The following is a 57033-nucleotide window of genomic DNA, read 5'->3' as shown; positions in this document are numbered from 1 at the left end:
GGCACCTCCACCTGGACCCGTGGCCGGCCGTCGGCCGAGGTGACGACCGCGGCCACCGGCACGGTGAGCACGGCGCCCCCGGTGGCGCCGACGGAGATCCGCACGGTGACGGACACGCCGACCAGCTCCCGCAGGCCCTTGGTGACCGCCGGGGTGAGCAGCACCGGCACCGAGCCCGGATCCTTGTCGGACGCCCCGGCGCCCGTGCCCTTCTCGTCCTCCTCTTCCTCGGCCGGCCTGGCCGCCTCCCCGGTCGCGCTCAGCACGGCCGGGAGCTTCGCGCCGTCGGCGGTCTCCATCGTCGCCTTCATGCCCTTGCGCAGGAGCTTGGCCTCCTTGCTGTCCACCGAGCCGGTCACCGCGAAGGCCGAGCTGGTCACCGTGGCGACCTTGTCCCCCACGGCGTCGCCGGGCTTGACCGACGCCTTGTCCAGCCGGGCCGGGAGCGTGGGGAGGAAGGCGATCTCGCCGGGTGGGATCCCGATGCCGTAGGTCTTCATGTATTCGCCCAGGATCGCCTTGGCGCTCGCCACGTTCCGGCGGCCGTTGGCGATCTTCAGCCGGAGCGGGGAGTTCTGGCGGGCCTGGCGCAGCGCCTGCTCGGCGGTGACCACGGCCTCCTGTGCCAGCCGTACGGCCTTGCGCAGCTCCTCAAGGCGTTTCTCCTTGCTCACGCCCGCCTCGTCCCCGAAAGCCGCCAGAGCGGCGCGCGCGGATTCCAGGTTCTGCCGGGCGTTGGAGACCTTCATCTCCAGCAGCCGCGTGTCGGCCTCGGGCTTGGCCGGGGCGGGGGTCTGCTCGGGTTTGGGCGTGGGGGGAACCGGCGCGGACCTGGCCGCGGTGAGGGCCTGCTCGGCGGCGAGCACCTCCTCCTCGGCGGTCCGTACGGCCTGGCGCAGGCTCTCCAGCTGCCGCGTCTCCTCCGGGGTGAGGTCCGTGGCGTCAGCTCCCTCCAGCGCTCCTTCGGCGGTCCGCAGGTCCTCGCGGGCGTTGTCGAGCTTGAGCTTCAGCGGCATGACGTCACGTCCGGCGTCGAGGGCCCTGCGGTCGGCGAGCAGCGCCTCCTCGGCGGTCTGCACGGCCTGGCGGAGCTGCTCCCTGGTCTGCTTGGCGGCGAGGTCGGGCTCCTGGGCCGCGTATCCCCGCTTGGCGTACCAGCGCTGGACGGCGGCCGTGGTGGGGGCGTCGAAGACACCGGTGACCGGCGCGCCGAACCCGAGGCGGCGCAGCGCCGTCTGGAGCTGCCTGACGTCGGCGCCGGCGGTGCCCGGGGCCATGGTCCGGTGCATGGGGACCTTGCCGCGCAGGGCGAACACCGGGCGGCCGTTGACCTCCATCAGCACCGAGCCTTCGACGATCTTGCCGGGGCGCGGGGCCCGGGTGACCCGCTGGGCCTCGGCGGTGCCGCCGACCACCCCGGCGAGGCTAACGGGCAGCGGCGAGCCGTACGCCAGGGTGCCGCTGACGGCGATCGTGCTGGTCAGCTTCTGCCGTACGACGGGTGAGGTGATCAGCGAGGGCTTGGGCGGCTGCCGCAGCGCGGCCTCGTCGGCGGGAGAGCGTAGCCGCGTGCCGACCGCCCACCCGGCGCCGGCGATCACGACGACCCCGGCCACGATGCCGCTCAGCACGCGGCGCCTCGACCTCACGAGCCGAACAGCCCCTCGTCCACGCCGAACGCGGTGTCGACCTTCTGGCTGATCGCCCACTCCTTGGACTTGTAGGCGGGGTAGAAGTCCTTTCCGCACTCCAGGTCCAGCAGGGCGGATCTGATCTCATCGGCCAGATACGGCCGGGCCCGGTCGGCGGTCAGATCGGGGATGACGAGCTCGCCCTTGGCGTCCGGGTTCTGCTCCCTGCCGATCTTCGTGGCCATGGCCTCGTAGGCCTCCTGGCCGTTCGAGGAGATATCGGTCGGCTTGAACGAGGTGACCTTGACCCCCTTGTTCTTGAGACATTCACCGAATGCGCCGGCGAGCCGGACGAGCTCCGCGTCGCCGTTCAGCTCGCGGCCCCTGAGCTGCTTGGACATGGTGTTCATCTGATTGAAGGCGTCTATGCCCGAAGTGACCTTGCGGCCGCTGAACTTCGAGTACGCCTGGATGTAGCAGGTCTCGTCGGCCGAGACCCATACCTTCCGCTGGGTCTCCGACAGCGCCATCGCGATCGGCTCGTTGGGGTCGACGAGCATGCCGACCTCCTTGCGCTCCGGATAGACGTGTCCGGCGAAGACCCCGAAGCCGTACTTCTCGCGCTCCTTCGCCATCGCGTCGTAGTCGCCGGTGCGCAGTTTGACCTCCTCCGGCGTGCGCTGCACCGGCGCGGGCACGTTGGCCGCGTATTTGAAACCCTTGCCCTTCATGCAGTCGGCGCGCATGGCCTCCATCTGGCGGCGCTTGCTTCGCGGGTCGGCGGTCGCGGACGCCTTTCCGTCGGCGGGCGCTGCGGTCGGCGCCGTCTCCGCGCCGCAGCCGGCGAGTACGGCCAGGGCCAGGACGGCTGCGGGCGTAACTATGAGAACTCGTGACATCGTGTGACCTCGTTTCGATGTGGGGGCGTGCTCATGGGGGGCGCCGACCTCACCACGGCAGCAGCCCCTCTTTCCGGCCGAACTGGTCCCAGATCTCGTCCTGGACCTTCTTGTCCCTCGGAAGGAACTCGGCGTAGAAGTCCTTGCCGCATTCCAGGTCGTCGAGCGCGGCCTTGATCTCCTTGGCCAGATACGGGCGTGCCTTGCCGGGCGGCAGCAGCAGGGCGTCGATGCCCTCCGCCCCCGACTCCCTGTGCTTGTCCAGCGCGACGGTGCGCTGCTTGTCGAAGGCGTCCCAGCCCCTGGTCTCCAGCGCGGTGGGCTTGAGCGAGGTCACCGGGTAACTCTTGCTCTTGAGGCAGTCACCGAAGCCCCCGGCCAGCTCGACCAGCCGGGGGTCGCCGTCGAGCAGGCGCTTCCTGGTCTTCAGAGAGAGGGCTTCCCCTTGCTTGTAGACGTCTTCTTCGGAGGTGACCGTCTTACCGGTGAACTTCTTGAACGCCGCCGCGTAGCAGACGTTGTCGGCGGCTCTCCAGGCCTTGTACTGGGTCCCGGAGAGCGACGGCCACAGCTCCAAGTTGGGGTTGGGAAGGGGCTGGTCGGTGCCTTCCTCGGGGTCGTCGGGATAGGCGGCGATGAAGAAGACCCCGAAGCCGTGCTTCTCGCGATATTCGCGCATCGTTGCGTAGTCGCCGCTCATCTGCCGCAGGACGGTATTTCTGGCCCCCTGCGGTGGGGAGATGTTCGGGATGTATTTGAAGCCCTTCTGCTTCATGCAGTCGGCGCGCATCGCCTCCACCTGGCGGCGCTTGCCGTGCGGATCGGCGGCGGTGGACGCCTTCCCGGTGGCGGGCGCGGCGGCCGGCGTCTCCGCGCCGCAGCCGGACAGTACGGCCAGGGCCAGGACGGCCGCGGGCATGGCGGTGAGAACTCGTGACATTGGGTGATCTCGTTTCGATGTGCGGGCATGCTTGTGAGAGGCGGTGGCGCCGCCCACGGTGAGAAACGACTTCCAGGCGGAAGGGCTAAAGAGTCAGGAAGGGCTGAGAGGTCACAGGAGGATGTGCCGTTTCGCGCGGTACGGCACCGCCGCGGCGGACGCGGTGAGGAGGACCAGCACGGCCAGGTGGGCCAGGTCCCGCTCGGAGTGGGCGCCGAGGTTCTCGGCGTACACCGCCAGCACCGATGTCAGGTAGACGCCGGCGGCCATGGCCCAGCGCGGGTCGTGCGCCACGTGGCCGGCCCAGACGGCCAGCAGGAGCACCCCGATCTCCAGCGCGACCCTGGCCGTGGCGTGCGACCCGCCGGCCGCGGGGAAGTCCAGGCCCGCCGGGTCCGCGCCGGCGAGCAGCGGGGCCGCCGGCAGCCAGAACCACGAGCGTCTGCCGAGCCGCCCGCCGTGGACGGCCAGCACCAGCAGGCCGAGGACGGCCAGCGCGTAGCCGATCATCGGCGCCACCGGTCCGCCGCCCCCGTAGAGCGACCCGTCGCCCCAGAACCGGTCGGGATCGACGGGTAGCAGGGTCGGGTCCAGCCAGGGCCGCCCCAGCGTGATCGCGCACACCTTCACCGCGACCAGCACCACCACCGGCAGCGCGAGCCGTACCCGGCCACGCATGATCAGCAGGACGGCGAGCGCCGACAGACCCACCCAGAGCGGGACGGACGTCGCGTACGGCACCAGCATGGCGAGCTGGGCTACCGACAGGGCCAGGACTCCGAGGTGGACCCCGTCGACCCAGGCGGGCCGCTCCGTGGCGTAGATCACCCGCGTCCGCAGCCCGCCGGCGACCAGCGCGAACGACTCGCGGGCTGAGGGCAGGGTGCGCCCCGGTTCGGCGGTGTCGAGCAGGGTGGCGATGAGCTCGCCGCCGTACCCGGACCGGTAGGCGCGGGGATAGCCCAGCAGCAGCCGCCGGTAGCGCCGCTCCAGAACTCCCGCGCCCGCCCCCGTGGCGGCGCGGTGTTCTGTCACGACGGTCACGAGAACGCCGATCCGGGGCGGAGGATCCGTTTGGTCACGACCGAGGCGGCCTGCTGCATGCGCAGGGCCTCGGCCGACACCAGGGTCCGCCCCTGGTCGGTGAGCTGGAAATACCTCCTCGGCCGCCCGTCGACGACCTCCTCGCGGTCCACGGCGATCAGGCCGGCGGCGGCCAGCCGGTCGAGCGCGCCGTAGAGCGTGCCGACCGGCAGCCTCACCCGGTTCTCCGAGAGCTCCAGGGTCTGCTTGATGATTCCGTGCCCGTGCAGAGGGCCGTCGAGCAGCGAGGCGAGGATGAAGTAGGTCGGCTCACTGACCGTGGGTGATCCTTTAGCCATGCGGGAGACCATACTTCGTCGGGCGAAGTATGGTCAACACGGATGTCCCGCGAGGCCTGCCCGATGCGCCGTCCGCGCGCCCTGCCGGGCCGGGCGTCCGCGTGCCGTACCGGACCCGGCATGTGCGTGCCGTACCGGGCCGGGTGTCCGCGTGCCGTACCGGACCCGGCATGTGCGTGCCGTACCGGGCCGGGTGTCCGCGTGCCGTACCGGGCCGGGGTGGCAGGATGAGCCGCATGTCAGATGCCGAGGTGACCTACGACGACGTGGTCGCCGCCCGTGAGCTCCTGGCCGACGTGGCCCTGCGGACGCCGCTCCTGCACTCGCACGTGCTGTCGGCCGCCATCGGTGGGCCGGTCCACCTCAAGTGCGAGAACCTGCAGCGCTCCGGGTCGTTCAAGGTGCGCGGGGCCTACGTGAGGATCGCCGGGCTGACCGAGGAGGAGCGGGGCCGGGGCGTGGTCGCGGCCAGCGCCGGCAACCACGCGCAGGGGGTGGCGCTCGGCTCGGGCCTGGTCGGGGCCAGGGCGACGGTCTACATGCCGGAGGGGGCGCCGCTGCCCAAGGTGGCCGCGACCCGCTCCTACGGCGCCGAGGTGGTCTTCGCCGGCCACACCGTGGACGTCGCGCTGGCCCAGGCCAAGGAGCACGCCGAGCGGACCGGGGCGGTGTTCATCCACCCCTTCGACCACCCGGACGTCATCGCCGGGCAGGGCACGATCGGGCTGGAGATCCTGGAGCAGCTGCCCGAGGTCGGCACGATCGTGATGTCGCTCGGCGGAGGCGGGCTCACCGCCGGGGTCGCGCTCGCGGTCAAGTCGCTGAGGCCGGGCGTGCGGATCGTCGGCGTGCAGGCCGAGCGGGCCGCCGCCTACCCGGCCTCGCTGGCGGCGGGGCATCCGGTCATGGTCCAGCCCGCCTCCACGATGGCGGACGGCATCGCGGTGGGCCGTCCGGGGGAGCTGCCCTTCGAGCTGATCCACTACCTGGTCGACAGCGTCGTGACGGTTACCGAGAGTGACATCTCCCGGGCGCTGGTGCTCTGCCTCGAACGGGCCAAGCAGGTCGTCGAGCCCGCCGGGGTGGCCGGGGTCGCCGCGATCCTGGCCCAGCCGCAGGTCTTCGAGCCGCCGGTGGTGGCCGTGCTCTCCGGCGGCAACATCGACCCGCTGCTGCTGGCCAAGGTCCTCCGGCACGGCCTGGCCGCGGCGGGACGCTACCTGACCCTGCGGGTGCCGCTGCCCGACCGGCCGGGCGCGCTGGCCGTGCTCCTGACCAAGCTGGCCGGGCTCGGCGCGAACGTCCTCGACATCGTGCACGAGCGGCTCGGCGTGCACCTGGGCGAGGTCGAGGTCCAGCTCCAGCTGGAGACCAAGGGCCCCGCCCACTCCGACGAGGTGCTCGCGTCACTGCGCAAGGAGGGCTACCGGCTCATCTTCGGGTGATCCGCGCCGTGCGTCCAGGGACGGTCCGCGCCGTGCGTCTTGGGGTGACTCGCGCGGCGCGTCTTCAGGTGACCCGTGCCGGGTGCCTTCGGACGGCCCCGTGCCGCGCGCCGGGGCGTCACCACTCCGTGGGCTTGCGGTCGGTGAACAGCCAGGACTCGAAGAGCTTGTCGAGCTGCTTGCCGGAGAGCTTCTCGGCGAGCGCCACGAACTCCTCGGTGGTCACGTATCCGTACTTGTGCTCGGCGTTCCAGGTCTTCAGCAGCTTGAAGAACACCGGGTCGCCGATCCGCTGCCTGAGCGCGTGCAGCGTCATGCCGCCGCGGTTGTAGACCGAGCTGTTGAACAGGTCCTCCGGCTTGGCACGGCCGGGGGCGTACTTCCAGATGGCGGCGTCCGGGCCGGCCGCGTAGTGGCTTCGGAAGGTCTTCTCGACGGTGGATTCGCCGTTGTGCTCCGCCCACAGCCACTCGGCGTAGGTCGCGAAGCCCTCGTTGAGCCAGAGGTCCCGCCAGCGCTTGATGCTCAGGCTGTTGCCGAACCACTGGTGGGCCAGCTCGTGGGCGATGATGCTCCCGTCCGGGGTGAACCCGCCGTACATGGGCTTGGTCTGGTTCTCCAGCGCGTAGCCCGCGGAGAAGTCGTCGATCACGCCGCCGGTGGAGGAGAACGGGTAGGGGCCGAACACCGTGGTCCAGTAGTCGGTCGCCTTCGCCGACTGCGTGTAGAGGTCGTCGAGGGCGGCGCGGTAGCGCGGGTCCACGGCCGCCAGGTTCGGGATCCCCGTCGCGGTCCTGCCCTGGCGCAGCTCGAACTTGCCGAGGGTCGCGGTGGCCAGGTAGCTCACCATCGGGTGGCTCTCCCGCCAGACGAAGGTCGTCTTGCCGCGGGCGGACCTGGGCCGGCCGACGAGCTCGCCGTTGGCCAGCGCGGTCAGCCCCTCGGGGACGGTGATCTCGAAGTCGTAGCGGGCCTTGTCGGCGGGGTGGTCGTTGCTCGGGAACCAGGTCTTGGCGCCGTTGGGCTCACACGCGACGAACGCGCCGTCCTCGGTCGGGATGAACCCGTAGGTGCCCAGGTTGGAGGAGCCTCTGACCGGGTCGGGCTCTCCGGCGTAGGTGACCTCGACGGTGAACCGGGCCTTGTCGGAGATCGTCTTGGCCGGGGCGACGACGAGCTCGTCCTTGAACCGTTCGAACCCCGCGGGGCTGCCGTCCACGGTGATCCGGCTGACCTCGAACCCCCGCAGGTCCAGGTTGAACTTGGCCAGATCCTGGGTGGCCCTCGCCTCGATCCCGGTCACGCCGGAAAGGTGCTTGGTGGCGGGGTCGTAGTCGATTTTGAGCCGGTAGCGGTCGACGTCGTAGCCGCCGTTTCCGTCGGTGGGGAAGTCGGGGTCGCCGATCCCGGGGGCGCCGATCCTGCCCGGAGCGTGCGCCGGCGCGGAACCGGCGGCGGCCGTGGGCGGCGCGTCCCCGGCCAGGGCGCTCTCACCGCTCGACGCCGAGCAGGCGACCGTACCGAGAATGCCGAGAAAAGTGGCGGTTGCCGCGATAGCCAGCCGACCGGACGCCATGCCCCTGAATCCCCTTTCCGAGCCCGGCCGTGCCGGGCCACCTGGATCGCAGACTACGCGAGAAGGGGGTGGTGACCTGGGGTGATCAGGTATCTACGACGAGTGTCCTGGCGGCGATGTCGTGGATGGCCTGTTTTCGGCTGGTGAAAAGGATGAAGGCGAGGTTGATCCAGCCCAGGCAGCAGGTGGCGTAAAGCAGCCACGCCACCAGCTCGCGGACCGCGGCCTGCCCGACCCCGACCCTGCCCCAGCCGATGTCGACCACGCGCAGGCCGAACAGCTTCTTGCCCAGGGTCTGCCCGTTCCAGAAGGCGGTCAGCAGCCAGTAGTAGAGGAAGCCCACGAGGGCCGCCAGGAAGGTGTGCTGGATGGGGACCCGTACGAAGATGTCCTTGTCGGCGTCCCACACCGTGCTGAACGACTCGTATGTGAACGGCGAGGAGATGACGCCCACGATGATGATGTCGAGGATGCCCGCGAACAGACGGCGCCAGCGGCCGCCGAGTCTCCCGGCAGCCTGCCCGCCACCGCCGCGGCCCTGCCCGGGGGGCGGGGCCGACCAGGGATACGGTCCCGAGTCGTCCGGCGGTGGCGGCGGTGATGTTCCCATGAGCTTTTGATCACCAGGGACTCACCCGCGCAAAGCCAAGAGCTGTTACAGGTTGCCCCTGAGGTCCTGCTCGCGCTCGATCGCCTCGAAGAGCGCCTTGAAGTTGCCCTTGCCGAAGCCCAGCGAGCCGTGCCGCTCGATGAGCTCGAAGAACACCGTCGGGCGGTCCTGCACCGGCTTGGTGAAGATCTGCAGCAGGTAGCCGTCCTCGTCGCGGTCGACCAGGATCTTGCGCTTCTTCAGCTCCTCGATCGGCGCGCGGACCTCGCCGATGCGGGCGCGCAGCTCCGGGTCGTCGTAGTAGGAGTCGGGCGTGTCGAGGAACTGCACCCCGGCCGCGCGCATGTGGTCGACCGTGCTGAGGATGTCGTTGGTGGCCAGCGCGATGTGCTGCACGCCGGGGCCGCCGTAGAACTCCAGGTACTCGTCGATCTGCGACTTCTTCTTGGAGATCGCCGGCTCGTTGAGCGGGAACTTCACCTTGCGGGTGCCGTCCGCGACGACCTTGGACATCAGCGCCGAGTATTCGGTGGCGATGTCGTCGCCGACGAACTCCGCCATGTTGGTGAAGCCCATGACCCGCCCGTAGAACTCCACCCACTCGTCCATCTTGCCGAGTTCCACGTTGCCGACGCAGTGGTCGACGGCCTGGAACAGGCGGCCGTTCTTCACGTCGGGGGCCGGCACGAGGGGCTCGGCCGCGACGTAGCCGGGCAGGTAGGGGCCGCTGTAGTTGGACCGGTCGACCAGCGTGTGCCGGGTCTCGCCGTAGGTGGCGATGGCCGCGAGCACGACCTTGCCGTGCTCGTCCTCCATCGTGTACGGCTCGGCCAGGCCCTTGGCGCCCCGGGCCAGTGCGCCGGTGTAGGCCGCCTCCACGTCCGGGACCTCGATGGCCAGGTCGATCACGCCGTCGCCGTGCTCGGCCACATGGCGGGAGACGCCGGTGCCCGGCCGCACCGCGCCGCGGAACTCGAACCGGGCGCTGCCGGAGGTGAGGACATAGGCGGCCTCGTCGCGGCTGCCGTTCTCCGGGCCGCGGTAGGCCACCAGCCGCATGCCGAAGGCGCTGGAGTAGTAGTGGGCGGCCTGCTTGGCGTTGCCCACGGCGAAGACCACGGCGTCCATGCCATTCACGGGAAAGATGTCACTCATGCGGACACTTTCTGTTTCGATGGGCTGGTTGTGCAACAGTCACTTGAATGAGTGGACAATATGTCTATCTGTCCGCGCATTCCGCAGGAGTGTCTGTACATCATGACGATTGATCAACTCGACGCCCGGCTCATCGCCCTGCTGGCGGCCGAGCCCAAACTCGGCGTGCTGGAGTGCTCCCGGAGGCTCGGTGTGGCCAGAGGGACCGTGCAGGCCCGCCTCGACCGGCTGGCCGCCAGAGGGGTGATCACCGGCTACGGTCCCGACATCGACCCCGCCGCGCTCGGATACGACGTGACCGCGTTCGTCACCCTGCAGATCCGGCAGGTCAGCGGGCACGATCCGGTCGCCGACCAGCTCGCCGGGATCCCCCAGGTCCTGGAGGTGCACACGATCACCGGAGGCGACGACATGCACTGCCGGGTCGTGGCGCGCAGCAATGCCGATCTGCAGAGGGTCATTGACCTGATCGTTGACGTTCACGGTGTGGTGCGGACGTCATCGGTGATCGCGCTGGACACCCCCGTGCCATACCGGGTCCTTCCTTTGGTGGCCGATGTACCGCGCCAGGGGAAGAGCTAGCCGTACTATCCCAAGCGGGGTTCAGACACCGTTATCCATCGTTTACCCTTACGGTCCGCACTGCTCACGGGGGGTGAATGCGGAGTGGATGGGGGTTCGGGCGTGCTGAAGGGCGGAGAGAAGGGCAAACCCAGGAGAAGACTCCTGCGGATCACGCTCATCGTCTTCGGCGTCGCCGCGGTCTCGGTGATCGGCTTCCTCGGGGTGGCGTGGCTCATGACGCCGATCCCTGACAGCACCCAGCCCAGGGCCACCGCGCAGGGTTCGGTGATCTACTACCGGGACGGCAAGACCGTGCTGGCCAAGCAGGGGGTGAACCGCAGGAGCGTGGCCCTGGCGCAGATCCCGCAGAGCGTCAGGAACGCGGTCATCGCGGCCGAGAACCGCTCCTTCTACGAGGACAAGGGCGTCTCCCTCAAGGGCACCTTCCGCGCCATGTGGTCCACGGTCACCGGCCAGCAGCTCCAGGGCGGATCCACGATCACCCAGCAGATGGTCCGCAACTACTACAGCGGCCTCAGCCAGGAACGCTCCGTCGTCCGCAAGCTCAAGGAGGTCATGATCTCCTTGAAGGTGGACCAGTCGAAGTCCAAGGACTGGGTGCTGGAGCAGTACCTCAACACGATCTACTTCGGCCGGGGCGCCGACGGGATCCAGGCGGCGGCCGACGCCTACTTCCGCAAGGACGTCGGCAAGCTGACCGTCGCCGAGGGCGCCTACCTCGCCGCGGTGATCCAGCAGCCGTCCCGGTTCGCCGACCCCCGGGGCGCCGACCTGGAGGCGGCCAGGGCCCGCTGGCAGTCGGTGCTCGACGGCATGGTGCAGACCGGGGCCCTGACCTCCGAGCAGGCCGCCGCGACCACGTTCCCCACCCTCAAGAAGCCCAGGGCGATCTTCGCGCCCAAGGGCCAGGAGGGCTACATGCTCGACCAGGTGGCGGCCGAGCTCAAGCGCATGGGCTACACCGACGAGGCCGTCAACCAGGGCGGCCTGAAGATCGTCTCCACCTTCGACAAGGGGCTGATGGCCGCCGCGCAGCGGGCCGTCACCTCGGTCCTGCCCGAGGGCACGTCGAAGAAGGTCCGCACCGGCCTGGCCGCCGTGGCCCCCGCCACCGGGGAGGTCGTCGCCTTCTACGGCGGCCCCAGCTACGAGGCCAACAAGTTCGACAACTCCTTCTCGGCCAAGGTGCAGGCCGGCTCCACCTTCAAGGCCTACACGCTGGCCGCCGCACTGAACAACGGCTTCGGCCTCGACACCCGGGTGGACGGCAACTCGCCCCTGCACGTCGCCTCGGACGACAAGGGGATCCCCAACTCGGGGGGCTACTCCTACGGTGAGATCAACCTGGTCAAGGCGACCCAGAGCTCGGTGAACACCGCGTTCGTCGACCTCGGGCAGAAGGTCGGCCTCGGCAAGGTGGTCAACGTCGCCGAGGGGGTCGGCATCCCCGCCGACCAGCTCGCCCCGCACCGGTCCGCCGCCACGCTGCCGCTGGGCGTGGCGTCGGTGAGCGCCGTGCAGAACGCCTCCGGCTTCGCCGCGTTCGCCGCCGGAGGCGTCCACCGCGACGCCCACGTGATCCGCTCGGTCACCGACGCCAAGGGCCGGACCACGAAGGTCAAGGTCAAGGGCGAGCGGGCCTTCACCGAGCAGACCGCCATCGACGCCACCTACGCGATGACCCAGGTCGTCGAGGCGGGCACCGGTTCGGCCGCCCGCCTCTACGACCGGCCGGTGGCCGGCAAGACCGGCACCACCGACAAGTCGGCGGCCGTGTGGTTCGCCGGGTTCACCCCGCAGATGGCGGTCGCGGTGGACATGTTCCGCGACGACAACAAGCCGGTGGTCGTCAACGGCAGCGCCCAGTACGGCGGGACCTACCCGGCGCAGATCTGGCGTGCCTTCATGACCGAGGCGATGTCCGGCAAGCCGGTCAAGGAGTTCGCCGAGCCGTCCAACTACGGCTACTCCACCTACTACGACAACGGCTACCGCTCCGACGACGACTACGGCGACTACGGCGACGGCGACCGTCAGGACCTCTCGCCCACCCCGCTCCCCGACGGGACGACCGGCGAGGTCCCCGACCCGACCCCGTCCCCGGACGGCACGGGAGACGGGACCGGTGACGGCACGGGCGACAACCCGGGTGACAACCCGGGCGACGGGACCGGCACGGGCGACGGGATGGGCGACGACACGGGCACCGGTCCCCGCGATCAGACCCGGCCTCCGGAAGAGTTCTCCCAGCGACCGCCGGGCCGCTAGCCGGCGACTCTCAGGGCGCCAGTTCGGCCCGTAGCCCGGCGGGAGTGGTGACGGGCATCCCGCAGGTGAACCCGCGGCACACGTAGGCCGCCGGGGCGCCGTCGAGCAGGCCCCGGCCCTCAAGGAGCGGGACCTCGGCCGACCCGGGCTCGCCGAGCGCGACGACCAGGCCGGGGGCGGGGGAGAGCAGGGCGGTCCTGTGCAGCGCCGAGGTCGCCGGGTCGTCGAGCGGGCCCACGATCGCCGCCTCGACCGGCCCGGACACGGCGGCCTGGGCCACCGCGAGCCCCCACCCGGCGAATCGCGCGTGCTTGTCGGCCAGGACGGTCACCGTGCCGAGAGCCGCCTCGGCCGCCTCCCGGTGCCTGGCCGAGCCGGTCAGGGCCGCGTACGACAGCAGCGCCCCGGCGGCGGCGAACTGGCCTGACGGGGTCGCGTTGTCGGTGGGGTCCTGCGGGCGCTGGAACAGCCGCTCGGCGTCGTCGGCGGTGTCGAAGAATCCGCCGGAGCCGTCGGCGAACCGGCCGAGGACGGTCTCCAGCAGCGCCCCGGCCCGGTGGAACCAGCGGACCTCCCCGGTCACGCCGTACAGGGTGAGCAGACCTTCGGCCAGGTCCGCGTAGTCCTCCAGGACTCCGGCGTTGGCACCCACCCGGCCGTCACGCGAGGTGCGCATCAGCCGGTCGCCGTCCATGTGCGACTCGTCGAGGAGCGTGGCCGCCGCCCGCGCCGCCTCCACCAGGTCGGGCCGGTCGAACAGGGCCCCGGTCTCGGCCAGGGCGGCGATGGCCAGGCCGTTCCAGGCGGCCACCACCTTGTCGTCCCTGCCGGGCCGCACCCGGCGGGCCCGCGCGGCCAGCAGCTCGGCGCGTACGCGGGCGGACCGCTCGGCGTCGCCGGGGGCGGGGTCGGACAGGAGCTGGAGCACCGAGGTGCCGTGTTCGAACGTGCCGGTCACCTCGTACAGGGCGACCGCCCAGGCGCCGTCCTCCGCACCCAGGACCTCGTGGATCTCCTCCGGGGTCCAGGCGTAGAACTTGCCCTCCACACCCTCGCTGTCGGCGTCCAGGGCCGAGGCGAAGCCGCCCTCGGGGGTGCGCATCTCGGCCAGCAGCCAGTCGGCCGTCTCCAGGGCCACCCGCCTGCCCAGGACCGACCCGGTCAGGCGCCACCAGTGGGCGTAGACCCGCAGCAGCAGCGCGTTGTCGTAGAGCATCTTCTCGAAGTGCGGCACCACCCAGTCGGCGTCCACGCTGTAACGGGCGAAGCCGCCGCCGAGCTGGTCGTATATCCCGCCCCGGGCCATGGCCTCCAGCGTGCGCCCGGCCATCGCCGTCGCCGTCGGCGCGCCCGCTCCGGCCCCCGGTTCCGGCCGGTCCTCCCGACCTCCGCCCTCGGCCCCGGCGCGGGGCTCGCCGGCGGCGCCGTACCGCAGCAGGAACTCCAGTGCCATCGACGGCGGGAACTTGGGGGCCCCGCCGAACCCGCCGCGCACCCGGTCGAAGGACCGGCTCAGGGTCTGTACGGCGCGGGCCAGCGTGTCCGGCGTGGGCAGCGGGCCCGAGGGCAGCTCCGTCCGCCCGTTCAGCGCCTCCACGATCTTCGAGCCCTGCTCCAGCACCGCCTCGCGGTCGCCGTTCCAGGCATTCGACACCCCGGCCAGCAACCGCTGGAACTGGGGCCGGGGGAAGTAGGTCCCGGTGTGGAAGGGATGTCCCTCGGGGGTGGCGAAGACCGTCATCGGCCACCCGCCCTGGCCGGTCATGGCCTGGGTGGCCGCCATGTAGACCGCGTCGACGTCCGGCCGTTCCTCACGGTCCACCTTGACGTTGACGAAGCGCTCGTTCATCAGCGCGGCGGTGCCCTCGTCCTCGAACGACTCGTGCGCCATCACGTGGCACCAGTGGCACGCCGAGTAGCCGACGGAGATCAGCAACGGCACGTCCCGCCGGGCGGCCTCGGCGAAGGCGGCCTCCCCCCACTCGAACCACTCGACGGGGTTGTCCGCGTGCTGGAGCAGATAGGGGCTCGTCGCGTCCTTCAAGCGGTTCATCATGATCCTCCCCGTACGTTCGCCTCGCGCGTGCGACGCGCTCCGCGCGTCGCACGGTCCTCCCCACAGTAGTCCGGCGGAGGAGCGGGACTGCGAGCGTGCGCCGGCGGCCTACGGTCTGGTCGGCCCCGGGCGACGGGGGTACCGCCTCCTGGTTCCGTGTCGTGTTCCTCGTGATCCGTGCCGGACAGGGGCGGCGTCCGCGAGGCGGGAGATGTGCTCATGCGGCTTCGGGCGTAGGCTCACTGGGCGTGGATCTCGACTTCGTCTGTGTGCACGCCGGACGGGCAGCCGCCGAGCTGACCCGCCGCGATGTGGCCCTCGCCCTGCTCGCGGTGCCGTCGGGGGTGGCCCTGGTGGCCCTCCCCGACCTGCGCCGGGAGCTGATGGCAGCGGGCAACCCGCTGTCCCTGCCCTTCTGGGAGTCCGCCAAGACGACGCTGCGGGCGATCGAGTCCGGTGGCGCGACCGTGGGAGACGTGCAGCGGTGGCTGGAGTCCACCGGGACCGAGCCGCTCCTGCTCACCCGCAGCTTCTTCGTCTGGCCCGAGGAGGACGAGCGGGGACCGGTCGCCGAGGAGATGTTCCGCGGCCTGGTCTCCTACCTGGAGGGGCGGGTGACCGCCGGAGAGGTCGACCCGGACGCGCTCGCGCTGGGGGACGAGGGGGCCAGAGAGGTCTACGAGGACCTGCAGGAGCGCTGGCTCAACAGCCCGCTGCCCGACGGGCGGGTGCCCGGGGTCGCGGTCAGCGACGAGCAGGACGAGGAGCTGTTCGCGGCCTGGGACGAGGAGGAGGCCTTCGCGCTCAGCGAGCTGCGGCGCATCCTGGCCGAGCTGCCCGAGCCCGAGCGGCCCGCCGGGGACCTGCGGGCCGCGTGCGCCCGGCTGCGTGAGGTGCTGGCCGACCCGGGCTACCCGGGCAACGTGCTGCGGGCGTGTGCCGGTTACGACGGGGAGCCGCTGCCCGCCGACGACGAGGAGCTCTGGCTGACCGTCACGGCGGGGATCGCCGGACCGATCTCGGACCTGCCCGAGGACGACGACACGCCCGAGGGTCTCTCCGACCTGGAGGGCGAGCTCAGCCACGAGGACTCGGTGCTGGCCGCGCTGTGCGCGATCCACCACGCCGACTGGCTGGCCGTGGTGGCCGCGCTGGCGAGGCGGGGTCCGGGGGTGCTGGCCTCGCCCGAGCGGATCGCCCGGCTGATCGCCGAGTCCGAGGACATCGACGTCCAGATGGACGAGCCGGAGGACCTGGAGGCGGCCGAGACGCTGTTCGGCTCGGTCACGCCGCTCTGGGCCTGCCTGGGCATCGTGGACAAGACCGAGGTGCTCACCCCGCTGGGCCGCTGGGGCCTGCCCAAGGCGCTGGAACGCGCCTGGTCGGCGGGCTGAGGAGCCCGCGGAGGGGGGCCGGGGGTCTGCGGAGGGGCGGGCTGGGGCCCGGCTGGGCCGGGATGCGCCGAAGGCCCCGCCGGACCTCGGGTGACGCCGGGGGAGGGGCGGGTCCGGTCAGGCGGTCGGGTTCTGCTTGTTCCTCAGCTCGGCCTCTGACGGGACCTCGATCCTGGAGATCTGCTTCTTCATCGACTTGACGAGCAGGAACAGCGCGAACCCCAGCGCCGCGACGACGAGGAATCCCACGAGACCCGGGCTGACGTCACTTTTGGCGAAGGTGTCGAGTGCAATCACACCTCAAGTCTGCCACCGCCCCCCCGTGGTCGTGTCAGTGGCAGGCGGGCGACACCTCTTCGGCGTGGATGCCGGTGAACAGGTCGTCCTCGGGAAGCTCGGTGTCCACGAGGGAACGGGCCAGGTGGTAGTCCTCGGTCGGCCAGATCTCTCGCTGCAGGTCACGCGGGCAGACGAACCAGAAACCGTCGGGGTCGACCTGGGTGGCGTGGGCGAGCAGCGCCTCGTCGCGGACCTCGAAGTAGTCGCCGCAGGGGATGCGGGTGGTGACCGGCCACTTCTGCGGGCGGTCCTCCCAGCGGGAGATCCAGTCGGCGTAGGGGGAGCCCATGTCGCGGGCGTTCATCGCCTCGTGCAGCGCCTCGAACCGCTCCTTGGTGAAGCCCATCTGGTAGTAGAGCTTGAGCGGCTGCCAGGGCTCCCCGGCCTCGGGGTAGCGGTCGGGGTCGCCCGCGGCCTCGAAGGCCTCTACCGAGACGCGGTTGGTCATGATGTGGTCCGGGTGCGGGTAGCCGCCGTCGTCGTCGTAGGTGAGGATGACGTGCGGCCTGAACTCGCGCACGGCGGCGACCAGCGGCGCCGAGGCGACCTCGATCGGCTGCAGGGCGAAGCAGCCCTCGGGCAGCGGCTCGCTCTCGTCGTCCGGCAGGCCCGAGTCGACGAACCCCATGAAACGCTGCCGCACGCCGAGGATCTCCCGCGCGCGCTCCATCTCCAGGCGCCGCACCTCGCCGATGTTCTCAAGGATCTCGGGACGGTCCATCTTGGGGTTCAGGATCGAGCCGCGTTCCCCACCCGTGAGGGTGCAGACCAGCACCTCCACGCCTTCCGTGACGTAGCGCGCCATCGTGGCGGCGCCCTTGCTCGACTCGTCGTCAGGGTGCGCGTGAACGGCCATCAGCCTCAGCGGTGCACTCACGGGCTCGATGTCTCCTCTTGATAGGTCGCGCTCAGATCTTCGCTCGTCTGGGGCCCGGCCGGCTCCGCCGTACCCGTCCACCCTGCTCGTTCCGATGCCGCGCCGCTCCCTAGGTTGGCCTGGGTCACTCTAGGGAGAGGTTAGTTTCTCTTATGGCGGTCGCGAGGGCGAGGCCCCCGCGAGGGACAATTGTCTCGGATAACGCCGAGGTAGTGCAGGGAGATTCCGTCATGGCCACCAGCGAGGCCGAGGAGGGCCGGCAGACCGGTCCGATTCTCGGTACCCCGGGCGACTTCCCGGACCGTCCGGAGCGCAGGGGTCGCTTCGTCGTACACGTCGTGATCGCGATCCTGTGCGCGGTGTGTGCGGGCGGCTGGGGTTACGTGATGTGGGCGTCCAAGGGCAACACCGAGGTCATCGACCAGGTCATCGCTTTCGACGCCAGCCGCGGCGATTCTATTCAGATCACCTTCGAAGTGGTCAAGCCATCCGATCGCGCGGCCCTCTGCCGGCTGCGGGCCATGGATGTGGCTCACGTTGAAGTCGGGAGCCGTGAGGTCAGTATTCCGGCTGGTGAGGGATATGTCCGGCTTACTGAGCGGCTAGAGACCAGTGCCCAGGCCACTTCCGGCGCCGTCCACTACTGCTATCTCGTATAGTGAGATATTTGGGGAAGCGTTCGGGCGGTTAACTTGTTAGCCTTTCGAAATTCGAACGACAGCTACCCAAGTACGAAGCCCCCATAGAGGATGCAAGGAGAACCCGTGGCCGACTCCCACAACGAGAGCGTCACCTGGCTCACTCAGGAGGCGTACGACCGCCTGAAGGCGGAGTTCGAATACCTCTCGGGGCCCGGGCGCGTCGATATCGCGAAGAAGATCGAAGCCGCCCGCGAAGAGGGCGACCTGAAGGAGAACGGCGGCTACCACGCCGCCAAGGACGAGCAGGGCAAGATGGAGGCGCGCATCTTCCATCTCCGCCAGATCATCGACAGTGCCAGGGTGGGGGAGGCGCCGCGCACCGAGGGCGTGGTCGGTCCCGGCATGACCGTCACCGTCCGCTTCGAGGGCGACGACGAAGAGGTCGCCTTCCTGCTGGCCTCCCGTGAGGAGAGCGGCGCCCCGATCGACGTCTACTCGCCCAAGTCGCCGCTGGGCTCGGCGATCAACGGCAAGAAGATCGGGGAGAAGGCCACCTACACGATGCCGAACGGCCGCTCCAACACGGTCGAGATCCTTGAGGCCGTGCCCTACATCGGCAACTGACCTCGTCCGAACCAGCCGACACCAGTTGATCCGCCGGGATGCCGTCCCGGCGGATCGCCGCGTTCCTGAGGACATGCGACGACATGCAGGGCGTGTGGAGACATGTGAGGACATGTCCCGGAGGGCCGTACCGGGTGATGGGTGTCTGGGGCGTGTTGTCCGGCTTGCGGCCGTGTCGTAGATAACAGAGCGTTTTGGCGCGTTCGCGTGCATCATGGCGCGGTGTACGGCACTCTCTTAGGGCTGGATCCCAACGGGGGAAGGGGACACATCGTGTTGGATCGGCGGACACGCGTCTCCGGCCTGATCCACGAGGCCCGGCAGGACCTCGCCTACCGCCCGCGCATCCGCTACGGTCCCCGCCGTGCCCGCCTGCTCAGGCGGGCCGTCCCCGTCGTCGTGCTCGTCCTCGTCGCCGCGCTGACCACGGCAGTGGTGGTCGTCACCCAGTTGCCGGAGCAGACCCGGGAGACGGTCGCCCTGCGCCAGTCCGTCACCAGGCAGCCCGTCCAGGAGCGGGCGCCCGCGGTCCAGCCCACGCAGACACCTCCGCCCGCCGTGGCCCCGCTGACCTCCATCCACCGGCCGAACCTCTTCGTCGTCGCCGGCAAGCCGCTGCGCGCGGCCGTGGTGGCGAAGATCGCGCAGGTCGCCGGGGTGCGGGCGGTGGAGCGCGCCGACGCCGCGGAGGTGGGCATGGACGGCAAGCGGGTGCAGACCCTGGGGGTCAACCCCTCGACGTTCCGCGCCTACACCCCCAAGCCGACCGCGCGGTCCGACAGGCTCTGGCGCAACGTCTCCGCCGGCGAGGTCGCCGTCTCCTTCGTCCTCGGCAACGACGGCGGCCTGTCGCTGGGCAGGTCGGTCACCACGGCCGGGCAGTCCCTGCGCGTGGGCGCCTACGCGACGATGGGCATGGGGGGCATCGACGCCGTGGTCTCCCGGCAGACCGCGCGTGCGCTGGGCATTCCGGAGAACAACGCGCTGGTGGTCAGCGCCCCGAAGGCCGACTCGGCCAAGCTGCGCCGCGCCCTGCTGCGGATCCTCCCCCGGGGCAGCCAGGTCGCCACGATCAACCCGGTGCTGGCGGTTCCCCGGCGGACGACCTGGTCGGCGGGTGCCTTCATGACCGCGCCCCAGATCAAGACCGCCCTCACCGCGGCGATCGGCAAGCTCGGCCGTCCCTACGTGTGGGGCGCGGAGGGGCCGGACACCTTCGACTGCTCCGGCCTGGTCCAGTGGGCCTACGCCCAGGCGGGCATCAAGGTGCCCCGCGTGACGCACCAGCAGTTCGTCTCAGGCCCGCAGATCCCGCTCTCCCAGGCCCAGCCGGGGGACCTGCTGTTCTGGCGGCACGACCCGACCAACCCCGGCTACGTCTCGCACGTGGCGATCTACTGGGGCAACGGCAAGATGCTGCACGCCCCCAGGACCGGAGACGTGGTCAAGATCGTCCCGGTCAGCACCCGCAACTTCGCCGGCGCCGTGCGGATCAGCCCGGGGGTCGCGGCCCGGGTCCGCTGACGGATCAGCCCGGGGGTCGCGGCCGGGGTCCGCTGACGGATCAGCCCGGGGTCCGCTGACGGGCCGCGGCCGGAGGGGCCCGTCGCTCAGGGGCGCAGGCCCGACTCCAGCAGGCCCAGGGCCTCGTCGATGACGTCGGCCAGCCGTCTGGCGCCGTCGGACCGGGCCCAGCCGAACAGGGCCGGGAGCAGCGCGCCCACCACGGCTCCGGCGGTCGTGCGGCTCAGCGCGTCGGGGGCGTCGAGCCCCCGGCGCCGGGCGATGCCCTCGGCGAGCATGTCGATCGTGCTGATCATGTTGTCCACCGCCCTGGCGCGTAGGGCGGCATGGCTGAGCTGCAGCCGGGTACGGGCGAGGATCTGCCGCTCCTCGTCCAGAGGGAAGTGCTCGAACGCTCCGTGCGCGGTGGCGCGCAGCGCCGGGACCGGCTCCAGGTCCGCCGGCTGCGCGGCCAGCATCGCCATCAGGGCGGGGTCGTAGTCGTCCTGGAGGACGACGTCCTCCTTCACGGGGAAGTAGCGGAAGAAGGTGCTGGGTGAGATCTCCGCCGCCTCCGCGATCTGCTCGACCGTCGTGGCCTCGTACCCCTGCTCGGCGAACAACCGCAGGGCGTGTTCCTGGATCGTCCGCCGGGTCTTGGCCTTCTTACGTTCGCGCAGGCCCTCAGCGCGCGGAGGTGAGCTCATGCGTCGATTCTCGCGTCTCGGCGAGGGCACCGGGCGTCGGCGGCGAGCCCCCCAGGCCGACGAGCCCCCAGACCCGGAGAGCTCCCCAGGCCGGCGAGCCCCTCAGGCGGTCGGGAGAAGTGAAATCAGCAATGATTTGTAAGTGACTCTCAAAAAATAGTCACTGTCAGCGCGGGTTCTGGCTTCTCTGATTTAAGCGATGTAATCTCAATTACATGGAAAACGACGAAGCAGTGAAGAAGCTCCGGGGCTGGTTCTCCGGCCGGCTGCCCGGGGAGTGGTTCGAGGGGCCGCCGGAGATCGTGCTGGACCGCGAGGAGATCGCGGTCGTCGGCAGGCTCCAGGCGCCCGTGCTCGGCGACGACGTCTCCGAGGTGGAGCGGGCCGCCGCGGTGGAAGGCGGCGTGCAGCGTTTCCGTGAGGAGACCAGGGAGCGCCGCATCGAGATCGCGCTGGAGGCGGAGCACCGCTTCCGCCGGAAGATCTCCTGGGGTGTCGCCGTCGGCGACGAGACGGTGATGTTCACCACACTGTCGGTGCCGGTCATGACCCGGCTGCGCCAGTCGGAGCGGCGAGTCCTCGACACCCTCGTGGCCGCAGGGGTCGCCCGCAGCCGGAGTGACGCGCTGGCCTGGTGTGTACGCCTGGTGGGCAAGAACACCGACACCTGGCTGACCGATCTGCGGGACGCGCTCCAGCACGTCGACCGGGTGCGGGCCTCGGGGCCCGACCTGAACCCCTGAGGCTGGTCAGGGAAAACGGCCCGAAATTGGTCTGAACCTGTTCAGTGATTGGTTTAGACCTCTGTGATTGGCCTATACCACTGCCGATACGGCTTTCTTTAGTTTCCCTTCTTTTGGGTACGTCACTCAGAACGTCGGGGTCTCTGCCAGCTCGTATGTCGAACGGGGCAGGCGCAACGAGGGTGCCGCGACGTCCGACCGCACGCATTCACTGGTCTACGCCAATTGGATTAAATGCGGTTTCTCTGTCAATGATGTTTTGGCCCTGAGAAGCGTAAGGAGCCGCAGCAGTGTCCGTTATCGCAGACGTAACCGCCCCCAGCCCGACCAGCCACCCGGAGCTGGCCGCATGGGTCAAGGAGATCGCCGAGCTGACCCAGCCCGACCGGATCGAATGGTGCGACGGCTCGGAGGCCGAGTGGACACGCCTGACGAACCTGCTGGTCGAGCAGGGAACATTCAAGCGCCTGGCCAAACGGCAGAACAGCTTCTACGCCGCCTCGGACCCGAGTGACGTCGCCCGCGTCGAGGACCGCACGTACATCTGTTCCGAGCGCGAAGAGGACGCCGGTCCGACCAACAACTGGATCGCCCCCGCCGAGATGCGCCGGACCTTCGGCGAAATCTTCAGGGGCAGCATGCGCGGCCGCACCATGTACGTCGTGCCCTTCTGCATGGGCCCGCTGGGCGGCGACATCTCCCAGCTCGGCGTCGAGATCACCGACTCGCCGTACGTGGTCGTCTCCATGCGCGTGATGACGCGCATGGGCGAGCGGGCGCTGCGGCTCATCGAGGAGCGCGGCGGCTACGTCAAGGCCGTCCACTCGGTCGGCGCCCCGCTGGAGCACGGCCAGGCCGACGTGCCGTGGCCGTGCAACTCCACCAAATACATCAGCCACTTCCCCGAGACGCGGGAGATCTGGTCCTACGGCTCGGGCTACGGCGGCAACGCGCTGCTCGGCAAGAAGTGCTACGCGCTGCGCATCGCCAGCACGATGGCCCGCGACGAGGGCTGGCTGGCCGAGCACATGCTCATCCTCAAGCTCACCCCGCCGTCCGGGGAGACCCGCTACGTCGCGGCGGCGTTCCCGAGCGCCTGCGGCAAGACCAACCTGGCCATGCTCCAGCCGACCATCCCGGGGTGGAAGGTCGAGACGGTCGGCGACGACATCGCCTGGATGCGCTTCGGCGCCGACGGCCGCCTGTACGCCATCAACCCCGAAGCCGGCTTCTTCGGCGTGGCGCCCGGCACCGGCGAGTCCACCAACGCCAACGCGATCAAGACGCTCTGGGGTAACAGCATCTTCACCAACGTCGCGCTCACCGACGACGGCGACGTGTGGTGGGAGGGGCTCACCGACCAGCCCCCGGCGCACCTGACCGACTGGAAGGGCCGCTCCTGGACCCCGGACAGCCGGGAGCCCGCCGCGCACCCCAACGCCCGCTTCGCGGTGCCCGCCGCGCAGTGCCCGACGATCGCCCCCGAGTGGCAGGACCCCAGGGGCGTGCCGATCTCGGCGATCCTGTTCGGCGGACGCCGCGCCACCGCGGTCCCCCTGGTGACCGAGTCGCTGAGCTGGCAGCACGGTGTCTTCACCGGGGCCAACATCGCCTCGGAGAAGACCGCCGCGGCCGAGGGCAAGGTCGGCGAGCTGCGCCGCGACCCGTTCGCGATGCTGCCGTTCTGCGGATACAACATGGGCGACTACTTCGCCCACTGGATCAAGGTCGGCCGGCGTGAGAACGTCCGGCTGCCGCGCATCTACTACGTGAACTGGTTCCGCAAGAACGACGACGGCGCGTTCATCTGGCCCGGCTTCGGGGAGAACAGCCGCGTGCTCAAGTGGGTCGTCGACCGGCTGAACGGCGAGGCCGAGGCGGTGCGGACGCCGATCGGCCTGCTCCCCGCCGAGCTCGACACCGACGGCCTCGACATCTCCGACGAGGACCTGCGGACCCTGCTGAGCGTGGACAGGGAGGTCTGGAAGGAGGAGGCGTCACTGATCCCGGCCTTCTTCGAGACCTTCGGCGACCACTTCCCCAAGGAGCTCTGGGAGGAGTACGAGGCGCTGGTCGACCGTCTGAACCAGGACTGCGGCACTCGCCCGAACTGAGGCCCTGACAGCTGCAACTTCCGTGCGGCCCCGTGCGTCTACATGACAACGGGGCACACGCCCCGCCTTCCCCCCGGAGGCGGACATGGAATTCGTACTGTTCGTCACAGCCCTCGTCCTCGCGCTCGTGGTCAACCTCACGGCCGCGGCGCTACGCGGCGAGCACCGCCGGGTCCGCTCGGCCGCGGCCGGCCATCATGGCAGTCAGCCGACCCCCTACGAGCTCGCCTACCTGTCCGGCGGGCCGCTGCGGGTGGTCAACACCGCCCTCGGCGTGCTGGCCAGGGGCGGGGCCATCCGGGTGTCCCGGGGCGGCCAGGTCAGCCTCGTGCTCGGAGCCCGGCCCTCACCCGAGCCGATCGAGCAGGCCGTCCTCGACGCCCTGCGCGCCCGGGGCAACTCCTGCTCCGTGGGGGAGCTGCGCCGTACGACGGCCGACGGCCAGGCCATGAGCGGCCTGCGCTACCGCCTGGTGGGCATGGGCCTGCTGGTGCCCGACGGCGCGCTCACCGGGGCCGCACGGCTGCTGAGCCGGCTGCTGCTGCTGACGCTGCTCTCCGTCGTCTTCGTGATCGGCGCCTTCCTGGCCGTCCCCGCCCGGGGGTTCTACGGCGCGGCCGCGGTGCTGATCGGCTTCCTCGCCGTGGCCGGCGGCCTGGTCACCTACCTCAGGCAGCGGCGGGCGCTGCGCGGGCTTCTCAGCAAGGCGGGCCACGACGTGCTCGCCTCCGCCCGCAGGGTCCATGTGCGCGGTGCCCGCCCGACGACCCCGGACCTGGCCTTCGCCGTCGCCGTCCCGGTGGCCCTGTACGGCCTCGGCGAGCTGGGCGACCCGGGCCTGGAGGAGGAGCTGAAGCGGAGCAGCACGCAGAACGCCGGTTGCGCCGGCGGCTCCTGCGGAGGAGGCTCCTCCGGTTCGGACGCCTCCTACGGCGGTGGCGGAGACTTCGGCTCCGGCGGCTGGGGCGGCGGAGACTCGGGCGGCGGAGACTCGGGCGGCGGGTCGAGCTGCGGCGGTGGCGGCTGCGGAGGGGGATGCGGTGGCGGCGGCTGAGCGGTCCGCCGCGGTGGCCGGGGAGGCGGCGTGACGGTGCCCGGATCCGGATCGCTGGGCGTCGGCATCGGCTGGCGCCCGGAGATCGACCTGACGGTGGAGCGCCTGCCCGGCGTGGACTTCGTCGAGGTCGTCGCCGAGAACGTGCGCCCCGAGCGGCTGCCCGAGTCGCTGCGGGTGCTCCGCGCCCGCGGGGTGCCGGTGATCCCGCACGGTGTCGGGCTGGGCGTGGGCGGCGCGGAACCGCCGGACCCGGCCCGGCTGGCGCATCTGGCGGCCTGCGCCCGAGCCCTGGACGCGCCGCTGGTCAGCGAGCACCTGGCCTTCGTGCGCGCCGGCGGCATGGAGGCCGGCCACCTGCTCCCGGTCCCGCGCACCCGGGCCGCGCTCTCGGTGGTCGCCGCGAACGTACGGCGGGCGCAGGCGGCGCTGCCCGTCCCGCTGGCCCTGGAGAACGTGGCGGCCCTGTTCGGCTGGCCGGAGGACGAGATGACCGAGGCGCAGTTCCTCGGCGAGCTGGTGGAGATGACCGGGGTCGGGCTCCTGGTCGACGTGGCCAACCTCTACACCAACCAGGTCAACCTGGGCCTGTCGGCCACCGGCGCGCTGGACGGCCTGCCGCTGTCCGAGCTCGCCTACGTGCACGTCGCCGGGGGGCACTCCCATCACGGCGTCTGGCACGACACCCACACCGCCCACGTCCCCGGCGAGGTGCTGGACATCCTGTCCGAGCTCTGCGCCCGGGTCGACCCGCCCGGCGTGCTGCTCGAATGGGACGACGACTATCCCAGCGACGCCGCGCTCGAAGCGGAGCTCGGCCGCGTCCGCGGCGCGATGGCCCGTGTCTGAATCCGCGGGGCGATGGCCCGTGTCCGATGACCACGCCCGGGAGACGCCGGCCGGCGCGGGGGACGCGCCGGCCGGTGCGCGGGAGGCGTTGGCGGGTGCGCAGGCCGTACTGCTGGCCGCTCTGGTCGCGGGCGGTGCGGCGCCTCCGGGGTTCGACGAGGGACGGCTGCGGATCCAGGCCGCCAGCCTGATCTCCAAGCGGCGCGGGACGGTGGCCCGGGTCCGGCCCGACCTGGTCGCGCTGCTCGGCGGTGACTTCGCGCGGGAGTTCGAGGCCTACGCGCGAGGCCGTCCCAAGCCGCCCGGCGGCTCCCGCGCCGACGCCCGGGATTTCGCGGACCGGCTCAGGTCGGCGGGACGACTGCCGCCGGAGCCGGAGACGGCCGCGGGGGCTCCCCGGTGGCTCCGGCCCTTCCGGAGGGTCGTGAAACTTCTCTCGGGCGCCGTTCGTCCAACTGGGTGAGGACACCTTCTGGGGGCGGAGGTCGTCATGCTGACCACTCTGATCGTCGTCATGACGGTCGTGCTGGTGACGGTGGCCGGTCTGGTCGCGCTGAGACTGGCCATGCATTCCCCGAAGATCTACCGGGGGCCCGCCCTGGCCCCCTACGAGCTGGCTCAGCTGGCGGGCGGGCGGTTCCGGGTCGCGAACACCGCCCTGGCATCCCTGGCCGCCAGAGGGGCTCTCAGGGCCTCGCGCGACGGGCGGCTGACCCTGGCGGGCCCCGGGCCGGAGCGGTCCCCGGCACCGCCGGATGCGGGGGTGCCGGAACGCTCCCCGCATCCGCTGGAGGCCGAGATCCTCGCCCTGCTCGGGGCCGGGGGCGACGGCTCGCCGGTCTGGGAGGTCAAGGCGGCGGTCGTCCACGGCCCCGCGGTCGCCGCGCTGATCGGCCGTCTGGAGGAGCTGGGACTGGCCGACACCGGCGACGGTGCGCGGGCCGAGCCCACGCGCCTGGGACAGGCCGCGCTGGCCCACTATCGCCTGCGCCACCGTGAGGAGGGGGCCCTGCCGCCGCGCGCCCGGGATCACACCTCCGGGGAGGAGTACGAGCTCGCCGGGGTCGCCCTGTACGGCCTGGGCCGGATGAAGGACCGGCGGCTGGCCTCCCTGCTGTCGCTGAGCGGCACGCTGCCGCCTTCCGCCCCGTCCGGACGCGAGCCTCCCGCCCCTCCGCCCCCGGACGTCCCCGCCCCCTCCGGCGCCCCCGATGGCGACGGTCGTGGCGGGGGAGATCGCTGAGGGCTGTCCCGCGGGGGCGCGGTCGGTTAGGTTGGCCCGATCGTATGGCCAAGCGCTTGCATGGGAGTGGGCCGTGGTGAAGATCGTCGATCATGGGACATGGCCGCTGGGAGAGGCGGACGAGGGGGTCCACCCGGTCGGCGGCGAGCGGTTGTGGAGTGAGTCCTTCTACCTCGACTTCGCGGCCGAGGACGGCTCCGTCGCCGGATACGTCCGGCTGGGCCTGTACCCCAACTGGGGCCGCGCCTGGTACTGGGCGTGCCTGGTCGGCAGGGACCGGCCGCTGGTGCTGCTCGCCGACGACCACGTCCCGCTCCCCGGGCCCGACCTCGCGGTGCGGGGCCGGGACTACCGGGCCACCCAGGAGGTGGTGGCCCCCATGCGCTCCTTCAGGCTGACCCTGGAGGCCGGGGCCGCCGCCGTACTGGAGAATCCGGGGCGGCCCGGCGCCGGACCGGGCGGGGGAGCCACGACCTCGCTGGAGTTCGACCTGGAGTGGGAGACCGTCGGCGGGGTCTACCCCTACGGATTCATCCCGCGCTACGAGATCCCCTGCAGGGTCGGCGGAGTGATCAGGGTGGGCGGCGAGGCGATCCCCTTCTCCGGGTACGGCGAGCGCGACCACAGCTGGGGGGAGCGCGACTGGTGGAAGGTCTCCTGGCTGTGGAGCTCCGGGCGGCTCGACGACGGCACGTTCTTCCACGGCATGCGGGCCAACGTCGGCTTCGAGATGCCCTGGCCCTGCTTCACGGTCTCGCCGGACGGCCTGCTCGACCATCGGGAGGGCTTCGCCGCGGCGACCGAGTTCGGCGAGGACGGCTTCCCCGTGCTTTCGCGGCTGGCGGTGCCGGGTGCGCCGCTGACCGCCACTCCCGTCGCCTTCGCCCCGGTGACGGTGACCTCGCCGGACGGCGTGGTCGCCCGCTTCCCGCGCGCCCTGTGCCGGTTCGAGGCCGAGGACGGCAGGTCGGGATACGGCTGGACGGAGTGGCACCAGCCGCCGGGGTGGCGCGAGCACGGCTGGCGTTAAGAACGTTTTGGCAGGCTGTGCCGGGGATAACCTCTGTGAGGTGGGGGGACTGCGTTGCCTTGATGGGTCGTATCTGACCGTTACGCCGGTGGCGTGCCGGGACAGTGTCGGTTTGCCGTACGAGGTCACGCTGGAACTCCACCGCGACGGCACGCTCTACGGCACGGTGGGGGAGCGGTGCGGCTGGCTCCTCGTCCGGCTGGCCAAGGGCGTCGCCGAGGCCCGTGCCGCCCCCGGGACGCAGTGGCCCGACCCCGACGACCGCTTCCCCGACGAGGAGGAGCTGTTCGCCTTCCGCTACCGGGCCAGGAACGGGGTCGTCAGCGGGGGCGAACTCCGCTGTCAGCTGCGGACCATCCCGATCTGGATCCCCGCCCAGCGGGGGAGTTCCGGTGAATGGCGGCTGACCAGGAGGGCGTTCGTGGAGGCCTGGGGCGGCGGCGGCGTGGGCATGCGTGCGGTGCTCACCTCGGCTGAGCTGGGCGCCTTCGTGGCGGCGCTCGTCACGGAGGCGGAGGAGTGTCTGGCGCCACAGAAGTCCGGCAACTCAACCAGAACCCGATAGACGGGGCGGAGAGGTCTTCTGGGCGGTGATAATTGCCTGTCAGCGCCCTTCGACGTCGGGCGTTGGGGGGAGGGCTCCAATGGGCGTGCGCGATCTCGTCTACCGGCTGTACGAACGGCGGCTGGAGGCGAAGCTGTCCCGCCAGAAGGAGATGGCCCCCCGGCACGTCGGCGTCATCGTCGACGGGAACCGGCGCTGGGCGCGTTCGATGGGCATCGACGACGTCAGCCGAGGTCATCGCAAGGGCGCCGACAAGATCTCCGAGCTCCTCGGCTGGTGCCGCGAGGCCGGTGTCGAGGTCGTCACCGTGTGGCTGCTGTCGAGCGAGAACATCAACCGGTCGAAGGACGAGCTGGACCTCCTCGTGAAGATCATCGAGGACGTGGTCCAGGAGCTCGTCGCCGACGGATGGCACATCAACCCCATGGGGGCGCTTGATCTTCTGCCCGATCACACGGCGCATGTCCTGAAAAACGCAAAAGAAGAGACATCACACCGTCCCGGTTTGATTGTGAACGTTGCTGTTGGGTATGGAGGAAGGCGTGAGATCGCTGATGCGGTGCGCTCCCTTCTCCAGGAGCACGCCAGCAAGGGCGCGAGCATCGAGGACCTGGTCGAGGTCCTCGATGTGGAGCACATCGCGGAGCATCTCTACACGCGCGGTCAGCCCGACCCGGATCTCGTCATCCGGACCTCGGGAGAGCAGCGCCTCTCCGGCTTCCTGCTCTGGCAGAGCGCCCACTCCGAGTTCTACTTCTGCGAGGCCTACTGGCCTGACTTCCGCAGGGTCGACTTCTTGCGGGCTCTCCGTTCGTACGCCGCGCGGCATCGACGGTACGGGAACTGAAAGACAGCATGAACACCCCCTTTCGGACAGGCTTGTGCCTTTGGAAGGTGGGTATTCAGGACGTACCGTAACAAGTAGGCGGGCGCAGCTCGCCTACTCCGGAGAGGGCCCGCCTTTGCGTCACGACTGCCAAGGAGGGCCGGTCACCGGCGCCTGCTCGGCAAGCCGCGAGCGTGGGCCCGGGTCCGGTCCGCATCCCAGCTCATGGCAGGGCGCCCCCCATGGCGCCCGGGGGAGAACGCGTGGCAAACCCTTCGTCCTCACCCACGTCGCCGGTCACCAATCGGCGTACGTACGTCCTGGACACCTCGGTACTGCTGGCTGATCCAGCGGCGATGAGCCGCTTCGCAGAGCATGAGGTCGTCCTCCCGATCGTCGTCATCACCGAGTTGGAGGGCAAACGCCATCATCCAGAACTCGGATACTTCGCGCGTAAGGCGCTGAGGTACCTCGACGACCTGCGGGTGACACACGGGCGGTTGGACGAGCCCATGCCGGTCGGCGAGGGCAGCATCCGGGTCGAGCTCAACCACAGCGACCCGTCGATCCTGCCCGTCGGCTTCCGGCTCGGTGACAACGACACCCGTATCCTCACCGTGGCGCGGACACTCGCCGCCGAGGGACGCGACGTGGTGCTGGTCTCCAAGGACCTGCCGATGCGCGTCAAGGCGGCCTCCATCGGCCTCGCCGCGGAGGAATACCGCGCCGAGCTGGTGGTGGAGTCCGGCTGGACCGGCATGGCCGAGCTCCAGGTGACCGCGGAGGACATCGAGGCGCTCTTCGAGCACGGCACCGCCGACCTGGCCGACGCCCGTGACCTTCCCACCCACACCGGCCTGCGGCTGCTGTCCGGCCGGGGCTCCGCGCTGGGCCGGGTGCTGCCCGACAAGTCGGTGCGGCTGGTCCGCGGCGACCGGGAGGTGTTCGGCCTGCACGGCCGTTCCGCCGAGCAGCGCATCGCGCTCGACCTCCTGATGGACCCCGAGGTCGGCATCGTCTCGATGGGCGGCCGGGCGGGCACCGGCAAGTCCGCCCTCGCCCTCTGCGCCGGCCTGGAGGCCGTCCTGGAGCGCCGCCAGCACCGCAAGGTCATCGTCTTCCGCCCGCTGTACGCCGTGGGCGGCCAGGACCTGGGCTACCTGCCCGGCTCCGAGAACGAGAAGATGGGCCCGTGGGGTCAGGCCGTCTACGACACCCTGGGCGCGGTCACCACGCCCGAGGTGATCGAGGAGGTCATGGACAGGGGCATGCTGGAGGTCCTCCCCCTCACCCACATCCGCGGCCGCTCCCTGCACGACGCCTTCGTGATCGTGGACGAGGCGCAGTCGCTGGAGCGCGGGGTGCTTCTGACGGTGCTGAGCCGGATCGGCGCCAACTCCAGGGTCGTGCTCACCCATGACGTCGCCCAGCGCGACAATCTCCGGGTGGGCAGGCACGACGGCGTGGTGGCGGTGGTGGAGAAGCTCAAGGGGCATCCGCTGTTCGCGCACGTCACGCTGACCCGTTCGGAGCGCTCGCCGATCGCCGCCCTGGTCACCGAGATGCTGGAGGACGTCACGATCTGAGGCCCGTCCCGCGGACCCGCCCCGGCGGTCGCCATCCGGCGGCCGCACGCGGGGGTCCGCGGGACCCGGCCCGGTCACGGGGGCAGCCGTACGCCTTCGGCCGCGAGGTCCCGGAACTCGAAGCAGGTGTGCTCCCCGAGCGACTGCGGGGTCCCCGGGAACAGCCGGGTGACCTCGACGCTCCAGATGCTCTCCTGCTTGTTCTGCCTGATGGTGCAGGTGATCTGGGCGAGGCCGGCCCTGGAGACCGCGCCATCTCCGGTGATGATCACGTTCAGCCGGTATCCCAGCATGCCTCCGGGGGCGTTGCGCTGGGCCGTCTCGGAGTATCGGGTGGTGTCGGTGTCGTAGTGGCTGAATTCGTTGAGCGCGCTGCTCAGCCCCTGCCGCGGCGGCTGTTTCCCGGCCCGGAACAGGGTGGAGACGATGTCCTTGGCGGAGTCGGAGGCCACGGGGATGTTGGCGGGTTCCAGCCGCCCGTCGCGCAGCAGGTAGACCGTCACCCACGTGGGGCTGTAGCTGATCACCGGAGGGCGCCCCCGGTCCTCGGTCGAGGTGGGGGCCACCCCGCAGCCGCACAGCGTCAGGACCGCGGCGAGCAGGCACGCGAGCCGCCTCATGCCGGGGGCGGCCGGGACACCGAACCTCATGTCGAGGGCAGCCAGAGCGTGAAGAGCGTGCCCGGGTCCTGCGGGCGCACCGAGATGGTGCCGCCGTGCAGCTGGGCGTTGGCCCGCGCGATGGACAGGCCGAGCCCGCTCCCGTCACCTCGGACGCCCGCCTTGTAGAAGCGGTTGAACACGTGTTCCAGGTCCGCCGGGGGGATGCCCTTGCCGTGGTCGCGCACCTTCACCTCCAGGCCGTTCGGGGTGCCGCGGGCGGTCACCACGACGGGTGGCTCGCCGTGGCGCAGGGCGTTGCCCACCAGGTTCGCCAGGATCACGTCGAAGCGCAGGGGGTCGACGGAGAAGGCCAGCCCCTGCGGCACGTTCACCCGCACCTGGTCCAACCAGCCGCGCAGCTCCAGGCAGTCCCGGACCGCGTCGGCGACGTTCACGGTGTCCACGTGCAGCACGGCCGTGCCCGAGTCGAACCGGCTGGTCTCGATGAGCTGCTCCACCAGGGTCCGCAGCCGCCCGATCTCCCGCAGCACCAGCCGTACGGCGGTCGCCGGCTCCTCGGGCAGCCGTTCGGCCTCCTCGGAGAGCATGTCGGCCACCGCGGTCATCGCGGTCAGCGGGGTCCTGAGCTCGTGCGAGACGTCGGCCACGAACCGGCGTGACATCGCCTCCAGCGAACGCAGCTCGGACACGCTGCTCTCCAGGGCGACCGCGGTCTCGTTGAACGTCGCGGTGAGTTCGGCGAGCTCGTCGTGGCCGTGCACGGGAAGGCGCGTGTCCAGGTGCCCGGCGCCGAGCGCGCGGGCCGCCGAGCCCAGCTGCCGGACCGGCAGCAGCACCCGCCGGGCCAGTACCAGGGCCAGGGCGAGCGCGATGACCAGCATGATGGCCCCGGCGGCGGCCAGCGGCTGCCTCAGGTCGGTCAGGAGCTGTTCCTCGGCGGTGAGCGGGACGAACACGAAGACGCTCATTCCGGTGGGCTGGGCGATGTGGATGGGCTCTATCCGCCACACGGGGGTGCCGATGAGCAGCCACATCTTCCCGTCGATCACCTGGCGCTTGGTCACCATCCGCCGTGTGGCCCCGGCGTCGAGGTCGGCGGGGACGTCGTTCATGCTGAAGTCGCCGTCGGCGTAGAGGTAGCTCTCGTAGCGGACCACCACCCCGCCGTCCCGCATGCGCAGGCTCTTCTGCAACGTGCTGATCTGCGCGTCGGTCGGCGGGCTGTCGCCCGGCCAGAGCGCGCCGATGGGCACCCTGGTCCCTTCCAGGGTGTCGCGCACGTCGCGCACGGCCACCTGCTCGGCGAGGTCGATCACGCGGTGTTTGACGAGCTCGTAGCCGATCCCCGCGACCAGCGCGGAGGCCGCCACCGCGATCAGGGTGAAGGTGATGACCAGGCGTCCGCGCAGCCCGGTGTAGGCACGCTTCACGGCGGACTGAACCGGTAGCCGAATCCGCGGACGGTGTGGATGAAGTCGGGCTCGGCCGGCACCGCCTCGATCTTGGCGCGGACCCGCTGGACGCAGGCGTCCACCAGCCGGGAGTCGGCGACGTGGGTGTGGTCCCAGACGGCCCGCAGCAGGTATCGGCGGTTGAGCACCTGGCCGGGGTGGCGGACCAGTTCGAGCAGGAGCCGAAGTTCGGTGGGGGTCAGGTGGATCTCCCGGCCGGCCAGCGACACCTTGAGCGCCCCCCGGTCGACGACCAGGTCGCCGAAGGTGATGCGGTCGGAGGCGACCGACTCCACCCGGCGCAGGACGGCGCGGATCCGGGCGTCCAGCACGCGCGGCTCGACCGGTTTGACCACGTAGTCGTCGGCTCCCGCCTCCAGCCCCACGACCACGTCGAGGTCGTCGCCCCTGGCGGTGAGGAGGATGACCGGCAACTGGTCCATCCTGCGGATGCGGCGGCACACCTCGACCCCGTCGATCCCGGGGAGCATGACGTCGAGGATGACGATCTCCGGACGGCGCGACCGGATGTGGTCGAGCGCCTCCTCGCCACTGGCGTAGGAGGTCACGGAGTGGCCCTGGCGTGCCAGCGCCAGCTCAAGCCCGGTCCGGACCGAGGGATCGTCTTCAACAAGGAGGATGCCGGCCACCAGGTAATTATTCGTCCAATGCCCGATAAAGCCTGCACCGTCACGGAACTGTGACGTGAGGCGGACAGGAACCGGATGCGGCGATGACACCCTGACAAGGGCGCTCCCCCTCGGCGCAGGGGCACGTGGGGTGGGCCCTGAGCGGCAAATGTGATGAAAGTCACATCTAGCTGACCAAATGTCAGGAAAGACCATGTAACCAGCCAGTAGGCGGTAAAAAAATCGGCGGACAGGCGGGGGAACCCCAACCAACTCTCCCGTTCGGGTTGCGGACCACCCCCCTGTCCACGGCAAGCTCATAGGTCGTGAGTTCAGGACCGCCGCACTTGAAGGAGCATTCGGCTCCCCGCCCCCGCCGTACGGCCGGCAAGCCGGTCAGGGCGAAGAAGCAGGGATGGCTGACCCCCAAGCGTGCCGTCATCCTCGGCACGGTGGCCGTGGTCCTCGTGGGCGGTGGAAGCTTCACCGTCTACACCGCGATCCAGAACGCCTCCGCCCCGCCGCCCGCGCCGCTCAGCCTGGACGACCTGTCGAAGATGCTCGGCGACGACCCGTTCGGCGCCGACCCCGAGTCCGACATCCTCAAGGCCCAGGCGGCCCAGGCGCTCAAGGAGAACCAGCTGGCCGCCGAGCGCGGCAAGCGCAAGAAGCTGGACCCGATCGTGATCCCCACGGAGGCGCCCGGCGGCGGCGGCTTCGACCCGCAGCAGCTCCCGCCCGGCACCGCCAACCCCACCGGCAACAAGGCGCTGGGCAAGCAGATGCTGGACGCGCGCGGCTGGGCCGACCAGTGGGGCTGCCTGGAGAAGCTCTGGATGAAGGAGAGCGGCTGGAACGAGCGGGCGATGAACCGCTACAGCGGCGCCTACGGCATCCCCCAGTCGCTGCCCGGGCACAAGATGGCCAGCGCCGGCAACGACTGGCAGACCAACGCGGCCACCCAGATCGAGTGGGGACTCGGCTATATCAAGGGCCGTTACGGTACGCCTTGTGGTGCCTGGGGCCATTCCCAGGCCAAGGGCTGGTACTGAGACACCAGGAGTCGGCAAGTCTGGCCGTCTCCCGGCCGTGGGCATCGCACGCTTGGCCGCATGGATGTGAAGGTCAGCGTGGTGGTGCCGGTGCACAACCCCGGTGATAGCGCCGACGCGTGTATCCGTTCGGTGCTGGAGCAGTCGATGCCCTCGGAGGAATACGAGGTCATCTTCGCCGACGACGGGTCGGACGACGGGATCCAGCAGCGTCTTGACTCCGTCGCGGCGGTGCGGCCGAACGTGCGGGTGCTCCATCTGGGCCCCGACGGCTCGCCGATGCGCGCGCGCAACGTCGGGATGGCGATCGCCAAGGGCGAGTACGTCTACCTGATGGGGCAGACGGACCGCCTGGAACGGACCGCCCTGGAACGGATGTACGAGCGCGCGGTGGGGACCGACGCCGACATCCTCATCGGGCGCCTGGTCAACGACCAGGGGCCGCCCTCCACCGTGTTCGACGGCAACCGGGAGCGGGCCGACCTCTTCAGGGACCGGCTGCTCTCGCTGCTCACGCCGCACAAGCTCTACCGCAAGACCTTCCTGGACGCCGAGGTGCTGAGCTTCGCCGACCCCGGCGGGCGGCTGGCCGAGCAGGCCTTCGCGATCCGCGCCTACCTGCGGGCCAAGGTCATCGCCATCCTGGCCGACCAGGTCTGCTGCCACGTCGACGAGCGTCCCGAGCCGCGGACCGACCCCTACGTCTGGGGCGCGGAACTGCGCGAGCTGCTCGACATCATCGACTTCGAGGTCCCCGCGGGACGCCGGCGCGACCGGATGTACGCGCACTGGTTCCGCACCTCGGTGCTGCGCCGGCTGGGGGGAGGGAGGTTCCTGTCCGCCTCCTCCAGGGAGCGGGCGGCCGTCTTCACCGCCCTGCGCGAACTGGCCGTCCAGCGCTTCCCCCCGCGCCTGGACCCCCACCTGCCCGTGCACCTGCGCGCCCGCGCCGCCCTGCTGCGCGCGGGCCGGCTCGACCAGCTGGTCGTGCTGGCCGAGGCCATGCGCGGCACCCGCCTGCAGGCCGACCTCAGGGAGGTCGTCTGGGACGACGGCGTGTTCATCATGGGCCTCGCCGTGGAGATCATGCGGGGGGACGGGTCCCCGATCCGCTTCCTGCCGTACGGCGAGGACGGCCTGCTCTGGGAGCCGCCCGTGCCCCTCGACGGCCTCCGTCTCGCACCCGAGATGGCCGACGTCTCCCAGGCCGCCTCCCGCGCCCGGTTCGAGGTCTACGTCAGGCACGAGGACACCGGCCTCGTCTACTTCCTCCCGGTGGCCTGCTCGATGCTGCGCTCGCGCCACCGCAACGGGGTCAGGCTGCAGGCCACCGGCACGGCCCGGCTGGACGTCGGCTCCGCCGCCCTCGGCCACCCGCTGCCGCCCGGCCTCTGGGAGATCCACGTGCGCATGTACGGCGGAGCCCACCACGCGCGCACCCGCGTCACCGGGTCCCCGCTGAACTGCACCGGGGTGCTGGCCGACTACTCCAAGCGGCTGGTCATCCCCTGGTGGTCCGACAGGGGCGAGCTGGGCGTCTGCGTGGAGCCCCGCTCGTTCGCCGAGTCGATCGTCCTGGTCTCATCGGGAACGACGATCACCCGGCAGCGCGAGCACGTCTTCGTCGTCGTGCCCGTGCCGTACGTGCCGCCGAGCGGGGGCCCGCCCGCCGAGCTGGTGCTGCGCCACGCGGTGCGCCGGGAGCGCGAGGTCTGCGCGCCCGCCCTGGTCGAGCCGGGCGTGCCCGGACAGCACGCCGGACGGCTGGTCGCCAAGGTCCCCATCCGGCTGCTGCCCCGCGACGGCGCCCTCGCCCCGGGCGACTGGGTGCCGTTCCTGCGGGTGGACGGCCAGGAGACCGGGCTCCGCTTCCGGGTCGTGATGGGCCGCGGCGGCCGGGTGGAGATCCACGAGTCCGCCGCCGTGCCGCCCGCGCCCCGGTACCGGCTGCTCAAGCGCGTGGCGCTGCGGATGCCCGGGGCCCGGAACGCGGCCCGGATGACCCGGACCGTGCAGGAGCGCTACCTGCCGAGCTGACAGTCGTTGACGAGCTCCCCGCCCGCCGGACGCGGCAGGGTCGCGCTCGGCGGCGGGCTCTGCCGCCGTTCCACCCACCCCTCCAGGGCCTCGAACGCGCCGCGGAAGCACGGCAGCAGCGGGCGGAGCCTGTCCGGGTAGGCGGCGTAGAGGCTGTCCACGTGGGTGCCGTCGGTGATCCGGTAGTACCGGAACGGCCGGCGGTCGCCGACCATGTCCGCGTAGACGTCCCCGGAACGGGAGATCGGCAACAGCGTGTCGAGCGTGCCGTGGATCGTGATCAGCGGCTTGCCGATCCGGCCGGTCAGCCCGATCCTCTCCACCGCCCGGTACGGCCTGCGCGCGTCGTAGTCGTAGTCGGCGTCGCAGGCCGGGGTGCCCGAGGCGCAGAAGGGCGTGCCCGCCTCGGTGTCGCCGTCGAAGGCCGGGTCGAGCTCCTCGCGGTAGAGGCGCTGGGTGAGGTCCCAGTAGTACTGGTGATGGAAGGGCCACAGGAACTCCGACCCCCTGGCGAACCCGGCGTCGTACATCGCCTGGGTGTCGCCCTTCGGGTAGGCCCGTAGCGCGGGCGGCAGGAAGGTGAGCAGGTTGTCGCCCTTGACCCGCCAGAGCGTGCCCTCCCAGTCGACCCCGCCGTCATACAGCCAGGCCCGGTTCTCCAGCTGCCAGCGGACCAGGTATCCGCCGTTGGAGATGCCCGCGGCGTAGGTCCGCTCGGGAGGCCTGCCGTAGCGCCGCGCGATGGTCGCCTTGGCGGCGAGCGCCACCTGGGTGACCCGCTGGTTCCACTCGGCGACCGCGTCGCCCGGCCGGCGGCCGTCCCGGTGGAAGGCGACCCCGACGTTGCCCTTGTCCGTCACCGCGTAGGCGTAGCCCTTGGCCAGCGCCCAGTCGGAGATGGTGAAGTCGTTGGCGTACTGCTCCCGGTTGCCGGGGGTGCCCGCCACGACCAGGCCGCCGTTCCACCTGTCGGGCAGCCGGAGCACGAACTGGGAGTCGTGGTTCCAGCCGTGGGTGGTGTTGGAGGTCGAGGTGTCGGGGAAGTAGCCGTCGACCTGGATGCCGGGTACGTCCTTCGGATTGACCGCCCCCGCGGGGTGCAGCCCCGCCCAGTCGGACGGGTCGGTGTGCCCGGAGGCCGCCGTGCCCGCCGTGGTGAGGTCGTCCAGGCAGGCCTTCACCTGGTGCTCGGCCCCCGGGACCGTCACCCGGTCCAGCCGCGCGCAGTGCCCGTCCAGCGCGTTCCGGCCGGTGGAGACTCCGGCGCCGGCGGCCGGCGCGCCCGCCAGCAGGGCGGCGGCGGTGATGACGGCGGTGAGGGCGGCGGGCACGGCGCGCCCGCGGGACTCTGACGGTGTGCGCATCGGTCAGCTCCGCTTCAGGTGGTCGACGAGGGCGGCGCGGAACTCCTCGGGCCGCTCGATGTGCGGGCTGTGGCCGCAGGCGAGGACGACCTCGCTGTGGTCGCCGTACCGCCGCAGCGCGGCCCGGATCTGGGTGACCATCGGCTGTGCCGGGGTGCCCGGCGAGCCGGGGACGACCCCGAGCGCGCCCAGGTGGGCCAGGTCGAACAGCGAGGTGTCGGAGACGATCACGTCGGCCCCGCCCCTGATCCACAGGATCGGCGGCCTGGGGTCGATCACGTGCAGGTCGTCCAGCCGGAAGTACGTGGGGGCGAGCGCGTTGAGCACTCCTCGCGTGCCCGGGGCGACCCCCGGCCACACGTCGGAGGAGACCGTGTCGCCCGGATAGTTGTCCTCGCCGACCCTGGTGGACAGCATCGACTCCACGAGGGCGTCCTCGTCCTCGACCACCGTGCCGGGCTTGACGTAGGTGCTCCGGAAGACGTTCCTCGGTGACACCGGGGAGTCGTCCGAGCGGTCCCCGGCCGCGAGCAGCCGCACGAAGTCGGGGTTGGCCGCCCCCGCCCCGCCGCCCACCCCGGTGGGGTGGTTCAGCGCGCCGTCCGGCCCGTGCGTGCCGCCGAAGCCGTACGGCGAGACCGGGTTGACCAGCGTCACGCTCCGCACGGCGGACGGCCGGTCGCGCAGCGCCTGGAGCACGACCCCGCCGCCCAAGCTCCAGCCCACCAGGTGCACGCCGGTGAGGCCGAGGGCGTCGATCAGCGCGAGCACGTCGTCGGAGTAGTCCCGCAGGCCGCGGGTGGCGTCGACCGGCGCGGGATCGGTGTCGCCGAAGCCCCGCAGGTCCACCGCCAGCGGCCGGTAGCCGCCGGGCAGGGCCGCCAGCGTGCCCCGCCAGAAGGCGGCGCTCGACACGTTCCCGTGCACGAACAGGACCGCCTCGCCCCCGGTCTCGCCGGCCGACAGCACGTTCTGTGTGATCCGGGCGGTGGGCACCCGCCGGTTGTCCAGGTGCATCGAATGTTCTCCGTACGGCTCAGCGGGTGGTGGAGTGCTCGGCGGCGCCGAGGGTGGCGAGGTCACGGCCCCGGGTCTCGCGGGAGACGAACACGGTGATCATGGTGAGCGCGGCCGCGCCGGCCACGTAGAGCATGACCGGGAACGAGGAGCCGTAGGCGCCCAGCAGCGCCACCGCGATCAGCGGGGCCAGGCCGCCGGCGACGATCGAGGCGAGCTGGGCGCCGATCGACACGCCGGAGTAGCGCATCCGCGTGGCGAACAGCTCGGAGAAGAACGCCGCCTGCGGGCCGTACATCGCGCCGTGCAGGATCAGGCCGACCGTCACCGCCAGGGTGACCGCGGCGAAGTTCCGGGTGTCGATCAGCGGGAAGAAGGCGAAGGACCACAGGCCCACCCCGGCCGCGCCGAGCAGGTAGACCGGCCGGCGGCCGAGCTTGTCGGAGAGCGCGCCCCACAGGGGGATCGAGAAGAAGTGGACGGCGGACCCGATCAGCACCGCGTTGAGCACGACGGGCTTGGACAGCCCGGCCTCGGTCGTCGCGTAGACCAGTACGAACGCGGTGAGCACGTAGTAGGAGACGTTCTCCGCGAAGCGGGCGCCGATCGCGGTGATCACGTCACGCCAGTGGTACCGGAAGACTTCCACGATGGGCATGCTCTGCGAGGGCTTGGCGTTGGCGACGGCCTGCTGGAAGATCGGCGACTCGCTGATGGACAGCCGGATCCAGAGGCCGAGCAGCACCAGCACGCCCGACAGCAGGAACGGCACGCGCCAGCCCCAGGTCTGGAAGGCCTCGGCGGGCTGGACCGCGGTCAGGACCGCGAGGACGGCGGTGGCCAGCAGGTTGCCGCCGGGGGCGCCGGCCTGCGGCCAGGAGGCCCAGAAGCCGCGCCGCTCGGTGTCGCCGTGCTCGGAGACGATGAGCACCGCGCCGCCCCACTCGCCGCCGAGGGCGAAGCCCTGGACGAGCCGGAGCGCGGTCAGCAGCAGCGGGGCCGCCATGCCGACCGCGGCGTGGGTCGGCAGGCAGCCGATCAGGAAGGTCGCGCCACCCATCATCAGCAGGCTGATGACCAGGAGCTTCTTGCGGCCGAGCCGGTCGCCGTAGTGGCCGAAGACCAGCGCGCCCAGCGGGCGGGCGACGAAGCCGACCGCGTAGGTGAGGAAGGCCAGCAGGGTGCCGGTGAGCGGGTCCGATTCGGGGAAGAAGAGCGCGGGGAAGACCAGCGCGGCGGCGGAGCCGTACAGGAAGAAGTCATACCACTCGATCGTCGTGCCGATCAGGCTGGCCGCGACGATCTTTCCGATGGGGGTGCGGGGTTTGTCTGACATCTCACTCACCAATGGGTAGCGCTGTTGGGGGATGTCGGCTCACGGTACGTAGTGACCGGTGTCACTCCTATGGGTCCGGCCTCCATACCGGGAGGTCGGGCTATGTGGATGTCCCCGTCCGGCGCGCGGAGCTCCGGGGGAGGGCAGGGGAGGAAGGCGCGCCGACCGGCCCCACAGGCCCCCGGGAGGGGCTGTGGGGCCGGGTGAGGGGCGTTCGGCCTAGTGGCTGAGGCGGTGGAGGCGGAGGGCGAGCTGGATCTCCAGGGCGCGCTCCGGGTCCTGCCAGTCGGCGCCGAGGAGCTGGGCGATCCTGTCCAGCCGCTGGGTGACGGTGTTGACGTGGATGTGGAGGGCCTCGGCCGTACGGGAGAGCGAGCCGCCCGTGCCGAAGTAGGCGGTGAGGGTGCGCACCAGGGCGGTGCCCCTGCGGGCGTCGTAGCCGATCACCGGTCCGAGCGCCGAGCCGAGGAACGCCTCGATGTCGCGTCCGTCGCCGACGAGCAGCCCGACGAAGCCCAGCTCGGTGGTGCTCGCGCCCTCCCCGGCGCGGCCCAGGGCCAGCAGGGCGTCGGCGCAGCGCTGTGCCTCGCGGTGGGCTGCGGCGACCTCGGCGGGACCGCGCACCGGGCCGGAGGCGCCCGCGGTGGCGGGGTGGCCGAGGGAGGCGCTGAGCTCGGCCGCCACCCGTTTGGCCAGGTGACCGGGCCTGTCGCCGGGGAGCAGCAGCACCACCTCGTCCCCGCGCAGCGCCGCCAGGCCGTGGCTCAGCGTGGCCTGGGAGGAGGCCCAGAAGGCGGCGCGCTCGCGCCGTCCGCCGTGGCGGACCACGACCACCACGTGGTCGGCTTCCAGCTCCACCCCGACCCGCCGGGCCCGCTGGACCAGGCCGTCGAGGGCGGGACGGGAGATCAGGTCGTCGAGCAGCTCACCCCTGACCCGGCCCTCCGCCTCGGCCACCGTCCGCCGGAACAGCAGGAGCAGCGCGGTGACCAGCGCGGCCCGTTCGAGGATGCGCTGGTCGGTGTCCGCCACCTGGCCGTCGGCCCGCAGCACGAGCGTGCACAGCGGCTCGGCCCCCACGTCCACCGAGGCGACCAGCAGGTTGCCTTTCTTGACGGTACGGCCCAGCGCCCGGGACGACCGCGCGGCCTCCGCGATCACGGCCGCCGTCGCCTCGGGCCCCTGCCGTGCCTCCGCGGGGCCGTCCTCCCCCGCGGGCATGCCCGCCGCCAGTCCGCCCGCGTCGCCGGTGATCGGCCGCCCCACGTCGTCCAGCACGACCAGCGAGCCGCCGAGCACCTCGGTGACCACGGCGGCGACGTCCTCGACCCCGCCGCCGCGCAGCACCAGCCCGGTCATCCGGTCGTGCGCGAGCGCGGCCCGCTCCACGGCCTCGCTGTGCGCGTTCACCTGCCGGTTGGCCTCGCTGAGCTCCTCCAGGGCGTTTCTGGTCTCCTGCAGCAGCCGGGCGTTGTCGATCGCGACCGCCGCGTGCGCGGCCAGCGAGCCGAGCAGCACCACCTCGTCCTGGGTGAACGGCCGCACGCTCCGGTTGGCCGCGAACAGCACCCCGATGACACGCGCGCCGAGTTTGAGCGGCACGCCCAGGATGGCGACCAGGCCTTCCTCCGTCACCGCGTCGTCGATGTGGAACTTGTGGCGGAAACGCTCGTCGGCGAAGTAGTCGGCCGTCGCGTACGGCGTGGCGGTCTGGGCCACCAGCCCGCCGAGCCCGGCGCCCATGGCCAGCCGGAGCGCGCGGAACTTGGCCGACACCGACCCGTCGGTCACCCGCATCCAGGTGTCGCCCCGCTCGGGGTCGTGCAGTGTCATGTAGGCGGCGTCGGTGCCCAGGAGCTGCCTGGCACGGTGCACGATGGCTTCGAGTACGGCGTCGAGGTCCCGCAGGCCGGCCAGGTCGCCCGCGGTGTCGAACAGCGCCGACAGCTCGGCCTCGCGCTTGGCCCTGCGCCGCAGCAGCGCCCGCACCTTCAGCGCGGCGAGCTTGGCCTCCTCCAGCTCGGCCAGCGTCGCCGCGTCGGCCCCACCGGCTCTGGCGGCCAGGATGGGCCCCTCGAACTCGACCGCCGACGCCTCCCTGGCCAGCAGTTCGAGAAAGACCCGTGCGCTCATGTCTTCCATTCTCATGGTGAGGCTTCTCATGGCGACGCCGCGCCGCGGTTCAGCGTGCCGTCCAGCCGCCGTCCACGGGCAGGGAGGTCCCGGTGATGAACGAGCCGTGCGGGCCGCACAGGTAGGCGACCAGCTCGGCGACCTCCTCCGGTTCGATCAGCCGCTTGATCGCGGCGGGGGCCAGCATGATCTGTTCGACGACCTCGTCCCTGCCGATGCCGTGGCTCTCGGCCTGGGCGTCGACCTGGTTCTCCACCAGCGGGGTGCGGACGTAGGCGGGGCTGACGCAGTTGGAGGTGACGCCGTGCGGGGCGCCTTCCAGGGCGATGACCTTCGACAGCCCTTCGAGCGCGTGCTTCGCGGTGACATACGCCGACTTGTAGGGCGAAGCGCGGAGCCCGTGGACCGAGGAGATGTTGACGATCCGTCCCCAGCCCCGCTCGTACATTCCCGGCAGAACCGCTCGGACCAGCAGGAACGGCGCCTCCACCATGACCTTGAGAATCTTCGAGAAGATCTCCGGCGGGAAGTCCTCGACCGGCGCGACGTGCTGGAACCCGGCGTTGTTCACCACGATGTCCACGCCGTCCGGCAGCGCGTCCACGAAGTCCGGAGCCGACAGGTCGGCGACCATCGGTGTCCCGGAGACCTCCGCGGCCACCTTCGCCGTGGCCTCGGCGTCCATGTCGACCACCACCACATGCGCTCCGGCGGCGGCCAGTCGCTGCGCGCAGGCGCGCCCGATCCCGCTGCCCGCCCCGGTCACCACGGCTCGCCGCCCCGCTAGGTCGTTCATGCTGCCGAATCTAGGCAATCAGCCGAATCCCGGCCCATGTCGCCGGCCACCATAGTCCTGCCGCGACCTATGTGTGCGGGACGGATCCCGCCGGGCGCCTGGTGCGCGAAGTACGGCTACTCCATGCGCCACGCCGCCCACACCAAGCGCTACGAATGCGTTCGCTACGCGAGTGGCAGATGGCACTGGAAGGCAGTGGCCTGACGATTGGCCGACATACCCGGATGCTCCGTCGACCGTAGCCGCGGGTGCTTCACCGCGGCTACGGCCCGCGACGATCAGACGGTCACCGGGTAGGTGAGCGCCAGCTCGTCGCCGGGCACGCCGCGAATGCCCCAGTTGACCTGGGGTGACTCCAGGATCACGATCTCCAGGTCCTCCGCCGGGAGGTCGAGCCGCTCTTGGGCGCGGGCGAACAGGGTGCGGATCAGGTCCCGCTTGGCCTCGTCCGACCGGCCCTGGAAACAGATGATCTCCACGATCAGATACCGCTCGCCGCGCTGCGGGCAGAGGAGGTCCTCGGCGTCCAGCAGCAGGAACCGGTGGAACCTCTTGTCCGCGGGGAGCCGCCACACCTCGGTCAGGCAGCCGTGCACGGTGTCCGACAACTCCTGGCGCAGTCCGGACCAGACGTCGCGGCGGCCGTAGAACTTGATCTGGGTCATGATCCGAGTCTGTCAGCGGAGCGGGCGGCCTACGACGGCGGCCGGGTCATGGACAGCACGTCGAGGAGGGCGTCGAGCTGCTCCTCGGTGAGTGCGCCGCCGGCGACGTGGCCGCGCTCGATGACGACCTCGCGGATGGTCTTGCGCTCGGCCAGGGCCTGCTTGGCTATCCTGGCGGCCTCCTCGTAGCCGATGTGGGGGTTGAGCGGCGTGACGATCGAGGGGGACGACTCGGCGTACTCGCGGAGGCGTTCGGTGTTGGGCGTGATGCCGTGGACGCAGCGGTCGGCCAGCAGCCGGGAGGCGTTGGCGAGCAGCCGGATGGACTCCAGCGCGTTGCGGGCGATGACCGGCAGCATCACGTTGAGCTCGAAGGTGCCCGAGGCTCCGGCGAAGGCGATGGCCGCGTCGTTCCCGATGACCTGCGCGGCGACCATGCACACCGCCTCGGGAATCACCGGGTTGACCTTGCCGGGCATGATCGACGAACCGGGCTGGAGGTCGGGCAGGTTGATCTCACCGAGTCCGGCCCGGGGGCCCGAGCCCATCCAGCGGAGGTCGTTGGCGATCTTGTTGAGCGAGACCGCGACCGTGCGGAGCTGGCCGGAGAGCTCCACGACGGCGTCCCGGGCGCCCTGGGCCTCGAAGTGGTCGGGGGCCTCGGAGAACGGCAGACCGGTGGCCTCGCGGAGCTTCTCGATGACCTGGGAGGCGAAGCCGGGCGGGGTGTTGATGCCGGTGCCGACGGCCGTGCCGCCCAGCGGGAGCTGGGCGAGGTGGGGGATCGCACTGCGCACCCGGGCGATGGCGTTGTCGATCTGGGTGGCGTAGCCGCCGAACTCCTGGCCGAGCGTGACCGGGGTGGCGTCCATCAGATGGGTCCTGCCGGCCTTGACCACCTGGTCGAACTCGAACGACTTCTCCCGCAGCGCGGTGGCCAGGTGCCTCAGGGACGGGATGAGGTGGTAGGTCACCTCGGTCGTGGCGGCGACGTGGATGGAGGTGGGGAAGACGTCGTTGGACGACTGCGAGGCGTTGACGTGGTCGTTGGGGTGGACGGCGCGGCCCAGCCGCTGCTCGGCGAGGGTGGCGATCACCTCGTTGGCGTTCATGTTGGAGGAGGTGCCGGAGCCGGTCTGGAAGAGGTCGATGGGGAACTCGCCGTCCCACTCGTTCTCCGCGACGTCGGTGGCGGCCTCGGCGATGGCCTGGGCCAGCTCCTTGTCCAGGACTCCCAGCCCGGCGTTGACCTCGGCGGCGATCGCCTTGATCAGGCCGAGCGCGGCGATGTGCGGGCTCTCCAGCCCCCGCCCGGAGATGGGGAAGTTCTCCACCGCCCGCTGGGTCTGCGCCCGCCACTTCGCGTCCGCCGGGACCCGTACGTCACCCATCGAGTCGTGCTCGATCCGATACTCGCTCATCAGTCCAGTCTGCGTCCTGCGAGATAAAGCGGAAATTCAACTTGAGTGGTGCTCGTCTCTGACCGGGGAGGCCGGCGGGGACGCGCCGTCCCGGACGGGGGCGTTCCCGGTGGCGGCCTGGACGGCCGCCGGCGCGGCGGCCGCCGGATACGGTACGGCGGGCGCCGCCCCGCTTCTGCCCTTGTTCGCGAAGGCCGCCACCGCCACGATCACGACCACCACCAGGGCGACGGCCGCCACCCCCATGAGGACGATCAGACCGACCCGGGTCCTGGCGGGTGTGGTCGTCTGCTCTCCCTTGCCGCCCTGTCCCGCGATCGCGAACAGCTCGGTCCCCAGACCGTGCCCCCGGTCGGACGCTCCCGGTCCGGGCCGCTGCGACTGGTCTCCGCCGGGTGCTCCCGGTCCGGACTGCCAGGGAGGTCCTCCCGCCGGCACTCCCGGTCCGGCCTGCTGCGGATGGCCCGCGCCAGGTATCCCCGGTCCGGGTTGCTGCGGATGGCCCGCGCCGGGTCCTCCCGGTCCCGGCTGCCAGGGGTGACCTCCCGCGGGTGCTCCCGGTCCGGGCTGCCAGGGAGGTCCTGCCGCCGGCGCTCCAGGTCCGGCCTGCTGCGGGTGGCCCGCGCCGGCTCCTCCCGGTCCGGGCTGCTGCCGGGAACCCGGCGGAGCGGGGTCCGCGTGACCGGGCAGCCACCCATGGTCCGTCGGACGGTCATCCGGTGAGACTCCCGGACGTGGTCCCGCGGGGGACCCGGGCCCCCAGGCCACCGGCGTCCCCGGCAGGGGGTCGCTCCGCTGTGACGGGGCGAGGGGCGGGGGCGGTTCCGCGGCGGCCGGGGCCGGCCCGCTACCGGGCAGGCGGAGGCCGTTCTTGGGGCGGATGACCAGCATGGTGCGGTCGGCGTCGAACTCCTCGTCCGCCGGGGACGCGGCGGCGGAAGCCGGCGGGGCGGGAGTCGCGGGCGTCACTGGTTTCACGGGGGCTGCCGCTTTCACGGGGATCACCGGCGTGACGAACGCCGGGTCCACCGAGGTCGAAGGAGTGTCGGCCACCGCCCGGAGCATCGCCGCCGCCTGGGCGGGCGCCAGCCGTACCGTGTGGTCCCGCTCCAGGAGTTGTTCGAGCACGGGGCGGAGCGGCCCGGCCTGGGTCGGCGGGTCGGCCCTGTCGGTCATCAGCGCGGCGAGGGTCTCGGCCACCGAGGACCGTTCGTAGGCCGGCCGGCCCTCCACCGCGAAATACAGCGTGGCGCCGAGGGACCAGAGATCCGACTCGGGGCCGGTGTGCTCCCCGCGGGCCCGCTCGGGCGCGGTGTATCCGGGGGAGCCGATCACCATGCCGGTCTTGGTGAGGTTGGTGTCGCCCTCGGCCTTGGCGATGCCGAAGTCGGTGAGCACCACCCGGCCGCTCTCGGTGATCAGCACGTTGCCGGGCTTGACGTCGCGGTGGAGCACCCCCTGGGCGTGGGCGGCCCGCAGCGCGCCGAGAAGGTCCACCCCGATCTCGGCGACCAGCCGGGGCGGCAGCGGCCCCTCCTCTTCGATCACCTGCTCCAGGGAGCGCGCCTGCACGAGCTCCATGATGATCCACGGGCTGCCGTTCTCGATGATCGCATCGTGGACGGTGGCCACGGAGGGATGGCTGATGCGGGCAGCCATACGCCCCTCACGGATCATGCGCTCTCGAAGTTCGGCGCGCTGTGCTTCGCTGAGCCCGGACTCCTGGCGGATCTCCTTGACTGCGACCTCACGGCCCAGGGAACGGTCGTAGGCACGCCAAACCGTGCCCATGGTGCCCCGGCCGAGCGGTGCGATCAGCTCGTAGCGGTCAGCGAGCACGCGCGTCTGCTGTTCCGGCATGAGAAGAAGATAGCGATTCTTGGTTGAAGATCGCTTTATCCGCGCTTACGAAGTTCCCTGGGCCACAGAAGACGCGGGAGCATCAATCGTATGAAAGGCGTCATGAATCGGATGAACGGGCGCTGAGCAGGGGGGCGTTCCGACGGCTTGCGGTGCACGCCCTCGGCCGGACGCCGGTGCCCGCGGGGGTGCGGCACCGGGGTCGGCACGGGCAACGGGGCCGGGATCGGCGCGGAGCCGACCCGATGCGTCCCGCGGTGCTGCGGACGGCGGTTGAACGAGGGGACGGTGATCGTCGCGGTGCTCCTGACGGTCCTGCTCGCGGCCCGGGCGATCGGCTCCTCGGCCGATCCGCCGGCCGCCACCCGGGAGAGCATCAGCGAGGCGCGCACCGCGTCGAGCCGGGCGTTCGGGTCGATCTTGAGCAGGCCCTGCAGCACCGGGGTCAGCGGCCCGGCCTTCTCCATCGGGATGGGCTCGCCGCTGGTCAGCGCCGCCAGCGCGGCGGCGGCCGTACGGCGTCCGTGCAGGCCGCGGCCCTCGACGGCGGTGTAGAGGGTGGCGCCGAGCGACCACAGGTCGCCGGAGGGGTGGGCCTTGGCGCCCAGCACCCGCTCGGGGGCGATGTATCCGGCCGAACCGAGCACGATGCCCGCCTGGGTGATCGACACGTCGCCTTCGAGGGCGGCCAGGCCGAAGTCGGTGAGCACCGCCCGGTCGTCGGTCACCAGGACGTTGCTGGGCTTGACGTCGCGGTGCAGGATCCCCTTGGCGTGCACGGCACGCAGCGCGCCCAGCACCTGCCGCCCGATCTCCGCCACCTGGCGCGGCGGGAGCGGGCCCCGGTCCTGGAGGAGCTGCTCCAGGGACCTGGCCCGGAGCAGCTCCATCACGATCCAGGGGCGCTCGTCCTCGGTGACGACGTCGAAGACGGTGATCACCGAGGGGTGGGCGACCATCGCGGTCGCCCGGCCCTCGCGCTCGGTCCTGGCGCACAGCTCCGCCCGCAACTCCTCGTCGAGGACGAGGGGCAGCCGCACCTCCTTGACGGCCACCTCCCGGTCGAGCAGCTCGTCGTGCGCTCGCCAGACGGTGCCCATGCCGCCGCGCCCAACCGGTTCTGACAGCCGGTAGCGCGCTGCGAGAAGATATCCGGACGGCGCACGCATGTGGGGCAGCTTACCGATTTGCGTAATGCGACCAGTAGAGACCGGGCCGAATCTTCTTGCCTTCTTCGGTCAGATTTTCGCGCTCGTGACAGTTGAGAAACGCTGAGTGACATCCGACCAATTGACGAGGCTCCACAGCTTCTCGACGTAGTCGGGGCGCACGTTGCGGTACTGCAGGTAGTAGGCGTGCTCCCAGGCGTCGAAGACCAGCAGCGGGGTGGTGTTCATCCCGACGTTGCCGTGGTGGTCGTAGACCTGCTCGATCACCAGGCGGCGCGACAGCGGCTCCCAGGCCAGGATGCCCCAGCCGGAGCCCTGGACGCCGGCCGTGGCGGTGGTGAGCTGCTTCTGGAAGGCCTCGAACGAGCCGAAGTGCTCGTCGATCGCCGCGGACAGCTCGCCGTCGGGGCGGTCGCCGCCGTCGGGGGAGAGGTTCTGCCAGAAGATCGAGTGCAGCACGTGCCCGGACAGGTTGAAGGCGAAGGTCTTCTCCAGCCCGACCAGCCCGCCGAACTCGCCCTTGTCGCGGGCCTCGGCCAGCCGCTCCAGCGTGTCGTTGGCGCCCTTGACGTAGGCGGCGTGGTGCTTGGAGTGGTGCAGCTCCAGGATCTCGCCGGTGATCGCGGGCTCCAGTGCCGCGTAGTCGTAGGGCATATCCGGAAGGGTGTACTCACCCATGGGGTCTACCTCCTCGTTGATCACTGCTCCTTCGGACACTATTGCAACCTTCATGCATCTGCATCGGTCTTGCGACCTAGGTCTCCCAGTTATTGCGAATATCTCGCAACTACTTCATGATGGCAGATGTCGGTTTGGTCCAGAGGGGGTCTCGTGGCTGTGGGGCTGACGTTCGATCGAGTGCCTGCCACCGCGGCGTTGAGATCGGTCTACACGGCGGCGTTCGCACCGCCGCCGTGGCACGAGACCCCTGACCAGATCGACGCCTTCACCGGCCGGCTGGCCTCTCACTCCCGGATGTCCGGCTTCCGCTGCGACGTCGCCTATCTGGCCGGCGAGCCCGCCGGGTTCACCTACGGCTTCCCGACCCCGGACCCCTGGCCGGTCGACCGCCTCTACCTCCCCATCGCCGGCGCCGTCGGCGACCTGTCGGTCCTGACCTCCCGTTTCGAGGTCCACGAGGTCGCGGTCGACCCCCGCTTCGCCGGGCAGGGCATCGGCGCCGCCCTGGTCCGGCGCGTCATCGCCGACGCGGGCGGCTCCTGGCTGGTCACCTCGCCGAAGGCCACCACCGCCGTCCGCCTCTACGAACGTCTCGGCTGGAGCTGCCTCCGCGAGTTCACGGTCGGCGGCGACGCCTTCCGGATCTACCTCTCACCCGACGCCTGACCCCCGCACATCCCGGACCGTCATGTCGAGGCGGGAGACGTCCGTCGACCCCTCCGTATGTCGAGGCGGTGGGACGTCCGTCGACCCCTCCGGCGACCACGCCTTCCGGACCGGCGGGCCCGGCTGGACGCGGGGCACGTCTACCCCTCGTAGGACCAGCCCGTCCAGGACTCCACCGCGATCAGGACCACCGGGCCCCGGGGCGGGCGGTCGCGGTACTGCGGGTAGCGCTCCGCCAGACGCGCGAGGGCCCGTTCCCGGTCCGCGCCGTCCCCGGCGACCCGGGCCCTCCCGTCCGCGCGGACCCACCACAGCCGCGTCCAGTCGTCGTCGTAGTGGTCCACCAGCAGGCAGACCCGGTCATTGGCCGCGATGTTGCGCAGGCGACGGAGGTCCGTCGTGCGTTTGGGCTTGTGATCGACCGCGAAGGCGACCGTGTCGCCGTCCAGGTCGAAGGTGACGGGCACCAGGTGGGGCCTGCCGCGGGCGTCGGCCGTGGCCAGCCGGGCGACCCGGGCGTCCCGGAACCGGGCGCGGGCCTGGAGCTCGTCCATCCCGCCATTCAACCTCGCGGTGGACGGGCCACGGCCCACCGGCCGTGGCCCGCGGGCTATCGGCGGCCGATGGACAGGACGGGACCGGTCGAGTCGCTGAAGAAGTCTTCGCCCTTGTCGTCGACGACGATGAAGGCGGGGAAGTCCTCGACCTCGATCCGCCAGACGGCCTCCATCCCGAGTTCGGGGTACTCCAGGACCTCGACCTTCCTGATGCAGTCCTGGGCGAGGCGGGCGGCGGGGCCGCCGATGGAGCCGAGGTAGAAGCCGCCGTGGGCCGCGCAGGCGTCGGTGACCTGCTTGGAGCGGTTGCCCTTGGCGAGCATGATCTTGGAGCCGCCGGCGGCCTGGAAGCGCTCGACGTAGGAGTCCATGCGGCCGGCGGTGGTGGGGCCGAAGGAGCCGGAGGCGTAGCCCTCGGGGGTCTTGGCGGGACCGGCGTAGTAGACCGCGTGGTCCTTGAGGTACTGCGGCATCTCGCCGCCGGCGTCGAGCAGCTCGCCGATCTTGGCGTGGGCGATGTCGCGGGCGACGACGAGGGGACCGCTCAGGGACAGGCGGGTCTTGACCGGATACTTGGTCAGCTCGGCGAGGATCTCCGGCATCGGCCGGTTGAGGTCGATCCGCACGACGTCGTCCGACAGGTGCTCGTCGGTGGTCTCCGGCAGGAACCGCGCCGGGTCGGTCTCCAGCTGCTCCAGGAAGATCCCCTCAGGCGTGATCTTGGCCAGGGCCTGGCGGTCGGCGCTGCAGGAGACCGCGATGGCGACCGGGCAGGAGGCGCCGTGGCGGGGGAGGCGGACGACGCGGACGTCGTGGCAGAAATACTTGCCGCCGAACTGGGCGCCGATGCCGAGTTTCTGGGTGAGCTCGAAGACCTTGGCCTCCAGCTCGGTGTCGCGGAAGCCGTGACCACTGGCCGAGCCCTCGGTGGGGATGGCGTCCAGGTAGCGGGCGCTGGCGTACTTGGCCGTCTTCAGGGCGAACTCGGCGGAGGTGCCGCCGACGACGATCGCCAGGTGGTACGGCGGGCACGCGGCGGTGCCGAGGGAACGGATCTTCTCCTCCAGGAACTGGAGCATCCGCTTCTCGTTGAGGACCGCCTTGGTCTCCTGGTACAGGAACGACTTGTTGGCGCTGCCGCCGCCCTTGGCCATGAACAGCAGCTTGTACTCGTCCGGGTGGCCGTGGGGGTCCTCGGCGTAGAGTTCGATCTGCGCGGGGAGGTTGGAGCCGGTGTTCTTCTCCTCCCACATGGTGATCGGGGCCATCTGGGAGTAGCGCAGGTTCAGCTTGGTGTAGGCGTCGTAGACGCCGCGTGAGATGTGCTCGGCGTCGGCGCCGTCGGTGAGCACGTGGCGGCCGCGCTTGCCCATCACGATCGCGGTGCCGGTGTCCTGGCACATCGGGAGCACGCCGCCGGCCGAGATCGAGGCGTTCTTCAGCAGGTCGAGGGCGACGAAGCGGTCGTTCCCGCTGGACTCGGGGTCCTCGATGATCTTGCGGAGCTGGGCGAGGTGGGACGACCGGAGGTAGTGGGAGATGTCGTGGATCGCCGTCTCGGTCAGCAGCCGGAGCGCCTCGGGCTCGACCTCCAGGAACCTGCGGCCCGCAGCCTCGACCACGCGCACCCCCTCGGCGCTGATCAGACGGTATCGCGTCTCATCCGGTCCCATGGGGAGCAGGTCGGTGTAGTCGAACTCGGGCATCGTCTTCGATCCTCCGTGCCGGGGGCCTTCGGTCCTCCTAGAGGGTACGGCCTCCCCGTCGCGCTCGGCTGTCGCGGTCGGGGAGGGGGCGGGTAGCTCGCCACGGCACAGGTGTCGGGGTGTTATGAGCTGAAAAATCAGTATTTGGGATAAGCATTAGGTGCCCATGGCGTCCATTGTCCCCATATGTCCGAAGACACAGAGGAAGCTGGAAAAGGACCGGGTTACACATCAGGCGGAAGCCGGAGGGCACCATGGACGCCGCCAACACCATCATGAGCAGCAATATCGTCATGATCGCGATAATCGCGGTTGTCGTGATCGTCGGACTGACCGCCTCGTTGATCATCCTCACGCTCAGAAACATCAGGGAGATCGACGGCCAGACGCCCCAGTGGCCGGTGAGCTGGCCGGAGCCGCCGGTGAACCTGCCCCAGCAGCAGGTTGACGTCCCCCAGCAGCGGGCGAGCCTGCCGCAGTCGCAGTCGCAGGCGGACCAGCCGCACTGAGTCCGATGACGATCCCGGCGACCACCAGGGCGGCTCCGAGCAGGTCGGGCGCCGACGGCGTGCCCAGGCCGAGGACCGCTCCGGTGGCGATGGCGCCGACCGGGATCAGCCCGGCGAACAGCCCCGCGGTCGCGGCGCCGATCCGGGGCAGCGCGTCGTACCAGAGGAAGAAGGCGACGGTGGTCACGATCACCGACTGGTAGCCGAGGCCCAGGGCCTCGGGGAGGGTCGGCACGCGCAGCATCGCGGTGCCGTCCAGGAGCAGGCCGGTGACGGCCAGCAGCGGCACGGCCAGCGCGGCCGAGTAGGCCGAGACGCGGACCGCCCCCAGCTTGGGCAGCAGCGGGATGGCCAGCAGCGAGAAGCAGAGCTCGCAGAACAGCGCGCCCAGCGACCACATCAGCCCCGGCAGGTCGCCGCTGCCCAGCCCGGTGGCCAGCGTCGCCCCGGCCACCACCACCGCCGCCGCTCCCAGGACGCGGGGGGAGGGCCGGCCGCCGAGCAGCGCCAGCGCCAGCGGGACGGTGCCGAGCACGGTGCCGACCAGGGCGGGGCCGCCGTGCCGGGTGGCCTCGATCACGCAGACGTTGAAGATCACAAGTCCGAACAGCGACAGCGCGGCCAGCAGCGCGCCCTCGCGGGCTGTGAGCCGTACGGCCCGCAGGCCGGCGAGCCGGGCGACGGCGAGCAGGATGGCGGCGGCGAGCAGGTAGCGGAGGGCCTGACCGCCGTAGACCGGGTAATCCTGGATCACGCCGGAGACCCCGGCCAGGGTGCCGACCAGGAACATGGCCCCCGCCGCCTGGCTCAGGCCTCGGATCCGCGACGGAGGGGCGGCGATACTGACATCTGTCCTCATGTCGGCCATGCTAGGAAGCCAATGGTTCCCGTACAGGGTCCAATCGAGCGCTGAAAAAGAGGACCAATTGGCCGATCTGCATCTGGTGGTCGACCGGGCGGCGGGTGGGATCGCCGGGCAGATCGCCCGCGAGCTCCGGGAGGCCGTACGGCGGGGCAGGCTCCCGGCCGGCGAGCGGCTGCCCGCCAGCAGGGAGCTGGCCAGGGACCTGGGGCTGTCGCGCGGCGTGGTCGTGGAGGCATACGAGCAGCTCGTCGCGGAGGGACTGCTGATCTCCCGGGTCGGCGTGGGCACCAGCGTGGCCCCGGCGGCGAGCCGACTCCCGGGCACGCCCCTGCGCGACCCCCTGGTGCCCGGCGGCGAGCCGTACTACGGACGCCGCTCCACGACCCCCGACCTGAGCGCCTTCCCGCGCGAGCGGTGGCTCGCCTCGATCAGGCGGGCCCTGGCGACCCTGCCCGCCGACGCGTTGGACTACGGCGACCCCGGCGGCGTCCCGGGCCTGCGCGAGGAGCTGGCCGGCTATCTGCGGAGGGTCCGCGCGGCGGACGCCGGCCCCGACGACATCGTGATCGTGGGTGGGGTGGCCCAGGGGCTGAGCCTCACGGTCCGGGCGCTCGCCGGGCAGCTCCCCGAGGGCCGGGCCGGCCACGACCCGAACCGGTCCGTCGACCGCCTCGCGCCCCCCGGCCGGATCCGGCTGGCCGTCGAGGACCCGACCAGCGGCCGCCAGCTCCCGCTGCTCCGCGCGGCGGGGGCCGACCCGGTCGCGGTCCCGGTGGACGGGGAGGGCGTCGACGTCGGGGCCCTGGCCGCGACCGGGGTGCGGGCGGTGCTGCTGACCCCCGCCCACCAGTACCCCACCGGAGTGGTGCTCTCCCCCCGCCGCCGCGCCGAGCTGATCGAGTGGGCCGCCGGGACCGGCGCGACGATCCTTGAGGACGACTACGACGCGGAGTTCCGGTTCGACCGCGACCCGGTGGGCTGCCTGCAGGGGCTCGCCCCCGGCCGGGTGGTCCTGGCGGGCAGCGTGAGCAAGTCCCTCGCCCCGGGGCTCCGGCTGGGCTGGGTGGTGGCCCCGCCGGAGATCGCCGAGTCGGTACGGCGGGCCCGCGGCGAGCTGGATCTGGGCTCGCCGGTCCTGGAGCAGTACGCGCTGGCGGACTTCATCGGCAACGGCGGCTACGACCGGCACCTGAGGAGGATGCGCCGGGAGTACCGCGCCCGGCGCGACGCGTTCGTGCGGGCACTGGCCGAGCACCTCCCCGCGGTCAGGGTGCACGGCGTCTCCGCCGGGTTGCACCTGTTCGCCGAACTCCCCGGCGGCTGCGACGAGCCGCAGGCCGCCGAGGCGGCCCATGCGTGCGGCCTCGCCGCCGAGCCGGTGGGGGCGATGCGCGGCACCCCGGGACCGCCCGCCCTGGTCATGGGCTTCGCCCGCCTCCCCGTCCACCGCGCCGACCAGGCCATCCGCGCTTTCGCGGCCGGGCTGCGGCGCTGACGGCGAGGCTCCGCGCCGCAGATGATAGATCATCCGTATGTCCTGACAAAGCCTTGACGGCTTCCGATCTCTTCGCTTAGAACTGGAGACCAGCCGCTATCTCCCTCGGAGGCATGATGCGTGTTGGTCTGCTGGGAATTGGCCGGATCGGGGCATTCCACGCCGCGACGCCGGCCGCGCACCCCTGGGTCGACGAGCTGGTGGTGGCCGACGCGGACGCCGCGCGGGCGGCCGAGGGCCCGCAGCCACCCGGCGAACCACGGCCGGACTTCGTCACCAGGTTCGACGCCGCCCACATCGCGGAGATGCGCGCGTTTCCCGGCGCCGCGCGCGGGGAGACGGACAGTTCCTGCACAGTCGAGGACGCCCTGGCCGCGCTCCACCTCGCGGAGGCCGCCGAGCTCTCCAGGCACGAAGGACGTCCGGTACGCACAGCGGAGGTAATCAGTTGAAGACGGCCGGTGCCCCCATCTCCTGGGGCGTGTGCGAGGTCCCCGGCTGGGGCCGCCAGCTCGACCGCTCCCAGGTGCTCGCCGAGATGCGGGAGCTGGGCCTCACCGCCACCGAGCTGGGACCCCAGGGCTTCCTGCCGCCCTCGCCGTCGCGCTGCCGCTCCCTGCTCGACGGGTACGGCCTGCGCGCGGTCGGCGGCTTCGTCCCCGTGGTCCTGCACGACCCCCACCACGACCCGCTCCCGGAGGTCCGGGCCGCCATGCGCGCCTTCAGGGACGGCGATGTGGAGGTGGTCGTGCTGGCCGCGTCCACCGGCGGCGAGAGCTACGACGCCAGGCCCGCCCTGGCGGCGAGCGGCTGGAAGACCCTGCTGACCAACCTGCGCCGGATCCTCAAGAACGCCAAGGAGTTCGGCCGCACGGTCACGCTGCACCCGCACGTGGGGACCATGGTGGAGAATCCCGAGGAGGTGGACCGGGTGCTCGACGGCAGCGCGGTCCCGCTCTGCCTGGACACCGGCCACCTGCTCATCGGCGGCACCGACCCCGCGGAGCTGGTCACCCGCGCCGCGGGCCGTGTCGCGCACGTCCACCTCAAGGACGTCGACGCCGCCCTCGCCGGGCGGGTCAGGGCCGGCGAGCTGTCCTACACCGAGGCCGTGAAGGCGGGGATCTACCGCCCGCTCGGCCGCGGCGACGTGGACGTCCCCGGCATCGTCGCCGGCCTGGGAGCCGCCGGATACGCGGGCTGGTACGTCATGGAGCAGGACGTCGTCCTCGGCCCCGGCGACGACGACGGCCCCGGGGAGAACGTCCGCGAGAGCCTGGCGTACCTGCGGGGGCTCGTGGGCGGTCGGGACGAGCGGTTCCCCGGGCCGGCATGATCGAGGTCCTGGCCATGGGCCGGACGGGGGTGGACGGCGGCGACCCCGGGGACACTGCCCGACGGGCACGCACCGCCTGGCGCGAAGCACTCGGGCTTCCCGGGGTGCGGGGGCTTGTGGTCGGCCGCGCGTTGCGGTATCCCTCCGATGACGGCGTGGCAGCGGCCGTCGACACCGGCGCGGCGATGCTGGAGGTGGCTTGAGCGAGCGATCGGGCAGGCACAGTGCTGGAACGTCACGTCTCGACGGGCCGCGAGAGGAGGAGAGGCCATGACCCTCATCCCCGCGGGCAGCACGGCCCTGGCCCCGTGGGCGCTGTTCGTCACTCCCGAGTCGGCCGGGTGGGCCTACGCCGGGCTCCGCCTGCTCTGCCTGTCCGGCGAGAGCGTGGAGTTCACCACCGGTGACGAGGAGATGCTGGTCCTGCCCCTGTCGGGCTCGTGCGAGGTCGAGTGCGACGGGGTGCGGCTCACGTTGCACGGCCGGACCTCGGTCTTCCACGCGGTCAGCGACTTCGCCTACCTGCCCGTCGGCGCGACCGCCCGGATCACCGGCACGGGCCGTTTCGCGTTCCCCGCGGCCCGTGCGAGCAGGAGTTTCCCGGTCCGGTACGGCCCGGCGCGCGAGGTCCCGGTCGAGGTGCGCGGCGCCGGCCAGGCCAGCCGCCAGGTCAACAACTTCTGCGCCCCGGACGCCTTCGACTGCGACAAGCTCGTCGCGGTCGAGGTGCTCACCCCCGGCGGCAACTGGTCGTCCTACCCGCCGCACAAGCACGACACCGCCTCCGAGCGCGAGGCCGTACTGGAGGAGATCTACTACTTCGAGGGCGGCCCCGGCTACCAGCGGGTCTACGGCACCCACGACACGCTGGCCGAGGTGTCGGGCGGAGACGTGGTGCTGGTCCCGCACGGCTACCACGGCCCGTCGATGGCGGCCCCCGGCTACGACCTGTACTACCTCAACGTGCTGGCCGGGCCCGCCCCCCAGCGGTCCATGGCCTTCTGCGACGACCCCCGGCACGCC

53 protein-coding genes (1 of these 53 only partly in view) are annotated in these 57033 nt (G+C 71.3%); 25 read left to right on the top strand and 28 right to left on the bottom strand.

The genetic code is table 11. The annotated features are described in order from the left end of the window. The 5 genes from BM085_RS28345 to BM085_RS28325 all read right to left on the bottom strand — a co-directional run. Window positions 1-1649 carry the 5' portion of a peptidoglycan-binding protein gene (locus BM085_RS28345; protein ID WP_245789748.1) on the bottom strand. Its footprint begins 133 nt before the window's first position, so 1649 of the gene's 1782 nt are visible here — the first part of the coding sequence; the start codon lies at window positions 1647-1649; its stop codon lies off the left edge, out of view. Further along, a complete protein-coding gene (locus BM085_RS28340) occupies window positions 1646-2530 on the bottom strand; it encodes a hypothetical protein (RefSeq protein WP_143121106.1) in 885 nt (294 codons plus the stop codon). The genes BM085_RS28345 and BM085_RS28340 overlap by 4 nt, the downstream gene beginning before the upstream one ends. 49 nt (window positions 2531-2579) lie before the next feature. Continuing rightward, on the bottom strand, window positions 2580-3470 hold the full coding sequence (locus BM085_RS28335; protein WP_143121105.1) for a hypothetical protein: 891 nt from the start codon (window positions 3468-3470) through the stop codon (window positions 2580-2582). A 111-nt stretch (window positions 3471-3581) separates the two neighbouring features. Beyond that, a complete protein-coding gene (locus BM085_RS28330) occupies window positions 3582-4505 on the bottom strand; it encodes a hypothetical protein (protein WP_143121104.1) in 924 nt (307 codons plus the stop codon). Window positions 4506-4510: 5 nt separating this feature from the next. After that, window positions 4511-4852: a PadR family transcriptional regulator gene (locus tag BM085_RS28325; RefSeq protein WP_031163237.1), complete on the bottom strand. Its 342-nt coding sequence runs from the start codon at window positions 4850-4852 to the stop codon at window positions 4511-4513. Window positions 4853-5088: 236 nt separating this feature from the next. Here BM085_RS28325 and ilvA point away from each other — a divergent pair, with 236 nt between their 5' ends. Next, window positions 5089-6297, top strand: coding sequence for a threonine ammonia-lyase (ilvA, locus tag BM085_RS28320; protein ID WP_031163235.1), 1209 nt, complete (start codon window positions 5089-5091; stop codon window positions 6295-6297). Between the two features lie 118 nt (window positions 6298-6415). Here ilvA and BM085_RS28315 read toward each other — a convergent pair whose 3' ends face one another. From BM085_RS28315 to hppD, 3 genes are all read right to left on the bottom strand, one after another. Continuing rightward, window positions 6416-7873 carry a M1 family metallopeptidase gene (locus tag BM085_RS28315; RefSeq protein WP_093889931.1) on the bottom strand — a complete coding sequence of 486 codons (1458 nt, stop codon included), beginning with the start codon at window positions 7871-7873 and terminating at the stop codon, window positions 6416-6418. Between the two features lie 85 nt (window positions 7874-7958). Further along, window positions 7959-8483 carry an RDD family protein gene (locus BM085_RS28310; RefSeq protein ID WP_093889930.1) on the bottom strand — a complete coding sequence of 175 codons (525 nt, stop codon included), beginning with the start codon at window positions 8481-8483 and terminating at the stop codon, window positions 7959-7961. Window positions 8484-8528: 45 nt separating this feature from the next. Further along, entirely contained in the window at window positions 8529-9638 is a 1110-nt protein-coding gene (gene hppD / locus BM085_RS28305) for a 4-hydroxyphenylpyruvate dioxygenase (RefSeq protein WP_093889929.1), read from the bottom strand. Between the two features lie 102 nt (window positions 9639-9740). Between hppD and BM085_RS28300 the strand changes: the two genes are divergently transcribed. Then, window positions 9741-10220 carry an Lrp/AsnC family transcriptional regulator gene (locus BM085_RS28300; protein WP_031163229.1) on the top strand — a complete coding sequence of 160 codons (480 nt, stop codon included), beginning with the start codon at window positions 9741-9743 and terminating at the stop codon, window positions 10218-10220. 102 nt (window positions 10221-10322) lie between these two features. After that, a complete protein-coding gene (locus tag BM085_RS28295) occupies window positions 10323-12491 on the top strand; it encodes a transglycosylase domain-containing protein (RefSeq protein WP_093889928.1) in 2169 nt (722 codons plus the stop codon). Between the two features lie 10 nt (window positions 12492-12501). Here the strand turns inward: BM085_RS28295 and BM085_RS28290 are convergent, their stop codons facing one another. Beyond that, a complete protein-coding gene (locus BM085_RS28290; RefSeq protein ID WP_093889927.1) occupies window positions 12502-14547 on the bottom strand; it encodes a thioredoxin domain-containing protein in 2046 nt (681 codons plus the stop codon). A gap of 248 nt (window positions 14548-14795) precedes the next feature. Between BM085_RS28290 and BM085_RS28285 the strand changes: the two genes are divergently transcribed. After that, on the top strand, window positions 14796-15941 hold the full coding sequence (locus BM085_RS28285) for a hypothetical protein (protein ID WP_093889926.1): 1146 nt from the start codon (window positions 14796-14798) through the stop codon (window positions 15939-15941). Between the two features lie 117 nt (window positions 15942-16058). On the opposite strand, the gene BM085_RS28280 is transcribed toward BM085_RS28285, so the two are convergent. After that, window positions 16059-16238, bottom strand: coding sequence for a hypothetical protein (locus tag BM085_RS28280; protein ID WP_093889925.1), 180 nt, complete (start codon window positions 16236-16238; stop codon window positions 16059-16061). Window positions 16239-16272: 34 nt separating this feature from the next. Next, entirely contained in the window at window positions 16273-17157 is an 885-nt protein-coding gene (mca, locus tag BM085_RS28275) for a mycothiol conjugate amidase Mca (RefSeq protein ID WP_093889924.1), read from the bottom strand. Between the two features lie 230 nt (window positions 17158-17387). Here mca and BM085_RS28270 point away from each other — a divergent pair, with 230 nt between their 5' ends. The 3 genes from BM085_RS28270 to BM085_RS28260 all read left to right on the top strand — a co-directional run bounded on the left by BM085_RS28270 (window position 17388) and on the right by BM085_RS28260 (window position 19946). Continuing rightward, window positions 17388-17816, top strand: coding sequence for a DUF4307 domain-containing protein (locus tag BM085_RS28270; RefSeq protein WP_093889923.1), 429 nt, complete (start codon window positions 17388-17390; stop codon window positions 17814-17816). Between the two features lie 90 nt (window positions 17817-17906). Continuing rightward, complete coding sequence (gene greA / locus BM085_RS28265) at window positions 17907-18422, top strand: transcription elongation factor GreA (RefSeq protein ID WP_037934435.1); 516 nt, start codon at window positions 17907-17909, stop codon at window positions 18420-18422. Between the two features lie 273 nt (window positions 18423-18695). Further along, window positions 18696-19946 (top strand): C40 family peptidase, encoded by a 1251-nt coding sequence (locus tag BM085_RS28260; RefSeq protein ID WP_245789747.1) that lies wholly within the window; start codon window positions 18696-18698, stop codon window positions 19944-19946. Between the two features lie 86 nt (window positions 19947-20032). Here the strand turns inward: BM085_RS28260 and BM085_RS28255 are convergent, their stop codons facing one another. Next, window positions 20033-20632: an acyl-CoA-like ligand-binding transcription factor gene (locus tag BM085_RS28255; RefSeq protein ID WP_093889921.1), complete on the bottom strand. Its 600-nt coding sequence runs from the start codon at window positions 20630-20632 to the stop codon at window positions 20033-20035. Between the two features lie 215 nt (window positions 20633-20847). Here BM085_RS28255 and BM085_RS28250 point away from each other — a divergent pair, with 215 nt between their 5' ends. The 10 genes from BM085_RS28250 to phoH2 all read left to right on the top strand — a co-directional run bounded on the left by BM085_RS28250 (window position 20848) and on the right by phoH2 (window position 30642). Beyond that, window positions 20848-21375, top strand: a complete 528-nt coding sequence (locus tag BM085_RS28250; protein ID WP_093889920.1) for a hypothetical protein — start codon at window positions 20848-20850, stop codon at window positions 21373-21375. Window positions 21376-21665: 290 nt separating this feature from the next. Next, the gene (locus BM085_RS28245; protein WP_093889919.1) at window positions 21666-23489 is read left to right on the top strand and encodes a phosphoenolpyruvate carboxykinase (GTP); all 1824 of its coding nucleotides are present in this window, start codon (window positions 21666-21668) and stop codon (window positions 23487-23489) included. 85 nt (window positions 23490-23574) lie between these two features. After that, window positions 23575-24543 (top strand): TIGR04222 domain-containing membrane protein, encoded by a 969-nt coding sequence (locus BM085_RS28240; RefSeq protein WP_093889918.1) that lies wholly within the window; start codon window positions 23575-23577, stop codon window positions 24541-24543. Between the two features lie 30 nt (window positions 24544-24573). Continuing rightward, window positions 24574-25392: an MbnB/TglH/ChrH family RiPP precursor modification enzyme gene (locus BM085_RS44700; RefSeq protein ID WP_218158851.1), complete on the top strand. Its 819-nt coding sequence runs from the start codon at window positions 24574-24576 to the stop codon at window positions 25390-25392. Window positions 25393-25411: 19 nt separating this feature from the next. Then, the gene (locus BM085_RS44695) at window positions 25412-25855 is read left to right on the top strand and encodes an SCO6045 C-terminal-like domain-containing protein (RefSeq protein ID WP_177245317.1); all 444 of its coding nucleotides are present in this window, start codon (window positions 25412-25414) and stop codon (window positions 25853-25855) included. A gap of 27 nt (window positions 25856-25882) precedes the next feature. Then, entirely contained in the window at window positions 25883-26635 is a 753-nt protein-coding gene (locus BM085_RS28230; RefSeq protein ID WP_093889917.1) for a TIGR04222 domain-containing membrane protein, read from the top strand. A gap of 73 nt (window positions 26636-26708) precedes the next feature. After that, window positions 26709-27665, top strand: a complete 957-nt coding sequence (locus BM085_RS28225; RefSeq protein ID WP_093889916.1) for a DUF7064 domain-containing protein — start codon at window positions 26709-26711, stop codon at window positions 27663-27665. A gap of 112 nt (window positions 27666-27777) precedes the next feature. Continuing rightward, entirely contained in the window at window positions 27778-28230 is a 453-nt protein-coding gene (locus BM085_RS28220) for a hypothetical protein (RefSeq protein WP_093889915.1), read from the top strand. Window positions 28231-28309: 79 nt separating this feature from the next. Further along, the gene (locus BM085_RS28215; RefSeq protein WP_086576960.1) at window positions 28310-29077 is read left to right on the top strand and encodes an isoprenyl transferase; all 768 of its coding nucleotides are present in this window, start codon (window positions 28310-28312) and stop codon (window positions 29075-29077) included. Window positions 29078-29298: 221 nt separating this feature from the next. Then, window positions 29299-30642, top strand: a complete 1344-nt coding sequence (gene phoH2 / locus BM085_RS28210) for an RNA 5'-3' helicase PhoH2 (RefSeq protein WP_031163206.1) — start codon at window positions 29299-29301, stop codon at window positions 30640-30642. 74 nt (window positions 30643-30716) lie between these two features. Here phoH2 and BM085_RS28205 read toward each other — a convergent pair whose 3' ends face one another. The 3 genes from BM085_RS28205 to BM085_RS28195 are packed head-to-tail and all read right to left on the bottom strand — an operon-like array spanning window position 30717 to window position 33366. Beyond that, entirely contained in the window at window positions 30717-31292 is a 576-nt protein-coding gene (locus BM085_RS28205) for a hypothetical protein (protein ID WP_143121103.1), read from the bottom strand. Then, entirely contained in the window at window positions 31289-32695 is a 1407-nt protein-coding gene (locus tag BM085_RS28200; RefSeq protein ID WP_093889913.1) for a sensor histidine kinase, read from the bottom strand. The genes BM085_RS28205 and BM085_RS28200 overlap by 4 nt, the downstream gene beginning before the upstream one ends. Then, window positions 32692-33366 (bottom strand): response regulator transcription factor, encoded by a 675-nt coding sequence (locus tag BM085_RS28195; protein WP_093889912.1) that lies wholly within the window; start codon window positions 33364-33366, stop codon window positions 32692-32694. The genes BM085_RS28200 and BM085_RS28195 overlap by 4 nt, the downstream gene beginning before the upstream one ends. 326 nt (window positions 33367-33692) lie before the next feature. On the opposite strand from BM085_RS28195, the gene BM085_RS44690 reads away from it, so the two are divergent. Together BM085_RS44690 and BM085_RS28185 are read left to right on the top strand one after the other, a co-directional pair. Continuing rightward, window positions 33693-34397, top strand: a complete 705-nt coding sequence (locus BM085_RS44690; protein ID WP_177245315.1) for an aggregation-promoting factor C-terminal-like domain-containing protein — start codon at window positions 33693-33695, stop codon at window positions 34395-34397. Window positions 34398-34457: 60 nt separating this feature from the next. After that, on the top strand, window positions 34458-36434 hold the full coding sequence (locus BM085_RS28185) for a glycosyltransferase family 2 protein (protein WP_093889911.1): 1977 nt from the start codon (window positions 34458-34460) through the stop codon (window positions 36432-36434). On the opposite strand, the gene BM085_RS28180 is transcribed toward BM085_RS28185, so the two are convergent. From BM085_RS28180 to BM085_RS28135, 10 genes are all read right to left on the bottom strand, one after another. Beyond that, entirely contained in the window at window positions 36419-37798 is a 1380-nt protein-coding gene (locus BM085_RS28180) for a tannase/feruloyl esterase family alpha/beta hydrolase (protein ID WP_093889910.1), read from the bottom strand. The two genes, BM085_RS28185 and BM085_RS28180, sit on opposite strands and share 16 nt — an antisense overlap. Window positions 37799-37801: 3 nt before the next feature. Next, the gene (locus BM085_RS28175) at window positions 37802-38815 is read right to left on the bottom strand and encodes an alpha/beta hydrolase (RefSeq protein ID WP_093889909.1); all 1014 of its coding nucleotides are present in this window, start codon (window positions 38813-38815) and stop codon (window positions 37802-37804) included. Window positions 38816-38834: 19 nt separating this feature from the next. Then, entirely contained in the window at window positions 38835-40151 is a 1317-nt protein-coding gene (locus BM085_RS28170; protein WP_093889908.1) for an MFS transporter, read from the bottom strand. Between the two features lie 219 nt (window positions 40152-40370). Continuing rightward, window positions 40371-42284 (bottom strand): helix-turn-helix domain-containing protein, encoded by a 1914-nt coding sequence (locus BM085_RS28165; protein ID WP_245789746.1) that lies wholly within the window; start codon window positions 42282-42284, stop codon window positions 40371-40373. Between the two features lie 49 nt (window positions 42285-42333). Beyond that, on the bottom strand, window positions 42334-43080 hold the full coding sequence (locus BM085_RS28160) for a 3-hydroxybutyrate dehydrogenase (protein ID WP_093889906.1): 747 nt from the start codon (window positions 43078-43080) through the stop codon (window positions 42334-42336). 278 nt (window positions 43081-43358) lie between these two features. Then, window positions 43359-43745, bottom strand: coding sequence for a tautomerase family protein (locus tag BM085_RS28155; RefSeq protein ID WP_093889905.1), 387 nt, complete (start codon window positions 43743-43745; stop codon window positions 43359-43361). A 29-nt stretch (window positions 43746-43774) separates the two neighbouring features. After that, window positions 43775-45166: a class II fumarate hydratase gene (locus tag BM085_RS28150; RefSeq protein WP_093889904.1), complete on the bottom strand. Its 1392-nt coding sequence runs from the start codon at window positions 45164-45166 to the stop codon at window positions 43775-43777. Window positions 45167-45202: 36 nt separating this feature from the next. Beyond that, window positions 45203-47026, bottom strand: coding sequence for a serine/threonine-protein kinase (locus BM085_RS45370; protein WP_093889903.1), 1824 nt, complete (start codon window positions 47024-47026; stop codon window positions 45203-45205). Between the two features lie 35 nt (window positions 47027-47061). Then, window positions 47062-48195: a serine/threonine-protein kinase gene (locus BM085_RS28140; protein WP_093889902.1), complete on the bottom strand. Its 1134-nt coding sequence runs from the start codon at window positions 48193-48195 to the stop codon at window positions 47062-47064. 69 nt (window positions 48196-48264) lie between these two features. Then, the gene (locus tag BM085_RS28135) at window positions 48265-48873 is read right to left on the bottom strand and encodes a superoxide dismutase (protein ID WP_093889994.1); all 609 of its coding nucleotides are present in this window, start codon (window positions 48871-48873) and stop codon (window positions 48265-48267) included. A 153-nt stretch (window positions 48874-49026) separates the two neighbouring features. Here BM085_RS28135 and BM085_RS28130 point away from each other — a divergent pair, with 153 nt between their 5' ends. Next, on the top strand, window positions 49027-49542 hold the full coding sequence (locus BM085_RS28130) for a GNAT family N-acetyltransferase (RefSeq protein WP_177245314.1): 516 nt from the start codon (window positions 49027-49029) through the stop codon (window positions 49540-49542). 140 nt (window positions 49543-49682) lie between these two features. Here the strand turns inward: BM085_RS28130 and BM085_RS28125 are convergent, their stop codons facing one another. From BM085_RS28125 to BM085_RS28115, 3 genes are all read right to left on the bottom strand, one after another. Then, entirely contained in the window at window positions 49683-50096 is a 414-nt protein-coding gene (locus tag BM085_RS28125) for a TIGR03668 family PPOX class F420-dependent oxidoreductase (RefSeq protein WP_093889900.1), read from the bottom strand. A 56-nt stretch (window positions 50097-50152) separates the two neighbouring features. Next, window positions 50153-51805, bottom strand: coding sequence for a fumarate hydratase (locus tag BM085_RS28120; RefSeq protein WP_093889899.1), 1653 nt, complete (start codon window positions 51803-51805; stop codon window positions 50153-50155). Window positions 51806-52171: 366 nt separating this feature from the next. Continuing rightward, window positions 52172-53173, bottom strand: coding sequence for a DMT family transporter (locus BM085_RS28115; RefSeq protein ID WP_245789744.1), 1002 nt, complete (start codon window positions 53171-53173; stop codon window positions 52172-52174). 67 nt (window positions 53174-53240) lie between these two features. On the opposite strand from BM085_RS28115, the gene pdxR reads away from it, so the two are divergent. The 5 genes from pdxR to iolB all read left to right on the top strand — a co-directional run. Continuing rightward, window positions 53241-54674 (top strand): MocR-like pyridoxine biosynthesis transcription factor PdxR, encoded by a 1434-nt coding sequence (gene pdxR, locus BM085_RS28110; protein ID WP_093889897.1) that lies wholly within the window; start codon window positions 53241-53243, stop codon window positions 54672-54674. 113 nt (window positions 54675-54787) lie between these two features. Then, window positions 54788-55126, top strand: a complete 339-nt coding sequence (locus BM085_RS28105; RefSeq protein WP_245789743.1) for a hypothetical protein — start codon at window positions 54788-54790, stop codon at window positions 55124-55126. Further along, complete coding sequence (locus BM085_RS28100) at window positions 55123-56010, top strand: TIM barrel protein (RefSeq protein WP_093889896.1); 888 nt, start codon at window positions 55123-55125, stop codon at window positions 56008-56010. Before BM085_RS28105 ends, BM085_RS28100 begins: the two co-directional genes overlap by 4 nt. After that, window positions 56007-56213, top strand: a complete 207-nt coding sequence (locus tag BM085_RS46220; protein ID WP_177245313.1) for a Cgl0159 family (beta/alpha)8-fold protein — start codon at window positions 56007-56009, stop codon at window positions 56211-56213. Before BM085_RS28100 ends, BM085_RS46220 begins: the two co-directional genes overlap by 4 nt. 67 nt (window positions 56214-56280) lie before the next feature. Then, a partial coding sequence (gene iolB / locus BM085_RS28090) for a 5-deoxy-glucuronate isomerase (RefSeq protein WP_093889895.1) occupies window positions 56281-57033 on the top strand: 753 nt, incomplete at its 3' end.

The sequence above is a fragment of the Streptosporangium canum genome (assembly GCF_900113865.1).
Lineage (GTDB): Bacteria > Actinomycetota > Actinomycetes > Streptosporangiales > Streptosporangiaceae > Streptosporangium > Streptosporangium canum.
The sequence above is the reverse complement of the archived record's forward strand: the minus strand, read 5'-3'. Positions and strand labels throughout refer to the sequence as shown.

Coding starts and splice junctions, on each gene's coding strand:
- BM085_RS28270 (WP_093889923.1), top strand. CDS start 17,388: ATGGCCACCAGCGAGGCCGAGGAGGGCCGGCAGACCGGTCCGATTCTC.
- BM085_RS28170 (WP_093889908.1), bottom strand. CDS start 40,151: ATGTCAGACAAACCCCGCACCCCCATCGGAAAGATCGTCGCGGCCAGC.
- BM085_RS28215 (WP_086576960.1), top strand. CDS start 28,310: ATGGGCGTGCGCGATCTCGTCTACCGGCTGTACGAACGGCGGCTGGAG.
- BM085_RS28105 (WP_245789743.1), top strand. CDS start 54,788: ATGATGCGTGTTGGTCTGCTGGGAATTGGCCGGATCGGGGCATTCCAC.
- BM085_RS28315 (WP_093889931.1), bottom strand. CDS start 7,873: ATGGCGTCCGGTCGGCTGGCTATCGCGGCAACCGCCACTTTTCTCGGC.
- BM085_RS28120 (WP_093889899.1), bottom strand. CDS start 51,805: ATGCCCGAGTTCGACTACACCGACCTGCTCCCCATGGGACCGGATGAG.
- BM085_RS28340 (WP_143121106.1), bottom strand. CDS start 2,530: ATGTCACGAGTTCTCATAGTTACGCCCGCAGCCGTCCTGGCCCTGGCC.
- BM085_RS28160 (WP_093889906.1), bottom strand. CDS start 43,080: ATGAACGACCTAGCGGGGCGGCGAGCCGTGGTGACCGGGGCGGGCAGC.
- BM085_RS28140 (WP_093889902.1), bottom strand. CDS start 48,195: ATGCGTGCGCCGTCCGGATATCTTCTCGCAGCGCGCTACCGGCTGTCA.
- BM085_RS28290 (WP_093889927.1), bottom strand. CDS start 14,547: ATGATGAACCGCTTGAAGGACGCGACGAGCCCCTATCTGCTCCAGCAC.
- BM085_RS28230 (WP_093889917.1), top strand. CDS start 25,883: ATGCTGACCACTCTGATCGTCGTCATGACGGTCGTGCTGGTGACGGTG.
- BM085_RS28205 (WP_143121103.1), bottom strand. CDS start 31,292: ATGAGGTTCGGTGTCCCGGCCGCCCCCGGCATGAGGCGGCTCGCGTGC.
- BM085_RS28115 (WP_245789744.1), bottom strand. CDS start 53,173: ATGAGGACAGATGTCAGTATCGCCGCCCCTCCGTCGCGGATCCGAGGC.
- BM085_RS46220 (WP_177245313.1), top strand. CDS start 56,007: ATGATCGAGGTCCTGGCCATGGGCCGGACGGGGGTGGACGGCGGCGAC.
- BM085_RS28300 (WP_031163229.1), top strand. CDS start 9,741: ATGACGATTGATCAACTCGACGCCCGGCTCATCGCCCTGCTGGCGGCC.
- BM085_RS28240 (WP_093889918.1), top strand. CDS start 23,575: ATGGAATTCGTACTGTTCGTCACAGCCCTCGTCCTCGCGCTCGTGGTC.
- BM085_RS28125 (WP_093889900.1), bottom strand. CDS start 50,096: ATGGACGAGCTCCAGGCCCGCGCCCGGTTCCGGGACGCCCGGGTCGCC.
- BM085_RS45370 (WP_093889903.1), bottom strand. CDS start 47,026: ATGCCGGAACAGCAGACGCGCGTGCTCGCTGACCGCTACGAGCTGATC.
- phoH2 (WP_031163206.1), top strand. CDS start 29,299: ATGGCGCCCGGGGGAGAACGCGTGGCAAACCCTTCGTCCTCACCCACG.
- BM085_RS28185 (WP_093889911.1), top strand. CDS start 34,458: ATGGATGTGAAGGTCAGCGTGGTGGTGCCGGTGCACAACCCCGGTGAT.
- BM085_RS28175 (WP_093889909.1), bottom strand. CDS start 38,815: ATGCACCTGGACAACCGGCGGGTGCCCACCGCCCGGATCACACAGAAC.
- BM085_RS28310 (WP_093889930.1), bottom strand. CDS start 8,483: ATGGGAACATCACCGCCGCCACCGCCGGACGACTCGGGACCGTATCCC.
- ilvA (WP_031163235.1), top strand. CDS start 5,089: ATGTCAGATGCCGAGGTGACCTACGACGACGTGGTCGCCGCCCGTGAG.
- BM085_RS28155 (WP_093889905.1), bottom strand. CDS start 43,745: ATGACCCAGATCAAGTTCTACGGCCGCCGCGACGTCTGGTCCGGACTG.
- BM085_RS28325 (WP_031163237.1), bottom strand. CDS start 4,852: ATGGCTAAAGGATCACCCACGGTCAGTGAGCCGACCTACTTCATCCTC.
- BM085_RS28250 (WP_093889920.1), top strand. CDS start 20,848: ATGGAAAACGACGAAGCAGTGAAGAAGCTCCGGGGCTGGTTCTCCGGC.
- hppD (WP_093889929.1), bottom strand. CDS start 9,638: ATGAGTGACATCTTTCCCGTGAATGGCATGGACGCCGTGGTCTTCGCC.
- BM085_RS28150 (WP_093889904.1), bottom strand. CDS start 45,166: ATGAGCGAGTATCGGATCGAGCACGACTCGATGGGTGACGTACGGGTC.
- BM085_RS28135 (WP_093889994.1), bottom strand. CDS start 48,873: ATGGGTGAGTACACCCTTCCGGATATGCCCTACGACTACGCGGCACTG.
- BM085_RS28180 (WP_093889910.1), bottom strand. CDS start 37,798: ATGCGCACACCGTCAGAGTCCCGCGGGCGCGCCGTGCCCGCCGCCCTC.
- BM085_RS28335 (WP_143121105.1), bottom strand. CDS start 3,470: ATGTCACGAGTTCTCACCGCCATGCCCGCGGCCGTCCTGGCCCTGGCC.
- greA (WP_037934435.1), top strand. CDS start 17,907: ATGCAAGGAGAACCCGTGGCCGACTCCCACAACGAGAGCGTCACCTGG.
- BM085_RS28255 (WP_093889921.1), bottom strand. CDS start 20,632: ATGAGCTCACCTCCGCGCGCTGAGGGCCTGCGCGAACGTAAGAAGGCC.
- BM085_RS28165 (WP_245789746.1), bottom strand. CDS start 42,284: ATGAGCGCACGGGTCTTTCTCGAACTGCTGGCCAGGGAGGCGTCGGCG.